The 57,237-nt window shown below is 58.1% G+C and carries 55 protein-coding genes and 7 tRNA genes (1 of these 62 cut by a window edge); 13 read left to right on the forward strand and 49 right to left on the reverse strand.

Annotated features, from left to right (window positions below):
• The 4 genes from KI787_13115 to KI787_13130 form a co-directional block, all read left to right on the forward strand.
• Positions 1-40: the 3' end of a MerR family transcriptional regulator gene (locus KI787_13115; protein MBV6630895.1), read on the forward strand. Its footprint begins 335 nt before the window's first position; 40 of the gene's 375 nt are visible here — the last part of the coding sequence; the start codon falls outside the window, past its left edge; the stop codon is at positions 38-40.
• 9 nt (positions 41-49) lie between these two features.
• A tRNA-Pro gene (locus tag KI787_13120) sits at positions 50-126 on the forward strand.
• A gap of 96 nt (positions 127-222) precedes the next feature.
• Positions 223-1,053 carry a ProQ/FinO family protein gene (locus tag KI787_13125; protein ID MBV6630896.1) on the forward strand — a complete coding sequence of 277 codons (831 nt, stop codon included), beginning with the start codon at positions 223-225 and terminating at the stop codon, positions 1,051-1,053.
• A gap of 96 nt (positions 1,054-1,149) precedes the next feature.
• The gene (locus KI787_13130; GenBank protein MBV6630897.1) at positions 1,150-1,938 is read left to right on the forward strand and encodes an enoyl-ACP reductase; all 789 of its coding nucleotides are present in this window, start codon (positions 1,150-1,152) and stop codon (positions 1,936-1,938) included.
• 410 nt (positions 1,939-2,348) lie between these two features.
• On the opposite strand, the gene KI787_13135 is transcribed toward KI787_13130, so the two are convergent.
• The 14 genes from KI787_13135 to KI787_13200 all read right to left on the reverse strand — a co-directional run bounded on the left by KI787_13135 (position 2,349) and on the right by KI787_13200 (position 14,404).
• A complete protein-coding gene (locus tag KI787_13135; protein ID MBV6630898.1) occupies positions 2,349-4,229 on the reverse strand; it encodes a SurA N-terminal domain-containing protein in 1,881 nt (626 codons plus the stop codon).
• Positions 4,230-4,317: 88 nt separating this feature from the next.
• Positions 4,318-4,394: transfer RNA gene (locus KI787_13140), tRNA-Asp, on the reverse strand.
• A 4-nt stretch (positions 4,395-4,398) separates the two neighbouring features.
• Positions 4,399-4,474: transfer RNA gene (locus tag KI787_13145), tRNA-Val, on the reverse strand.
• Between the two features lie 137 nt (positions 4,475-4,611).
• Positions 4,612-4,884, reverse strand: a complete 273-nt coding sequence (locus KI787_13150) for an HU family DNA-binding protein (GenBank protein MBV6630899.1) — start codon at positions 4,882-4,884, stop codon at positions 4,612-4,614.
• Positions 4,885-5,039: 155 nt separating this feature from the next.
• Positions 5,040-7,424: an endopeptidase La gene (gene lon, locus KI787_13155; protein MBV6630900.1), complete on the reverse strand. Its 2,385-nt coding sequence runs from the start codon at positions 7,422-7,424 to the stop codon at positions 5,040-5,042.
• Positions 7,425-7,544: 120 nt separating this feature from the next.
• On the reverse strand, positions 7,545-8,831 hold the full coding sequence (gene clpX, locus KI787_13160; protein MBV6630901.1) for an ATP-dependent Clp protease ATP-binding subunit ClpX: 1,287 nt from the start codon (positions 8,829-8,831) through the stop codon (positions 7,545-7,547).
• 114 nt (positions 8,832-8,945) lie between these two features.
• Positions 8,946-9,542: an ATP-dependent Clp endopeptidase proteolytic subunit ClpP gene (clpP, locus tag KI787_13165; protein ID MBV6630902.1), complete on the reverse strand. Its 597-nt coding sequence runs from the start codon at positions 9,540-9,542 to the stop codon at positions 8,946-8,948.
• A gap of 4 nt (positions 9,543-9,546) precedes the next feature.
• Positions 9,547-10,863, reverse strand: coding sequence for a trigger factor (gene tig / locus KI787_13170; protein ID MBV6630903.1), 1,317 nt, complete (start codon positions 10,861-10,863; stop codon positions 9,547-9,549).
• Positions 10,864-10,900: 37 nt separating this feature from the next.
• Positions 10,901-10,985, reverse strand: a tRNA-Leu gene (locus KI787_13175).
• Between the two features lie 12 nt (positions 10,986-10,997).
• Positions 10,998-11,072: transfer RNA gene (locus tag KI787_13180), tRNA-Lys, on the reverse strand.
• Between the two features lie 49 nt (positions 11,073-11,121).
• Positions 11,122-11,198: transfer RNA gene (locus KI787_13185), tRNA-His, on the reverse strand.
• Positions 11,199-11,380: 182 nt separating this feature from the next.
• Positions 11,381-11,908 carry a GNAT family N-acetyltransferase gene (locus KI787_13190; GenBank protein MBV6630904.1) on the reverse strand — a complete coding sequence of 176 codons (528 nt, stop codon included), beginning with the start codon at positions 11,906-11,908 and terminating at the stop codon, positions 11,381-11,383.
• A complete protein-coding gene (locus KI787_13195; protein ID MBV6630905.1) occupies positions 11,881-13,197 on the reverse strand; it encodes an N-succinylarginine dihydrolase in 1,317 nt (438 codons plus the stop codon). Before KI787_13195 ends, KI787_13190 begins: the two co-directional genes overlap by 28 nt.
• A 136-nt stretch (positions 13,198-13,333) precedes the next feature.
• A complete protein-coding gene (locus KI787_13200; GenBank protein MBV6630906.1) occupies positions 13,334-14,404 on the reverse strand; it encodes a strictosidine synthase family protein in 1,071 nt (356 codons plus the stop codon).
• Positions 14,405-14,911: 507 nt separating this feature from the next.
• Between KI787_13200 and KI787_13205 the strand changes: the two genes are divergently transcribed.
• A complete protein-coding gene (locus tag KI787_13205) occupies positions 14,912-17,464 on the forward strand; it encodes a response regulator (GenBank protein MBV6630907.1) in 2,553 nt (850 codons plus the stop codon).
• On the opposite strand, the gene KI787_13210 is transcribed toward KI787_13205, so the two are convergent.
• On the reverse strand, positions 17,449-18,249 hold the full coding sequence (locus KI787_13210; GenBank protein ID MBV6630908.1) for a pyridoxine 5'-phosphate synthase: 801 nt from the start codon (positions 18,247-18,249) through the stop codon (positions 17,449-17,451). The genes KI787_13205 and KI787_13210 overlap by 16 nt on opposite strands.
• A gap of 3 nt (positions 18,250-18,252) precedes the next feature.
• Here KI787_13210 and KI787_13215 point away from each other — a divergent pair, with 3 nt between their 5' ends.
• A complete protein-coding gene (locus KI787_13215; protein ID MBV6630909.1) occupies positions 18,253-19,191 on the forward strand; it encodes a DMT family transporter in 939 nt (312 codons plus the stop codon).
• Here KI787_13215 and recO read toward each other — a convergent pair.
• The 11 genes from recO to rpoE all read right to left on the reverse strand — a co-directional run bounded on the left by recO (position 19,138) and on the right by rpoE (position 27,762).
• Positions 19,138-19,881 (reverse strand): DNA repair protein RecO, encoded by a 744-nt coding sequence (gene recO, locus KI787_13220; protein ID MBV6630910.1) that lies wholly within the window; start codon positions 19,879-19,881, stop codon positions 19,138-19,140. The genes KI787_13215 and recO overlap by 54 nt on opposite strands.
• Positions 19,881-20,771: a GTPase Era gene (gene era, locus KI787_13225; protein ID MBV6630911.1), complete on the reverse strand. Its 891-nt coding sequence runs from the start codon at positions 20,769-20,771 to the stop codon at positions 19,881-19,883. Before era ends, recO begins: the two co-directional genes overlap by 1 nt.
• A complete protein-coding gene (gene rnc / locus KI787_13230; protein ID MBV6630912.1) occupies positions 20,768-21,442 on the reverse strand; it encodes a ribonuclease III in 675 nt (224 codons plus the stop codon). Before rnc ends, era begins: the two co-directional genes overlap by 4 nt.
• Positions 21,439-21,810 carry a DUF4845 domain-containing protein gene (locus KI787_13235; protein ID MBV6630913.1) on the reverse strand — a complete coding sequence of 124 codons (372 nt, stop codon included), beginning with the start codon at positions 21,808-21,810 and terminating at the stop codon, positions 21,439-21,441. The genes rnc and KI787_13235 overlap by 4 nt, the downstream gene beginning before the upstream one ends.
• Positions 21,811-21,874: 64 nt before the next feature.
• Positions 21,875-22,642, reverse strand: coding sequence for a signal peptidase I (lepB, locus tag KI787_13240; GenBank protein ID MBV6630914.1), 768 nt, complete (start codon positions 22,640-22,642; stop codon positions 21,875-21,877).
• A 37-nt stretch (positions 22,643-22,679) separates the two neighbouring features.
• Positions 22,680-24,470 carry a translation elongation factor 4 gene (lepA, locus tag KI787_13245; protein ID MBV6630915.1) on the reverse strand — a complete coding sequence of 597 codons (1,791 nt, stop codon included), beginning with the start codon at positions 24,468-24,470 and terminating at the stop codon, positions 22,680-22,682.
• Between the two features lie 274 nt (positions 24,471-24,744).
• Positions 24,745-24,993 carry a glutaredoxin family protein gene (locus KI787_13250; protein MBV6630916.1) on the reverse strand — a complete coding sequence of 83 codons (249 nt, stop codon included), beginning with the start codon at positions 24,991-24,993 and terminating at the stop codon, positions 24,745-24,747.
• A complete protein-coding gene (locus tag KI787_13255; protein MBV6630917.1) occupies positions 24,984-25,445 on the reverse strand; it encodes a SoxR reducing system RseC family protein in 462 nt (153 codons plus the stop codon). Before KI787_13255 ends, KI787_13250 begins: the two co-directional genes overlap by 10 nt.
• A complete protein-coding gene (locus KI787_13260) occupies positions 25,442-26,449 on the reverse strand; it encodes a MucB/RseB C-terminal domain-containing protein (protein MBV6630918.1) in 1,008 nt (335 codons plus the stop codon). The genes KI787_13255 and KI787_13260 overlap by 4 nt, the downstream gene beginning before the upstream one ends.
• Positions 26,450-26,495: 46 nt before the next feature.
• Positions 26,496-27,176, reverse strand: a complete 681-nt coding sequence (locus KI787_13265; protein ID MBV6630919.1) for a hypothetical protein — start codon at positions 27,174-27,176, stop codon at positions 26,496-26,498.
• Positions 27,177-27,186: 10 nt separating this feature from the next.
• Positions 27,187-27,762 carry an RNA polymerase sigma factor RpoE gene (gene rpoE, locus KI787_13270; GenBank protein ID MBV6630920.1) on the reverse strand — a complete coding sequence of 192 codons (576 nt, stop codon included), beginning with the start codon at positions 27,760-27,762 and terminating at the stop codon, positions 27,187-27,189.
• 130 nt (positions 27,763-27,892) lie between these two features.
• Between rpoE and nadB the strand changes: the two genes are divergently transcribed.
• Positions 27,893-29,470, forward strand: a complete 1,578-nt coding sequence (gene nadB, locus KI787_13275) for an L-aspartate oxidase (GenBank protein MBV6630921.1) — start codon at positions 27,893-27,895, stop codon at positions 29,468-29,470.
• A 209-nt stretch (positions 29,471-29,679) separates the two neighbouring features.
• Here the strand turns inward: nadB and KI787_13280 are convergent, their stop codons facing one another.
• The 6 genes from KI787_13280 to KI787_13305 are packed head-to-tail and all read right to left on the reverse strand — an operon-like array spanning position 29,680 to position 33,663.
• Positions 29,680-29,892, reverse strand: a complete 213-nt coding sequence (locus KI787_13280; protein ID MBV6630922.1) for a succinate dehydrogenase assembly factor 2 — start codon at positions 29,890-29,892, stop codon at positions 29,680-29,682.
• Between the two features lie 52 nt (positions 29,893-29,944).
• On the reverse strand, positions 29,945-30,736 hold the full coding sequence (locus KI787_13285; protein MBV6630923.1) for a succinate dehydrogenase iron-sulfur subunit: 792 nt from the start codon (positions 30,734-30,736) through the stop codon (positions 29,945-29,947).
• A gap of 43 nt (positions 30,737-30,779) precedes the next feature.
• A complete protein-coding gene (locus KI787_13290; GenBank protein ID MBV6630924.1) occupies positions 30,780-32,570 on the reverse strand; it encodes a succinate dehydrogenase flavoprotein subunit in 1,791 nt (596 codons plus the stop codon).
• A 30-nt stretch (positions 32,571-32,600) separates the two neighbouring features.
• On the reverse strand, positions 32,601-32,978 hold the full coding sequence (gene sdhD / locus KI787_13295; GenBank protein MBV6630925.1) for a succinate dehydrogenase, hydrophobic membrane anchor protein: 378 nt from the start codon (positions 32,976-32,978) through the stop codon (positions 32,601-32,603).
• A gap of 11 nt (positions 32,979-32,989) precedes the next feature.
• Positions 32,990-33,376 carry a succinate dehydrogenase, cytochrome b556 subunit gene (gene sdhC / locus KI787_13300; GenBank protein MBV6630926.1) on the reverse strand — a complete coding sequence of 129 codons (387 nt, stop codon included), beginning with the start codon at positions 33,374-33,376 and terminating at the stop codon, positions 32,990-32,992.
• 53 nt (positions 33,377-33,429) lie between these two features.
• Positions 33,430-33,663, reverse strand: coding sequence for a DUF1674 domain-containing protein (locus tag KI787_13305; protein ID MBV6630927.1), 234 nt, complete (start codon positions 33,661-33,663; stop codon positions 33,430-33,432).
• Positions 33,664-33,832: 169 nt separating this feature from the next.
• Here KI787_13305 and KI787_13310 point away from each other — a divergent pair, with 169 nt between their 5' ends.
• Positions 33,833-34,381 (forward strand): hypothetical protein, encoded by a 549-nt coding sequence (locus KI787_13310; GenBank protein MBV6630928.1) that lies wholly within the window; start codon positions 33,833-33,835, stop codon positions 34,379-34,381.
• Positions 34,382-34,451: 70 nt separating this feature from the next.
• Here KI787_13310 and lysS read toward each other — a convergent pair whose 3' ends face one another.
• Both lysS and prfB read right to left on the reverse strand, forming a co-directional pair.
• Entirely contained in the window at positions 34,452-35,939 is a 1,488-nt protein-coding gene (gene lysS, locus KI787_13315; protein MBV6630929.1) for a lysine--tRNA ligase, read from the reverse strand.
• Positions 35,939-37,034 (reverse strand): peptide chain release factor 2 gene (gene prfB, locus KI787_13320; protein ID MBV6630930.1). Its coding sequence is split into 2 segments (ribosomal slippage): positions 35,939-36,961 and positions 36,963-37,034, totalling 1,095 coding nucleotides; the frame shifts between segments, so codons are not numbered across the junction. The genes lysS and prfB overlap by 1 nt, the downstream gene beginning before the upstream one ends.
• Before the next feature lie 190 nt (positions 37,035-37,224).
• Here prfB and KI787_13325 point away from each other — a divergent pair.
• Both KI787_13325 and KI787_13330 read left to right on the forward strand, forming a co-directional pair.
• Entirely contained in the window at positions 37,225-38,577 is a 1,353-nt protein-coding gene (locus KI787_13325; GenBank protein MBV6630931.1) for an OmpA family protein, read from the forward strand.
• Positions 38,578-38,730: 153 nt separating this feature from the next.
• Complete coding sequence (locus KI787_13330; GenBank protein ID MBV6630932.1) at positions 38,731-39,819, forward strand: OmpA family protein; 1,089 nt, start codon at positions 38,731-38,733, stop codon at positions 39,817-39,819.
• A gap of 304 nt (positions 39,820-40,123) precedes the next feature.
• On the opposite strand, the gene KI787_13335 is transcribed toward KI787_13330, so the two are convergent.
• Both KI787_13335 and KI787_13340 read right to left on the reverse strand, forming a co-directional pair.
• Positions 40,124-41,143 carry a fructose-bisphosphate aldolase class I gene (locus tag KI787_13335; protein MBV6630933.1) on the reverse strand — a complete coding sequence of 340 codons (1,020 nt, stop codon included), beginning with the start codon at positions 41,141-41,143 and terminating at the stop codon, positions 40,124-40,126.
• Positions 41,144-41,229: 86 nt separating this feature from the next.
• Positions 41,230-41,319 (reverse strand) — tRNA-Ser (locus tag KI787_13340).
• 74 nt (positions 41,320-41,393) lie between these two features.
• Here KI787_13340 and pdxH point away from each other — a divergent pair.
• Positions 41,394-42,023 carry a pyridoxamine 5'-phosphate oxidase gene (gene pdxH / locus KI787_13345; protein MBV6630934.1) on the forward strand — a complete coding sequence of 210 codons (630 nt, stop codon included), beginning with the start codon at positions 41,394-41,396 and terminating at the stop codon, positions 42,021-42,023.
• 69 nt (positions 42,024-42,092) lie between these two features.
• Here pdxH and KI787_13350 read toward each other — a convergent pair whose 3' ends face one another.
• Complete coding sequence (locus KI787_13350; protein ID MBV6630935.1) at positions 42,093-42,584, reverse strand: dihydrofolate reductase; 492 nt, start codon at positions 42,582-42,584, stop codon at positions 42,093-42,095.
• A gap of 136 nt (positions 42,585-42,720) precedes the next feature.
• Between KI787_13350 and KI787_13355 the strand changes: the two genes are divergently transcribed.
• Positions 42,721-44,073: a deoxyribodipyrimidine photo-lyase gene (locus KI787_13355; GenBank protein MBV6630936.1), complete on the forward strand. Its 1,353-nt coding sequence runs from the start codon at positions 42,721-42,723 to the stop codon at positions 44,071-44,073.
• A gap of 63 nt (positions 44,074-44,136) precedes the next feature.
• Positions 44,137-45,804: a glutamine--tRNA ligase/YqeY domain fusion protein gene (locus KI787_13360; GenBank protein ID MBV6630937.1), complete on the forward strand. Its 1,668-nt coding sequence runs from the start codon at positions 44,137-44,139 to the stop codon at positions 45,802-45,804.
• A 64-nt stretch (positions 45,805-45,868) separates the two neighbouring features.
• Here the strand turns inward: KI787_13360 and KI787_13365 are convergent, their stop codons facing one another.
• The 12 genes from KI787_13365 to nadA all read right to left on the reverse strand — a co-directional run bounded on the left by KI787_13365 (position 45,869) and on the right by nadA (position 57,103).
• Positions 45,869-47,236, reverse strand: a complete 1,368-nt coding sequence (locus KI787_13365; GenBank protein MBV6630938.1) for an FAD-binding protein — start codon at positions 47,234-47,236, stop codon at positions 45,869-45,871.
• A gap of 321 nt (positions 47,237-47,557) precedes the next feature.
• Positions 47,558-48,943, reverse strand: a complete 1,386-nt coding sequence (gene cysS / locus KI787_13370) for a cysteine--tRNA ligase (GenBank protein MBV6630939.1) — start codon at positions 48,941-48,943, stop codon at positions 47,558-47,560.
• Positions 48,944-48,981: 38 nt separating this feature from the next.
• On the reverse strand, positions 48,982-49,476 hold the full coding sequence (locus KI787_13375; protein ID MBV6630940.1) for a phosphatidylglycerophosphatase A: 495 nt from the start codon (positions 49,474-49,476) through the stop codon (positions 48,982-48,984).
• Complete coding sequence (gene thiL, locus KI787_13380) at positions 49,473-50,402, reverse strand: thiamine-phosphate kinase (protein MBV6630941.1); 930 nt, start codon at positions 50,400-50,402, stop codon at positions 49,473-49,475. Before thiL ends, KI787_13375 begins: the two co-directional genes overlap by 4 nt.
• Positions 50,386-50,865: a transcription antitermination factor NusB gene (gene nusB, locus KI787_13385; GenBank protein ID MBV6630942.1), complete on the reverse strand. Its 480-nt coding sequence runs from the start codon at positions 50,863-50,865 to the stop codon at positions 50,386-50,388. Before nusB ends, thiL begins: the two co-directional genes overlap by 17 nt.
• Complete coding sequence (locus KI787_13390; GenBank protein MBV6630943.1) at positions 50,858-51,337, reverse strand: 6,7-dimethyl-8-ribityllumazine synthase; 480 nt, start codon at positions 51,335-51,337, stop codon at positions 50,858-50,860. The genes nusB and KI787_13390 overlap by 8 nt, the downstream gene beginning before the upstream one ends.
• A complete protein-coding gene (ribB, locus tag KI787_13395) occupies positions 51,324-52,472 on the reverse strand; it encodes a 3,4-dihydroxy-2-butanone-4-phosphate synthase (GenBank protein MBV6630944.1) in 1,149 nt (382 codons plus the stop codon). Before ribB ends, KI787_13390 begins: the two co-directional genes overlap by 14 nt.
• On the reverse strand, positions 52,469-53,074 hold the full coding sequence (locus tag KI787_13400; GenBank protein MBV6630945.1) for a riboflavin synthase: 606 nt from the start codon (positions 53,072-53,074) through the stop codon (positions 52,469-52,471). The genes ribB and KI787_13400 overlap by 4 nt, the downstream gene beginning before the upstream one ends.
• 13 nt (positions 53,075-53,087) lie before the next feature.
• The gene (gene ribD / locus KI787_13405) at positions 53,088-54,116 is read right to left on the reverse strand and encodes a bifunctional diaminohydroxyphosphoribosylaminopyrimidine deaminase/5-amino-6-(5-phosphoribosylamino)uracil reductase RibD (GenBank protein ID MBV6630946.1); all 1,029 of its coding nucleotides are present in this window, start codon (positions 54,114-54,116) and stop codon (positions 53,088-53,090) included.
• A 17-nt stretch (positions 54,117-54,133) separates the two neighbouring features.
• The gene (nrdR, locus tag KI787_13410) at positions 54,134-54,637 is read right to left on the reverse strand and encodes a transcriptional regulator NrdR (GenBank protein ID MBV6630947.1); all 504 of its coding nucleotides are present in this window, start codon (positions 54,635-54,637) and stop codon (positions 54,134-54,136) included.
• Positions 54,638-54,660: 23 nt separating this feature from the next.
• Entirely contained in the window at positions 54,661-55,926 is a 1,266-nt protein-coding gene (locus KI787_13415) for a serine hydroxymethyltransferase (GenBank protein MBV6630948.1), read from the reverse strand.
• Between the two features lie 70 nt (positions 55,927-55,996).
• Positions 55,997-57,103: a quinolinate synthase NadA gene (gene nadA, locus KI787_13420; GenBank protein MBV6630949.1), complete on the reverse strand. Its 1,107-nt coding sequence runs from the start codon at positions 57,101-57,103 to the stop codon at positions 55,997-55,999.
• Between the last annotated feature and the right edge of the window lie 134 nt (positions 57,104-57,237).

The raw sequence follows: 57,237 nt of genomic DNA on the forward strand, positions 1-57,237 counted from the left end.
CAAAGAAATCGAAGCAATCATTCAAGAAATCACGGTATAATTACCGGCTCGGGGTGTAGCGCAGCCTGGTAGCGCACCTGCATGGGGTGCAGGTGGTCGGAGGTTCAAATCCTCTCACCCCGACCAATTTTCCCCGGCGGTCCAGGCCAACCGCCCGGCTTTCGTCCCGCAATTTCCCAGTAGCCTGGCATTTCTTCAGGTTCTAACGCGACCCGCCAGTTCATGAACGACACAAGCCCTGCCGAAGCCGACGAAGGTCAAACCATCAGTCCTGAGGCCACTACCGATTCTGAGCGCAGCGCCTCTGAAGCGACGGGTGGTAAAGCTGCGCCAAAAAAGACCAAAACGCCGGCACAGCGTGCCGCAGCAGCACGTAAACGCGCTCGGCGTTTAGCCAAGCTCAAGCCACCCGCTGAGGTAGCAGAGTTTTTGTACAAAGCTTTTCCCAAAGCCTTCTTTGCCGAGTCGCGTGCGCGCCAACCGCTGACTGTAGGCATTCACCTCGCGGTGATTGAAGCCACCGAGGGCAAGCTGCATAAACTGGAAGTTCAGCGATTTCTGAACAATTACGCCCATTCGCTGGGCTATTTGCACGCGATTGCCGAACGTAAGCCGCGCCTAGACCTGAACGGCGAGCCCACAGAGGAAGAGATCACCGACCAAATGGTCGCTGATGCGCGCGCCGAGATTGATCAAATTCAAGAAAAGCGCGCTGCCCGTGGAGACAAAGTACAGCGTGGCCCGGCCAAACCAGGCGCAAAAGGCGGCAAGCCGCCACGCGGAGGCCGTAAGCCGCGTGCGCCGCAAATGGGCGTGAGCAAAGAGCGCGGGCGCCCGGTTGCCGGAAGCGCTGAGGAAATAAAGCAAGCGGCCATGCGCAACCAACGCCAGGCCAAAATTATTGAGAAAAAGCGTCGCGTGCGCAGCCCGGCAACACCGACCCTCATGGCGGCCAAACTCGCTGATGCTGGGCTTGGCTCGGGCAACACAGCCCCCCGAAAAAAGCTGCGTTTGGGTAAGAAGAGCGACGACAGCGACAATAGCGCTGACTGATCACCCTGCTCTGCTGCAGGCTTTGGTCTATGGCGCCAGCCTCCTAGTGCGCGTGGAGGTTACTATGGGCGCTGAATTCAGAACAAAGACACAGGCATGGGATTTCTTGCGGGAAAGCGCGCCCTCATCACTGGTATCGCCTCTGACCGGTCTATAGCGACTGGCATCGCCGAAGCAATGGCCAATCAGGGTGCCGAGCTAGCCTTCGCGTATCAGGGCCAGAAACTCCATAGTCGAGCCCTAGCCGTGGCCGAGCGCACCAACGGCGCTAACCGCCTGTTTGAATGCGATGTGAGTGAGGACACTTCCATCGAGAACCTTGCCAAGAGTCTGGCCCAGTGCTGGCCTGATGGCTTGGATATCGTGGTTCACTCCATTGGCTTTGCGCCGCGTGAGCAATTGGCCGGCAATTACCTGGACTCGGTGACGCGTGAGGGATTCCAGATCGCCCACGACATAAGTGCGTACAGCTTTGCCGCGCTGGCCAAGGCCCTCAGGGCGCAGTTGCGCGCGCAATCAGCGTTGCTCACCCTGACCTACCTTGGCGCTGAGCGCGCTATCCCACGCTATAACGTCATGGGTGTAGCCAAAGCAGCCTTGGAAGCCAATGTCCGTTATATGGCCGCCGATCTGGGGCCGCAAGGGGTACGGGTCAATGCCATCTCCGCTGGCCCCATCAAAACATTAGCAGCCGCTGGCATCAAAGGCTTCCGCAGCATGTTGAGCAGCGCCGAAGAAGCGAGCCCATTGGGCCGCAATGTGAGCATTGAAGAAGTCGGGAATGTCGCCGCGTTTTTATGCTCAGACCTCGCCTCGGGAATGACCGGAGATATCGTCTATGTCGACGCCGGATTCCACATTCAAGCGATGCAATCGCTGGAGTAAGTCGCTCGCTGGCCCGCGGCCTAATTCTTATTGCTCACAAGCTAGCACGCCGGCAGAGCCTCGAGGGCGTCCGCGAAGACAGTCAAGAACACGTAGCTTCAGCCGCCGCCCGAGGCTGTCAGCAGGCCAAGACGCTAAGCACTGAGCAAAGAGACCAGGCTGAGTAACACTGCCTACAGCGTCTGCAGACGCGCAGTGAGCTTGTCATCAGCACCGTGCGGAGCGCGCACCACAGGCGGAAAGCATCAATGCGGCATACCGTCCAATGCCGGTGCCTGCAGCCGGTCCCCCGGCCGTATTAGCATCCCCTCGTTCGTTCGCCAACCAAACCCAGGCTGGAAGGACCGGCTCTGCCCAGGCAGACCGCCCCCAGAGCCGGCGGCGACCTATGTCACCGCCTAGACCTGTCCTTAGTTGCCCTGACTATCCGTAGCCCGAGCCCGAACGATGTCTGCTTCGGCCCGCATATTTTGGATAACGAGCTGCATTTCCGTCGCTGCGCGGGAATTATTGAGCTGGCGCCGCAGTGCCTCTACCGTCGCTTCGTCAGCCTGGGCGATATCGGCGTCGCGAATATCTTGCACCTGGATCAAGGCCATATCCCGACCATTGGACAGCACGGAGGTTGTGGCCTGGTCTGCAGCATCGACCTCGAAAGCGGCACGCAGCATAGCGCGGTCTACACCGGGCTCGTCCCGCTGAACCGAGCGGGCATCCTGAATGGTCACACCATCGTGATTGGCAAGCTCACCCCAATTCGACGACTGCTCTTGTACGGATGCCAAGTCAGCATTCACGGCCTCCCGCAGCATTTCCCGCGCCGACTTGTCGCGCAGTTCCGCCGTGAGATCATCACGCACTTCTTCTAATCGCAGCGGACGCTCTTCCTCACGAGCGTTCAGACGTAAGGCAACGACGCGCTCTCCAACCTGTAACAAGCCGCTGTTATCACCATCCTCAAGCACAGCCGGGCTGAAGGCCGCCTCGACGATCGACGGATTACCGGTGATCCCCGCGCCACCTTGGCGGGTAAACCAAGCGCTGGTTTGCAGCTCCAAATTCAGGGCCTGTGCTGCAGGCTCCAAGGATGTGGGGTTCTCGAACACAAGTTGATCAAACTCATCTTGAAGGTCGAGTAAGGACTCACGGGCAGCCTGAGCCCGCAGCTGAGCCACGACTTCATCACGCACCTCCTCCAACGGAGCGACAACACCGCCGGATATGGACGTCACTTCAATAAGGTGCCATCCAAACTGAGTTTCCACGGGCGCACTGAGATCACCAAGGTTCTGGCTGAAAACCGCCTCTTCAAAAGGCGCGACCATCACGCCGCGTGAAACCACACCCAAATCACCGCCAGATGCGGCTGAACCGGGGTCTTGGCTGAACTCCGCTGCGAGCTGAGAAAACTCCTCGCCGGCCAGAATTTTCTGCCGTAGCTCATTCGCCTCCGCCTCAGAATCCACCAGAATGTGTCGTGCTTCACGAGTTTCTGGAGTGGCAAAGCGTTGGGAGTTATCCGCGTAGTACGCGGTGATCTGCGCATCAGAAACGCTGATATTCGCGGCGATCTCTGCGGGATCCAACACCAGATAATCGACACGGACCCGCTCAGGAGCCCGCAAATTGGACTGACGCTGTTCAAAAAGCTCTTGGACCTGCTCTTCTTCAACAGTCACTTTTTGAGCGTAGTGTTCCAAGGCATAGCGCCGCCAGCGAATTGTCCGCGTCTGTTCATTGAACGCGAACTCGGCAGCCAGTTCCTGTGGACTCACAAAGCTGCTGGCCCGCACCGCAGTTTCAAACTGGTTTGCCGATAAGTAATCCCGAACCTGCGCCTCATACAAGCTAGGGTTGCTCCCCTGGCGACTGAGTGCATCACGGTAAAGTTGCGGCGAGAAGGCGCCATCGGCATCCATAAATGCCTCCTGGGATGCCACAAATTCCGCGACCGCAGCATCGGAAATGCTGTGCCGAGTGGCGGATAGATACTGATCAATCAACTCTTGATTGATGAGCTCCTCCGTCACCGCCTGGCGAATTTGGTCCCGATTAATGAGATCCGGGCGGAAGTTGTCTCCGAGCATTTGGCGCAGTTGGTTGAAGCGCGCGTCGACACGGTTATCAATGGCGAAGCGGCTGATCTTTTCGCCATTGACTTTAACGGCGTAGTCCTGCCCCCCGCCGCTGCGAAATGCCTCCACGCCGAAGAAGGCGAAGGGCACCGAGATGATTCCGACGACGACCCAGGCCAAAGGGCCGGTCACTTTTTCACGAATTGACTGCAGCATGGATTACTTCATGTTGTTTGGAGCCTGTGCGCTGCAACAGCAACCTACAGACACGAAAAAGGCACCCGAAGGTGCCTTCTTCCAAAGATGGCGGAGCGGACGGGACTCGAACCCGCGACCCCCGGCGTGACAGGCCGGTATTCTAACCATCTGAACTACCGCTCCGCGGTGGTGGGTGCTGACGGGATCGAACCGCCGACATTCGCCTTGTAAGGGCGACGCTCTACCAGCTGAGCTAAGCACCCAAGCTCAGCCTAGGGAAGCTTTCGTTGCCGCCCTGGTGAAGACGACCATTCTAGACTACTTTGAAACCACCAACAAGTATTTTTAACAATTTATTTGCTGGTGAGTTGCCTAACGAAACGCCTCCCTGGCAAGCCCCTTAGTTTACTGCGTCTTTCAGCGCTTTGCCAGCTTTGAAAGCCGGCGTCTTGCCCGCAGCAATCTTGATGATTTCACCGGACTTGGGATTGCGGCCTTCACGGGCTGCACGTTCACGCACCATAAAGGTACCAAACCCAATCAGCGAAACCTTGTCGTCCTTAGCCAGAGCCTCGGAAATGCTATCGACGACCGCGTCAACGGCACGCGCAGCATCTGCTTTGCTCAGCCCGGCGCGCTCGGCGACATCTTCGATCAGTTCCGTCTTATTCATAAAAGTTGTATCCCCTCAAAGCGAGATGGTGTAGTTCTTCAATATCGTCAACGAATGGGGATCGGCCAAACTGTCCGATCGACCTCCCCTGCGTTACAGACTGCAACGACCCCCGTACTTTGCAGCAAATGTCGCCTGCGGTCCAGTCTTTTCCTTTAATGCGCGCGGGTTTCGGCCGGTTGTGCCTCCGCTCCACCATCCGTTGGTGGTGCCATAGGCTGCAATTCATCCGCCAAAGCCACTTTGAGCACATCTTCAATCCAACGCACTGGCTGGATACTGAGCTGGTCCTTGATGTTGTCAGGAATATCGCTGAGATCCTTTTCGTTCTCGATCGGGATGAGCACAGTCGTGATACCACCGCGGCTAGCCGCCAGAAGCTTCTCTTTGAGGCCACCGATGGGCAGCACCTCGCCACGCAAGGTGATTTCACCTGTCATGGCCACGTCCTTGCGAACCGGCACGCCCGTTAGTGCTGAGACCAGAGCCGTACACATAGCAATCCCGGCACTGGGACCATCTTTAGGAGTGGCCCCCTCGGGCACGTGCACGTGAATATCTGCTTTATCAAAGCGCTTCGGGTCGATGCCACAGTGCGCGGCTCGAGACCGCACCACCGTTGACGCCGCCTGAATTGACTCTTGCATCACGTCACCAAGACGGCCGGTGTAGGTCAGCTTGCCTTTACCATCGAGAACTGCCGCCTCGATTCGCAAAAGCTCACCGCCGACTTCCGTCCAGGCGAGTCCCGTGACCTGCCCTACCTTATCTTCTTCGTCCGCACGCCCGAAGCGGTACTGCGGAACGCCGAGCAGCTCTTCGACCATGGCAGCGTCCACCTTGATCGTTTTCAGTTCACTGGACTCCAGTATGGATTTCACCGCTTTGCGGCATACCTTGCTCAGCTGTCGCTCCAGATCACGAACACCAGCCTCCCGGGTGTAGCGACGAATAATCTCCAACAAGGCCTCATCCGACACATCCAGCTCAGACTTGCGTAGGCCATTGAACTCCATTTGCTTAGGCAACAAATAGCGCTTCGCGATGGCTGTCTTTTCGTCCTCGGTATAACCCGCCAAACGAATGACTTCCATCCTGTCTAACAGTGGCGCCGGAATGTTGAGCGTATTGGCCGTGGCAACGAACATGATGTCCGACAGGTCTAGGTCGACTTCTAGATAGTGGTCGTTGAAGGTGTGGTTTTGTTCCGGATCGAGCACTTCCAACATCGCAGAAGCCGGGTCACCCCGAAAGTCCGAAGCCATCTTGTCGATCTCGTCCAGCAAAAACAGCGGGTTCTTTACGCCGACCTTACTGAGGTTCTGGACGATCTTGCCGGGCAATGAACCAATATAAGTTCGTCGGTGACCGCGAATCTCCGCCTCATCCCGCACACCGCCCAGACTCATACGGGTGAATTTTCGGTTCAGCGAGTGCGCAATGGAGCGCCCCAAAGAGGTTTTGCCCACACCCGGTGGCCCTACCAGGCACAGGATAGGACCGCGCATCTTCTTCACCCGCTTTTGCACGGCCAAATACTCGATGATGCGCTCTTTCACCTTCTCCAAACCATAGTGGTCGGCGTCCAGACGAGCCTGGGCGATCTCCAAATCGATTTTGCTGCGGGTGCGTTTCTTCCAAGGCACCTGCAGCATCCAGTCCAGATAGTTGCGCACAACTGTGGCTTCGGCGGACATGGGCGCCATCATCCGCAGCTTATTGAGCTCGGTCGTTGCTTTGTCTTTGGCGGCCTTAGGCATCCCAGCAGATTCGATTTTTTGCGTGAGCTCGTCGAGCTCGTTCGAGCCCTCTTCGCTCTCACCCAGCTCTTTCTGGATGGCCTTCATCTGCTCATTCAGGTAGTACTCGCGTTGACTGCGCTCCATCTGCGACTTCACGCGGCCACGAATCCGCTTCTCCACCTGCATTACATCGATCTCGCCCTCAACCAAGCCCAGGACCAGCTCGCAGCGCGTGGCGACATCCAGGGTTTCCAACACCCGCTGGCGATCGTCCAGGCGCAAGTTCAAATGCGCCGCAACGGTATCTGCTAAGCGGCCCTGGTCATCAATACTGTTCAGCGAGGGCAAAAGCTCCGCCGGGACTTTGCTATTGAGTTTGGAATAGTTTTCAAACTGGGCCAGGAGCGTTCGCACAATGGCATCTAGCTCAGCCTCCCCATGCTTAACCTCTTCCTCGATGGGCGTGCAGCCTGCCCAGAGCATGTCGTCATCGACACTCCAGTCTTCGACCTCGGCACGCTCGCCCCCCTCAACAAGCACCTTCAGCGTGCCGTCGGGAAGCTTCAGCAGCTGCAAGATGTTCGCGAGGGTACCCACGGTGTAGAGATCATCGACACCCGGGTCGTCTACGTCGGCCGCTCGCTGCGCCACCAACAGGATCTTGCGATCGCTTTGCATGGCTTCGCGGAGGGCATTCACTGATTTCTCCCGGCCTACAAAAAGCGGCATCGCCATGTGTGGGAACACCACGACATCGCGTAAGGGGAGTACGGGAACCATTACTTCTTTGGAACTCATGGCGTTACCAGGCTAGAGGCCGGCCACGCCGACCCGCAAAATGAAGCCCCTTCAATCGGGGCAGCCTGGAGATAATCAACCCCCAGGCGCGCATAGCATTGGCGCCTGTTGCGCCATTCTTCAGCCCGCTTTCTTCGCCTCGACGGGCTTTTTGGACTCGGCTTGCCCGTACACGAGGTAGGGCTTGGACTGGCCAAGGACAACAGACTCGTCCACGACCACTTTCTCGACGTTCTCCAGGGAGGGGATGTCGTACATCACGTCAAGCAAAATACCTTCGAGGATCGTGCGCAGGCCACGCGCGCCGGTTTTGCGCTCCATCGCTTTGCGCGCCACCGCCTGGAGGGCCTCATCGCGAAACTCCAAGCTGCATTCTTCCATCTCGAAGAGCTTGCGGTACTGTTTGGTCAGCGCGTTCTTCGGCTCGGTCAAAATGTTGACCAAAGCTTCCTCATCCAGCTCATCTAAGGTGGCGACAACGGGCAGACGGCCGACGAATTCGGGAATGAGCCCAAAGCGGACCAAGTCATCAGGCTCAACACGAGCCAGCAGCTCACCAATTTTCTTGCCATCGTCGGGATTGGAGACCTCCGCCTGGAAGCCAATGCCACCCTTGCGCGAGCGTTGCGCAATGATGCGATCCAAACCGGCGAAGGCTCCGCCGCAGATGAATAGAATGCCACCCGTATCGACTTGCAAAAACTCCTGTTGGGGATGCTTACGCCCGCCCTGCGGAGGCACGGAAGCGGTCGTCCCCTCAACAAGCTTCAATAAGGCCTGCTGAACTCCCTCACCGGACACATCACGCGTGATGGAGGGGTTTTCACTCTTGCGCGAAATCTTGTCGATTTCGTCGATGTAGACGATGCCACGCTGCGCTTTGTCGACGTCGTAATCACATTTCTGCAGCAGCTTCTGGATGATGTTCTCGACATCTTCGCCCACGTAACCGGCTTCGGTGAGCGTGGTTGCGTCGGCAATGGCGAAGGGGACATCCAGAAGACGCGCCAGGGTTTCGGCGAGCAGCGTTTTGCCAGATCCAGTTGGACCGATCAGCAAGATATTGCTTTTGGCCAGTTCGACATCGGCGTTTTGTTCCGCCGCATTATTTTCCAGGCGCTTGTAGTGGTTATAAACCGCAACCGCCAGGGCTTTCTTCGCCGCCTCTTGGCCGATGACATACTCATCGAGAACCGCGCGGATCTCGCGGGGCTTTGGCAGGCCTGCTCGCTCCGGTCGACTTTGCAGCTCCTCGCGGATGATGTCGTTACACAGCTCCACGCACTCGTCGCAAATATACACCGAAGGCCCGGCAATCAGTTTCCGGACTTCGTGCTCACTTTTGCCACAAAAGGAACAGTAAAGAGTACGGCCTTGGCCGCCGCTGCCGCGCTTGTCTTCGCTCATTGATCGTCGGAGGACAGTAGGTCCTGATGTTATAGCACCAATCGTGACGACAGGGTTGTACCTGCGCCTAATGGGGGACGCTGGCAATATCTATGCCAGCGCCCCACAAGCGAATTACTCGGCAGCGCCTTCGCGCTCAGATACGACTTTGTCGATCAGGCCGTACTCGCTGGCCGCTTCAGCGCTCATGAAGAAGTCGCGCTCGGAGTCCTTGGCCACTTCGTCCACCGGCTTGCCGCTGTGGTGCGAGAGGATTTGGTTGAGACGCTCGCGCATGAAAAGAATCTCACGCGCATGAATCTCGATATCGCTTGCCTGCCCCTGAAAGCCGCCAAGGGGCTGGTGAATCATTACCCGCGCATGCGGTAAGGCGTAACGTTTGTTCGCCGCTCCTGCGGCAAGCAGCACGGCGCCCATACTGGCCGCCTGCCCAATGCACATGGTGCTCACATCCGGCTTGATGAATTGCATGGTGTCGTAGATCGACAGCCCAGACGTAATCACGCCACCCGGAGAGTTGATATACAGGTGAATGTCCTTATCGGGGTTATCCGACTCCAAGAACAACAACTGTGCGACGATCACATTGGCCATGTGGTCATCGATGGGCCCCACGCAAAACACCACACGTTCCTTGAGCAAACGGGAGTAAATATCGAAAACACGCTCGCCGCGTGCACTTTGCTCCAGAACGTAGGGGACGTAATTCATAGATTTATCCGCGAACCTTTTGTGTCAGTTCCTCGAAGCTTAACGAAACTTCGGTGGTCTTTGCTTTTTCCGCCAACATATCAACGATCTGGTCTTCGAGGACCACCGCCCGCAGGCCTTGCATGAACTGTTGGTTGCCGCGGTAGTAGCTGAGAGCCGCATCAGAATCTTCGTAGTCGCCTGCCATTTGCTGCAGGCGTTCTTCGACTTTGTCGTCACTTACGCTCAGCTTTTCTTGCTTGATAATTTCACTGAGCAGCAAACCCAGCGCTGCGCGCTGCTTCGCCTGGGGCTCCAGCGCGGCGTCAGGAATCATTTGCTCCAGCTGCTCTTCGCTCAGGCCACGCCCGGACATGTTCATGTTGCGCGCCGTTTCCTGGCGCAGGCGACCCGTTTCTTCCGTGACCAATGCACCTGGCACATCGATGGGGTTGGCTTTGAGTACGCCTTCCAGAATCTGCGACTTGCGCCATTGCGCCTGCAACTTATCCCGCTCTTGGGTGAGATTGTCACGGATGCGTGACTTGAGCTCATCCAAGCCTCCCTCCTCGACGCCCAAGCTCTTTACGAACTCCTCGTCCAGTTCAGGCTTTTCCGGCGACTCTACTTTCTTCAGGTTGACCGCAAAACTCGCCGCTTTGCCCTTGAGATCGTCGTTGTGGTAATCCGCGGGGAAGGTCACGGGCACATCGCGTTGCTCGCCAGCGCGCATACCCACAATGCCGTCTTCCAGCTCCTTGAGGAAACGGCCGGCTCCGAGCACGATGGTGGTGTCCTCACCAGCCCCACCCGCGAACTCCTCGCCATCGATGGTGCCTTTGAAGTCCAAAGTCACGCGATCGCCATCCTGTGCAGCTTCTGTCGACTCCGGCCAGGTCTGCCGCTGCTCCAGAAGCCCCTCGATGACACGATCTACATCCGCATCGCCAACCTCTACGGAAGCAGTTTCCAGCGCCAAGCCGTCCAGCCCGGTCAGCGTGATGTCCGGGAACACATCGAAAGTGGCTGTGTAAACGATTTCCTCACCCTCGAGGGAATCGAAGCTGATCTCGGGCTGGCCCGCAGGCTGCAAGTCGATTTGCTTAAGAGCTTCGGGGTACGTTTTTTGAAGCACTTGGCTCAGCGCGTCTTGACGCGCCTGACCGCCATACTGCTGCTCGACGATTCGCACTGGCACTTTGCCTTTGCGGAAGCCCTTCATGGAGACAGTTCGCGATAACTGGCGAACAGACTGCTGATAAGCCTGCTGAAAGTCATCCGAGGGAACGGCAACGCGCATCTTGCGCGACAGGCCTTCAAGAGCTTCTACGCTAACTTGCATATTTGATGTGCTGATTTGTGTGCTAATAAATACGGGCTGGTGCGAAAGGAGAGACTCGAACTCTCACGGGTTGCCCCACTGGAACCTAAATCCAGCGCGTCTACCAATTCCGCCACTTTCGCAATGCCGTAACCTGGTGGGCCAGCAGGGACTCGAACCCCGAACCAATTGATTAAGAGTCAACTGCTCTACCATTGAGCTACTGGCCCAAAAAAGCGTCGGCCTTCCAATGGCGGGAAGGCCGACGCTTGCTATTTGTGGGGTGGACGATGGGATTCGAACCCACGACCACCGGAATCACAATCCGGGACTCTAACCAACTGAGCTACGCCCACCACAATGTTCGTCACCTCAGCGACGAAGCCGGTAATGATAGCGTCGTTTTTGAATGTGGGCAAAGTCTTTTGTGATTTGCTCTCTCAGGCCGCAGCGCTGAGCGGCAAGCGACTTCCGTAAGAGTGAACAAACCTACCCCAGTAGGTTCATCCAACCTGCATCGTTTAGCGCAGTAGGCGGCTTAGCGCGTTTCGCTCTCAGTAGCCGGGCTCAACAGCATGTATTGGTGCAGGATGCCGTCTTCCAAGAATGCCTTGGCTGTTGGAACAAAACCCAAACGGGAGTAGAAGTCCAGCAGGCGCACCTGCGCCCCGATTTGCACGCTCACTGCGCCACAATGCGCGTAAAGCTGCTGCAGGGTGTAGTGCATCAGCGGTCGACCGAGTCCGCGGCCGCGCGCGCTTGGCGCAGTGACCACCCGGCCAATGGACGCCATACCTGGACTCCGGGCGGAGCTCGGCGCTGCCGCCTGTGATGGCTGCGAGTCGGGCCCAAAAAACCGCGCATAAGCCAGCAACTGCCCATCGTCAGCTGTCCCCAAAACATGCCACGCCTGGGCATCTTGCCCATCCGGGTCGGTAAAAGCACAGCGCTGCTCAGTGACGAAAACGCGCGCCCGTAGGGCCAACATTTCATACAGCTCTGCAGTGCTAAGCTCGGCAAAGGTCAGGCACCGCCAGTTCACGCAACTTGGGTCAATTCCGGCCACGCCATGATCTCCGCTAAGGCTTGATGCGCCGTTTCCAGTTCATCTGCAAATGTCACATCTAGCAGATCTCTAGGTTCGAGCCGGTCCCGATAATGGGCGCGCACCCAGCCCTCTAGGGCATCCAGCTGCTGTGGACTACATCGTGAGGGCTCACGCACGCTGAGCCAATCCGACTCTGCGAGGGGGACGCGGAGGCGCAAGCAGGCCGGCCCGCCACCATTGCGCATACTCTGCGATAGATCCAGCGTGCTCCATGCCTCTAATACGCCCTGCTCCACAAGACGGTTCAGCCATGCCATAACGCCTGGGTGCTCCTGAATATTAGCCGGCCCCAGCAGATGAATGCCGCCATCCGGCGTATCCAGCAGCTGGCTATTGAACACATAGCTGCGCACGGCGGCATCCAAGCCAAAGTCTTCAGCCGAGGCCCAGCACAACAGCAACTCTTCGGACTGCGCTCGCTGCAGCGCCAGCTGCAACTCAGAGCACACCCGTTCGGCGTCGGAAAATGCGCTGGCGTGGGCCAGTAATACACGGCGATGCCCAACGCAGATTACGTCATTGTGGAAAACCCCAGCATCGATGGCCTGCACGGACTGCTCGGCGAGCACCACATGCTCTGGCGTCAGAGTATGCCGACGTGCAATCGCCTGTGAGGCTGCCTGTGTTTGTCTGGCTCTGAATCTCTGCCCATGGGCCCCGTAGACGAAAAAATGCACTCCTGGACAATCCCAGCGCGAGCCAAGCCGAGTATGGTTGGCCGCCCCTTCGTCACCTAATTCCTGTACCGCCGGGAGCGGCTCATGGATAGTAAAGCGCTGCTTGTCCGCGAAGATGCCGCGAAGGTGGTGCGTGGTATGCCGCGCTTCGAGTGCGCGATGCGCCTGACTGACCAAGTTCGCCACCGATAGGTGGACGCGCCCATCTTCGGTATCGGCAGCGGGTGCAACAGTCGCAGCGTTTGCGGTCCACATGCTCGCAGCGGAATACGCGGCTTGGAGGAGCTGCGGAGCCTCCCGGCCAGCTTGCTGCAAAACCTGAGCGCGAGAACCACGAAAGCCCAGTGCGTGTAAGAAGCGCCAGTCCGGCCGTAATGGCGGGGGCAACCAGCCCTGCGCAAGTCCCATGTTCATCACGGTGCGCATCTTGGCCAAACCTTGGAGCGCCGCAGCTCGCGGATTGGCGAGCTGCCCGGCATTTTCAGCAGCAGCAAGGTTCCCTTGGGCTAAACCGCCGTAATGATGCGACGGCCCCACCAGCCCATCAAAATTGGCCTCAAACACTGTCATGCACTACCTATTTATCTGTCTTGTAAGGCCTGAGCACAGGCCCAATGAGAGGTTCTCCACACGTCGCGAGCATGGCCATAGCCCAGTGCTGGGCCAACGCCCGTACCGGCCTCGCCAAGACTGCGAAGGCTCTATCCTAATCTGCAGACAGCGCTTGCGACAGCGGAAAGCGCGCCAAACCCTCTGCGCTCAGTGAGCCAAACCATAGATGTCTCGGGCCTTCGACCACGCAGGTGATGGGAGCAAAAACACCTTGCCCTTGGCCTTGCAAAGAACCTTGGATACGGCCTTGCGCATCCAAGTGCAGCACATGGGCCACCGCTGGCGGATCCGGCTGCAGAAACCGTGGCAGGCGCCATATCACCCGGCGCCAAAATGGCCGCGGGAGCACCCAATCTAACATCGGGTTGCGCGGGGCATACAGGGCCAGCCAGTAGCCGCCATCGCTTGCGACCCGAATGTTGTCAGGGAAACCGGGCCAGTTACTGGCCCAAACCTCGTCTTGGCCTGCTTGGGGACCACGCAACCATAGTCGCCGAGTACGGTAGCGCGAGGTTTCATTAATCAACAAAAAATCTTCGCCAGGGCTTAAGGCTAATCCGTTGGCGAAATACAAACCATCGAGCACCACCCGGGACACACCATTTGCTGGGTCAAAAGCGACCACCCGCCCATTGGCTGCATGCTCGAAGAAGTCGGCACGCACATGATGGTGGTCAAAGCGAACCGAGGCATCACTCAAATAAATGGTGCCATTGTCAGCAATCACCAAATCGTCAGCGAACCCCAAAGGAACCCCTGCCACTTCACGGAGCTCTACCGTGAGTTCCCCGTCTGACCAGCGCAGTAAGCCACGCTCCGCGTCGGCAATCCAAAGTTGTTCCTGAGCGTCTAAGGCCAACCCCAAAGGCCGTCCGCCAGTGTTGCCCAACAACACATGAACATCCGTCGCAGGATCTAGCCGCACCAGATCACCATTGGCAAAGCCGGTATACACGCGCCCTTGAGCATCGAGTGCGACAGCTTCGCCGCCAAAGCCCTGCTCGCGCAGTACACGTTGCGCCCCTTCAAGATGGGTGTTTTGCGCCAGCACCCCGCTCCGCGCAGGCGGCTCCGGAGGCTGCCAGGCCTGCGGCTGGATCGGCACCGGCCAGAACAACAAATACCCCAACAAAATCAGCAGAAGACCCGTAATGATCAGGCGCATAGCCAACACTCTCCCCCAAAAAAAAGACCGCAGGTGAAGTACCTGCGGTCAATGCTAACCGAGTCTAGAGTGGCTGTTGGCCACGACAGGGGAGGACACTTGGGGATGGTCGACGTCGGTTAGCAGGAGGACTCTTTGCGAACGAGTTGAGCATAGGGTGCAACCTCTGCCGTCAAAAAAACGTCAATGCAGAGAATCAAATGACGAATGCACACAAGCGCCCTTTCAGCGGCCGAGCCAAGCAACCTTAAAATCCGCTCTTGGTCGGTCTTTCACCGCGCTTAACCGACCACTCTGCGCACTCTCAGGTCCTGTCTCAGATCCTCAGATCCGCCGCGCTCAACTCCTCTGAGCATATGCTGCTCCCAGGCCCACGCCTGCATGCGCAGCCTGGCTTTGGGGGAGCACGGCCTTTTTCTTAGGAATCTGTGGGCTGAGCTTGGCTCCAGACTTCTGCGATAAGGACACTACGCTAAGCTTGCGTATCCATAGATGGGGAGTGATGGCTTGATCCGAACGCTGCTCAGCGCCTGGACCGGATATCCGGGGCGCTGGTTGATTGGTTTTGCCTTATGTATTGGCCTTGTGATCGGCGGCTGGAACCTGCGCCAAAACTGGCTCGCGGAAGAGATGCAACTCCGCCTAGAGCTAGCAGCGCAAGCACAACTCGCCACCATGGATCCGGATACCATCAGCCCGGCTCGGCTCATCCAGCACCCGCGCGTCGCTCAGGCGCAAGTCGCCTATGCGGATGGCTCTTACTCACCTCGCGCGCGCAGTCCCGACTCCATCCCCTTTTGGCTTCCACGCCGAGCATGGTCCGTGGAACATCAGGGCACCATCGTGGAAATGGTCCTGATCCCGGTCATCACCAGCCAGGCTCCGGTGATGCTGCTCGGCGCCTTAATGCCTCCATTACTCGCAAGCCTCGCCTTTGCCTTGGTATTCGCCCCGCTACTGTCCCGTCCACTGCGGCGCCTGCAAAGCTGGGTCAGCAGTCTAGATCAAGGTCAACTGGGACAGTCTCCGCCCCACCTGCCCCAACCGCTGGCTGGCCTCGGCGCTCAGCTTCTGATTCTAGCTGAGCGGCTACGCCACACCCGCAGCGCCCTCCAAGAGCGCCAATCCTCCAGCGACCGCCAGTACCTAGCGGAGATACGTGAACTCAAAGCGGCGTTGGCTAAATACGAGCATGAAGATCAAGCCCAATCGGCACTCAGTGATGGCCGCGGCGATCTTCTACGCACGATGAGCCACGAGATGCGCACCCCATTAACCGCGATCATGGGCTACGCCGACCTCCTACAGCGCAACGATGCCAGCCCTGAAACCGGCGAATACGCCGGTGTGATCAGCCGCTCCGCGCGCAACTTGCTGGGAATGATCAACAATTTGTTGGACCTTGCGCGGATTGAGGCTGGCGCGCTTCAGCCTCAAATCACCCAGTTCGACATCACAGAAATCGTCGAAGATACCGTTGCCTTGCTAGCGCCTCTGGCCTTTGAGAAAAGGCTGGAGATCAATACCTTGATCTACCACGACGTTCCTGCACGGCTTCGTGGAGACCCGTTACGAATTGCCCAGGTACTCACCAACCTGCTGTCGAACGCGATCAAATACACCGAGCAAGGCGAAGTTATCGTGCGCCTGCTGCGGGAGAAGAAGGATGGTGATTCTCTGAATCTGCGCCTGGAGGTGGAGGATACCGGGCGTGGCCTAGACTCGGAGCAGCAGCAAAAGCTCTTTCAGGCCTGGCGCCGATTTGAAGTCGCTGGTAGTAGTGCCGGGGGCTCAGGTCTGGGTCTGGCCATTGTCCATCGGCTGCTGGATATGCTCGGTGGCTCTATTGAGGTCAACAGTCAGCCGGGATCCGGCTCCACCTTTATCGCTCACCTACCCGTCCAGCTGGACCGCAGCAGCCGCGCCAACCCTAGCTGGGATGGGCTGCGGGGACAGCGCATTTGGGTCAGCGATAATCACCCAAACTCGGTCAAATCACTGGCCCATTTGCTGACCTTTTGGGATGTGGACTTGCGAACGTGGACACACATGGCCGACTTGCACGATGCGCTGGCAGACCCCAACACCCAGTGTCCTGCAGAGCTACTGATTCTTGGCTTAGACACTCAGGCCAGCAATGCCACCATCGTCGGCCAAATTTTGGAATTACCGGCGCAGCAGCGCCCCCCGATCCTGGTGCTCACCCCCAGTATCGATGCCAGTGAACATGCACGCTGGCAGCGACGCGGCGCCGATGCCGTGCTGGCCAAGGGCGCACCTCGCGCCACACTCTATGACCAGTTAGTGGGCTTGGCGCAGGCACGCTCTGGAGCTGTACCCAAGCCTCTGGCTCATACGCAGGTGCTAGTGGCCGACAACAACCGCGCAGGCCTACGCATTCTCCAAACCCAACTTCATAAGCTGGGTGCCCAAGTCAGTTGCGTGGAAACTGGACATCAGGCCTTAGAAGTTTGGCAGGAGCTCAAACCCAGCTTGGTCTTGCTTGACTATCACATGCCGGAAATGAACGGTTTGGAATGCGCCAAAGCCCTGCGCGCCAGCAGCAACCATCCGGCCATGCTCATCGGGATGAGTGCTTGGCTGGACACCCGTGAAGAACAGGCTTGGAAGCAAGCGGGAATCGACGCCATCCTGCTCAAGCCTTTTGACATGGACCAGCTCCTTCGCGTCACGCGCCATAGCCGCCCGGCCAGCCAGCAGGCCTCCTCTACGCAGCAGCCCAGCAGCGTGCGCCAGCTACTGGATGACCCGGACATGGCCGATCTGCTGCGGGAGGAACTACCGCAGCAATGGCAGGCCTTGGACCAAGCATTCATTCGCGGCCAGCTGCGCGATGTACGCGATGCCGCTCACCAGCTCCATGGCACAGCGGCGTTTCTACATCTGCAACCCCTGCAGGGAGATTTGGCAGTGTTTGAACGCAGCCTTGCCGACAGTCGCAACTTGGACGACCGCCGGCTAGCCGAGATGATGTCGCGGGTACAGCTCAGCGTGCGTCAACTGTTAGATGAGCTTGGGGTGGCTCACAAGGCGGAGTAGCTTTGCGCACTGGCCGCGGGCTGAGCCGGCTCTCGGCCTTGCATCATGCGCGTGCTCACCAAAAGATTTTTCATGCGCGCCACGGCCGCCGCCATCCCAATCAAGACAGCATCGGCGACCAAGCTATGGCCGATGTTGAGCTCCTCAATTTCTGGAATATGCGCAATCGGCCCCGCGTTCTCCGCAGTAAGCCCATGACCGGCATGCACTTGCAGGCCACGCGCACTCGCCTCAGCGGCGAACTCGACAATCTGCTTAAACAAGGCCTCATGGCGCATGGGGTCCCGTTCCTCCACCCAGGTTCCTGTGTGGATTTCCACGGCCTGCGCACCCGTCGCCAAAATGGCTTCCAACTGCGCTAAATCTGGCTCAACAAACAAGGAAACGCGCGTCCCTACCTCACGCAAACGGCCTACGGCCTTGGTAATACGCTCGGCTCCGGCACGTACATCTAGGCCGCCTTCCGTGGTGAGCTCTTCCCGTTTTTCGGGAACCAAACATGCCGCCTGCGGGCGCCACTGGGTCGCCAGATCGATAATCTGAGCATCGGCAGCGCACTCCAGGTTCAAGGGCACACTTAAGGAGGCCATGAGATCACTCACATCCTGCTCTTGTATGTGCCGGCGATCCTCACGCAGGTGCACCGTGATACTGTCTGCGCCCGCCGCCTGGGCAATCAGTGCAGCCGTCAGCGGACTGGGATAAGCCGTGCCGCGCGCTTGGCGCAGTGTGGCGACATGATCAACGTTGACGCCAAGACGTAGAGGGCGAATAGATTCAGACATGCAGTGCAACGTCCTTATACGGTTGAAAAATGGGGGAATAAGGCCATGGGGCTAGGGGAATTTTACTCACTCGCGTGCGCGATCGCCTGGGCCCTAGCCATCATCGTGTTTCGTAAAGCTGGACAGGGCCTGTCACCCCAGCATCTGAACCTGCTCAAAAACACCGTGATGCTGGCCGCCCTGACTCCAACGATGTGGGCCTTCGGAAGCCCCTTTAGCTTGCCCCAATCTGCGCTCTGGGCCAGCCTCATTTCGGGATTTATTGGGATTGCCATTGGCGATGGCCTGTACCTGCGCGCCGTCCAAATGTTGGGCGCCAGCCGCGCAGGATTGGCTGGCATGCTCTACAGCCCTTGGGTGGTCATACTCTCAGGAATTTGGTTGGGTGAATCCTTGGCCCGTGGTCAATGGTTAGGCTTGGGCTTAGTTCTCGTGGGCTTGCTTGGCGTAGGCCTATTGCAGCGCAAGGCCGTCGGAACTGCGGAACATGGCAGCTTTTCCTGGAGTGGGATGGCCATCGCCGGGGCAGCCATGGCCCTCATGGCTGCTGGCGTCGTCATGGTGAAGCCGGCCTTAGAACAGCAGTCATTCCTCACCGTCGTTTGGTACCGAGCTATCGCGGGCACCCTACCCTTGCTGCTGTGGCTGGAGCGTCCGGGTGCAGCGCCGCAATTCAGACTCTGGTCTGCCCAGGCCTGGAGTGGGGTTAAGCACTGGGGACTCCTGCTGACCGGTTGTTTCCTAGGAACCTATGTGGCCATGTTGCTGTGGCTGGCAGGGTATCGCTATACCCAGGCCTCCGTGGCCGCCGTCCTCAATGAGTCGGCTGCGCTCTGGATCATGGTCTTTGCCTGGTGGTTCCTGGGAGACTCTTTGAGCCGCCGGCAGCTAGTTTGTGCCGGACTGATCGCCACCGGAGTAATGCTGGTGCTCTTCGCGTAGCCGGCGCGCAGCCAACCATTGCTCTCGACTGCGCAGCCGGCTCAAGTCGACGATGCTGCCCAGCTGCCCCTGCAAAGGTCGACGTAACTGCTGCGCCGCAGCCTCACTCAGCGCGCCCTGCCCCAGCGCCAGCCAGGTATCGCCGCTAAAGCCGCCCCGCGGATCTTGGTACAGGCCCTGTTCAGGCATGAGGCTGTAACACAGCTCGGGACGTACGGCATTTCCATCGCGGTCGATATTGAGCGAAAAGCCGTGCCCAAGAGCTTGCAGCAAACCAAACTCGAAGCTTCGCAGCGGAGCCGCCAGAGACTTGGGCTGGTCATGCAAGGAGGCTAAGGCAGCTGCATACAGATCGAATATTGCCGGCACGGCCTCACCCTCCGGCAATACTTGGAGCAAGACCTCAGCCAAATACTGAGCGGCAAAGTAAGCTTCACCGGCCAACATAGGCACCGGCGGTGGCAGAAGGTCTAGGCTGAGCAGACGTCCTAACTCCCGGCCGGGGCTCCAGTGCAATAAGGAGCGTTGACCGGGTAGTACCGCATGCTTGCGGCGCCCACCGCGCATGCCGCGCGCGACCACACTAATTCGGCCGTGCTCGCGGGTGAGAACGCGCAGCACAAAGCTGCTCTCCTTCCAGGCGAAACGTTGCAAGATATAGGCATGATCCTCATACGAGGTCGCCGTCATTAGTCGCTCGCGCCCAAGGTGCGAATCACCGCTTGGTCTTCGGCCCAACCTTCCCGCAACTTCAACCACAAATGCAGGCGCACGGGACGGTCCCAAAGCCGGCTTAAATCAGCCTCGGCCGCTTCCCGGACGCGGCGCAGCTGCTGCCCGCCGCGGCCCAGAATAATAGGCTTATGACTGGCGCGATCCATCCAGATGGTGGCATAGGCGATCAGCGTTGCCCCCTCTTCCTGGGTCTGATCGATGGTCACCGCTAGCCGATAAGGCAACTCCTGATGCAAGCCCAAGAACAGCTGCTCGCGGATTTTCTCAGCCATCAAAAATTCGCCGCGGTGGGGCGTGAGGGTATCAGCCGCATACAGCCAGCCCCCCTCCGGGGCGAGCTTGGTCAGCTCCTCACATAAGCGCGCAGCATCCGCCTCGCGGCGGGCGGACATGGGAAACAACAAGGCCGGATCGTAGTCCTTTTGCAGCGCCGCAAGCTCCGGAAACAAGCGAGTTTTGTCGCTGTGTTTGTCCACTTTGTTCAAGGCGATGGCCAAACATTTTGGCTGCCGGGCGACCAGGCGCTCAGCCACAGTCTGGTCAGCGCCAATGCGGCGCCCTGCCTCTAACACCCATAAAACGATGTCGACATCAGCCAGTGCGGCGACGGCATTACGGTCTAGTAAGCGATTAAGAGTCTGATTCTTTTCCGGAGCCTGACCTGGCGTATCCAAAAACACCAGTTGAGTATCGTCCTGAGTCCAAACACCAATGACTTGCTGGCGGGTGGTTTGCGCCTTGGGGGAAACCGCTGATAAACCCGCCCCCACACAGGCGTTTAGCAAAGTGGACTTGCCGACATTGGGCCGACCAACGATCGCGACTGTTGCACAGCGTTGGGTCATGCCTGACTCTCCTTGAGCTGAGCAAGAATTTTCTCTGCGGCCTTCTGCTCGGCGGCACGGCGACTCCGGGCCAAGGCTTGCTCCTGAATCACAGGCTGACCCGTTTGCAGCGCAACTTGCACACGCACGGTGTAGCTGCGCTTGTGCGCCGGGCCACTTTCATCAATGACGCTGTACTCCGGCCGCGCCAAACTGCGCGCCTGCAGCCATTCCTGTAAGCGGGTCTTGGCATCTTTGAGCGCGTCTGCACTAGGCAAGGTATCCCAGCGCGGCGCATAAAGGGTCGCCAGTGCCGTATGCACTGCCGCATTACCTCCATCTTCGTAAATGGCACCGATGACCGCTTCCAAAGCATCGGCCAGCATGGAGTGACGGCGCCAGCCAGCCGCTTTGAGTTCACCCGGCCCCATGCGCAAGTGCTCACCCAGACCCTGCTCCATCGCCAGCTCAGCCAAGGTTTCGGCACGGACTAAATGCGCTCGCCAGCGGGTGAGCTCCCCCTCGCTAGCCATAGGCTGACGCCGATAAAGCTCCTGCGCGATGAAAGCGCCCAGCAGCGCATCCCCCAGGAACTCCAAGCGCTCGTTGTGCGGTGATCCGGCACTGCGGTGAGTTAATGCCAGCTCCAACAGCTCAGGCTGCGCGAACTGATGCCCTAAACAATGGTTCAGGAGCCCTCTCCGAGATAGATATCGTTGGTAAAGCGAATGCTAAGAGACCAGTTTGCGAACAGCTCCGTTTGTGCGACATAGTCATAGCGCATCAAACGGCCCTCGTTACTCCGCACAAATTTGATGTCACTGACTTTGAGGGTGCGCACATCGTCCACATCCCAACGCCGCTGCAACATGCTACGCAATTGCCCGACCGATACATTCGCGCTGCGCGCTTCGGGGGTACTGGCAACACCCTTAATGGCGGATTGAACCTTAACCTCGTTGAGATAAATAGGCACCACCCTCAAGCCAACGAGCACGGCAGCGCCCAGCATGACAAGTGTAAATAGCTTGCTATACGCGCTACCTCGTTGCGAACGCATGTTTAGCATGCCCACGCTCCTTGCTTGGCAAAAGTCGCCAGATTAGCCCATGCGCGCCTAGCGGTCATGGCAGTGTGTTGCCAATGCGTGACCAGTCTGGACGACCTAACTGCGGGTTCCAGCTCATCCAAATGAAAAAGGCCCGACCAACCAAGCTGCGCTCAGGCACGAAGCCCCAACGGCGCGAGTCATCTGATCCGTCACGATTGTCGCCCATAACAAAGTAATGCCCTTCGGGAATAGTCACGCGGGTATCCTCCCCTGGGCGTGGACGCCCCACCAAAATATCGTGGACTCGGCCGGCCAGATTTTCCTCGCGGCGCTCGAATATCAAGTCACGACCCCGCATGCTGATGGGGTAAGCCCCTAGAGGCAGTTGCTCCATCTTCTGACCGTTGATGTACAGATGCTTATCCATATACACCAGCGTATCCCCCGGCATGCCCACGATACGCTTGATGAAATCCTTGCTAGGGTCTTCTGGAAACCGAAAAACCGCAATGTCTCCGCGCTCGGGGCTGCCAGTAGGCACTAAGGTGAAGTGCAGAGCCGGCATCTTCAGGCCATAGGCGAACTTATTGACCAAGATGAAGTCGCCGACTTCCAGCGTGGGCAACATAGACCCCGACGGAATCCGAAAAGGCTCCACCACGAAAGAACGCAGCAACAGTACGAACAGCAATACCGGGAAAAATGAACGGCTGGTTTCCACCCCCCAGGGCTGCGCCGCACCTGCCTCTCGCCGTGGCGCTAACCAGAAGCGCTCCAGCGCGACAACTGCGCCCGTTATTAAGGTGAGCAGCAGCAATGCTGCTGAGAAATCGAAATGAATATCCTGGGGCACCGGCAAGGTTCCTTTAGTTCAGGGGTCAGTCGCGGCGAAGGACTGCTAAAAATGCGTCCTGTGGAATTTCCACTTTGCCGAACTGCTTCATGCGCTTCTTGCCGGCCTTTTGCTTTTCGAGCAGTTTTCGTTTGCGGCTCACATCACCGCCATAACACTTGGCGGTGACATTTTTGCGCAATGCCTTGACGGTACTACGGGCAATAATGCGACCGCCAATCGCCGCCTGAATAGCGACATCAAACATTTGCCGAGGGATGATCTCTTTCAGATTTTCCACCAGATCACGGCCACGGCGCTCCGCGTTGGAGCGGTGCACGATGCTGGCGAGTGCATCCACCCGATCACCATTGATCATCACATCTAATTTGACCAAATCGGCTGCTTCAAAACGCAAAAAATCATATTCAAAGCTGGCATAGCCTCGACTCACAGACTTCAAACGGTCGAAGAAATCCATGACCACCTCGGCCATAGGCATTTCATACTCCATGGAGACTTGCTGACCATGGTAAGTCATCCGTTTTTGCACACCGCGCTTTTCGATGCAGAGCTGCATGACCGCACCCACATACTCCTCCGGCAAGAGCAGACGAGCCGAGATCAAAGGTTCGCGTAGCTCTTGGTAGCTACCCGCCTCTGGCAGTTCAGCTGGGTTTTCAATCTCCAGAATGTCGTCGTCGCGCATCACGGCGCGGTAGATCACCGTTGGCGCGGTGGAAATGAGATCCAGGTTGTACTCGCGCTCTAGGCGCTCCTGCACGATCTCCATGTGCAGCATGCCCAAGAACCCAATACGAAACCCAAAGCCCAGGGCGCCTGAGGTTTCTGGTTCAAATGCGAGTGCAGAGTCATTCAGGCTGAGCTTTTGCAGAGCTTCGCGGAAATCCTCGAAATCATCGGAGGAGATGGGGTACAGTCCGGCAAAAACACGTGGCTGTACCTTACGGAAGCCCGGCACACGACTCTCGCAACGACGATCTGCCAGGGTGAGGGTGTCCCCCACTGGCGCACCGTCAACGGTTTTGATGCCGGCCACCACAAAGCCAACCTCGCCGCACTCCAATGAGGGCGTAGACACGCTCTTGGGGCCAAAAAAGCCGACATCACCCACCTCATGGGTTTTGCCGGTACTCATCACCAGCATTTTGTCGCCTTTGGCCAGACGCCCATTGACGATCCGGACCAAAGACACCACGCCCAGGTAGTTATCGAACCAAGAGTCCATGATCAAGGCCTGTAAGGGGCCTTCTGGGTCGCCCTGCGGCGCAGGAATCGCCGCGACGATTTTTTCCAGCACCGCGTCCACGCCCAAGCCACTTTTCGCACTGCATTGCAGAGCATCCGTAGCTTCAATGCCAATCACATCCTCGATTTGCGCAGCCACCCTTGCAGGCTCAGCCGCGGGCAGATCGATTTTATTGAGCACTGGCAACACTTCCAGCCCTTGCTCAATAGCGGTGTAGCAGTTGGCAACACTTTGCGCCTCGACGCCCTGCGAGGCATCCACGACCAACAAGGCGCCTTCACATGCGGCCAAGGAGCGTGACACCTCGTAGGAAAAGTCGACGTGTCCAGGAGTATCAATTAAGTTGAGCTGCCACTCTTCTCCTTGAGGATCCACATACTTCAAGCGCACCGACTGCGCTTTGATCGTGATTCCTCGCTCACGCTCAATATCCATGGAATCCAGCACTTGCTGGGCCATTTCACGCTCGGACAAGCCTCCACAGACCTGAATGAATCGATCAGCCAGGGTGGATTTGCCGTGGTCAATGTGAGCGATGATGGAAAAATTCCGAATCCGGCTTTGCATAAAGGCCTATGGCTCGCAATAAGGGAGGGAGAATGCGCTGCAACAGCCCTGGGAGCGAGCTGCGCGAACGCGCGGTAGTTGGTATTCAAACGGCATCCCAACCCACAAGTATATCGTCTTCGGCAGTCCTCGCTGAGCACCAATCAGGCGCGCTGCATGCTCCGTATCCGCTGGCGACTCGGGTGCGCGTTGGTAAGAGCAGTTACGTCCGCGGGGCACATAAGGATGAATGAACGGGCCAAGCCGGTCGGCCGGCGCGGTCTAGCTTGTCTACCTATCCTGGCGCTCCCACGATTGACGCCAAAGCTAACTGAGCCGCACGACGCTGCTCAGGGTCGGCCAAACAAAATTCCTGGCCATCATTAAGCACTAGCACGGGCACCGACCATCCATAGCGTTGCTCCAAGGCCGGGTCGGCAGATATGTCTCGCCAATCAACCTTGGCCGTACAGCATTGTTGCAACCATTCCCAAGCGTCGTCGCACAAAGGGCAGTCCCAACGACTGTAAAAAACTATAGACACGCCGAAGCCTGCCCCGCGTCGGCGCTGAGCGTACTGGCCCGGCGCACCTTCAGCGGCACGGTGCTATTGCGCAGCCCGTAGCGATGCAGGGCTATGACGATTAGCCCTATACCAATACTTATCAGCGCTGCCGGCAGACCAGACAGAGAAGCCCAGGTGACGGCCACCAGCAGCATACCTAGTAGTGGCAGCCCCCAAACCCAAAGAGACAGATGACTGAGAGCAGTATCGTCGACTTCCAGCCAGACCAGCTCGCCGACCTGGAACTGTTCACCCACAACGGGGACCCGCAAGCGCCCACCGCCTCGCCGAACTAACTGATGGAATATGCCTCCGCCGCAGCCTTCGCCCCGCGCACAGCGCTCGCAGCCTGGAACTGGCGCCATATCCAGCCAAATCGACGTCGGCTCCTGCGCACAAACGCGGGCCGATGCCCGCACAGCCCGATTCATCGAGATGACTCAGCTGCCGGGCCCAGAGACTGAGTGAAGCGTCGCGCCGTTTGTAAGGGCACCTCGCCCATCGTTGTCACTGAAATATCCTGCATATATCGACGAACTGTACTGACCGCTCCATCTGCCATTTGCGACGGGGGTATAGGCACTTGTTGGTTTCGTGGACTGACGTATATCGATACGGTCGCGAGGCCGTCACTGTAGACCCAGTGCGCGACGGCCTGAGGCAGGCCCGGCAGGGTGGTCCAAGTCCGCGTGCTCAAACGAAAGCCGGGAGGGGGCTGGGCCACATCCCAGGACTGGAACGGAGCGGCTTGCTGCGGGTCTGGAGGTGCGATATCGGCCCGCACAACCTCTAGCTTTTGGTGGTCAATAGCCGATTCCAATTCCGCATCAGCGATCATGTCGAGCATGCTCAACTCGACGAACTGCACATGCTCCAGAGTCACACCTTGTGGCCCCAAAACCCTGAGCTCCAAGGGCATAGCCGTGTCGCGATCCAGTTCCAGCATGTAGCCCCAGCGCCAATTGTCTCGTGGCTCTATACGGAGTTGGCGCGTAGCCCTGGAGGCCACTCGGCCTGACTGTGCGAGGACAGTAACGGAGTAGTGCTGGTCCAAGTCCTGAACTGCCGCTTCTCCCAGAACCGGCAACAAACCCCGACCGGGATCCGTCTCGACAATCATCAAACCCTGGTCAGGCAGCAGCACACGAACTTCGCCATCGCGGCGCAGCACCTCCCTACGCTCCCCCGACAAGGAAACAATGCGCTCCTGCTCATCGCCCTGACGGTATCGATGCGCAATACGCAACGTTTCGACGCGATCACCGCTACGCATGAGCGCCGTGCCAGTGTAGGTCTGGGTCCGTACCGCATCATTCATTCGCGATAGCCATTCCCAGCCCACGCCTGCGGCATACGCGCCCATGCTCGGCGTCAATAGGGCAGCAAGAAGCGTGAGGCGCAGGAACAACAGAGTTTGGCAACGCAACCAGGCCACGGCGGAGTGCATTCCTTGGCTTACCGTTGTCTCAGGAAAAAGATGCTTAAGGATCGGCTTGTGTAGAAACCTGAGTGGCCATGCTGGGCTGCACACCGACTCGGGCGAAGGCCGCTGGCGTACTCAATAAATACCCTCCGCGAAAGCGGGCATGCTGTAAATACAGCTGCTCGATTTCCTTGGAGTTATCAGGTGCGGGAATAACAAGTTCTCGCGGGGATCCCGCACTCACGGTCATAGTTTGTGAGTTGGCCTGAGCGCTTACCAAGCTCACAGGCAACTCATTGGCAGTGGCCAGCGCCGCAACTGGAGCTGAGACGGCAGATGCTGTCTGGTTGCCTACAGCGGTGTTAGCAGGGGTTTGTAGCGGAGCATTCAATTGCCAAGCTACGACGCCGACCAGCGCCGAGGCCGCCAGACCACCCGCCGGAATCCACACGGCTGGTTGGAATAAAGCTGCAATGCGTGGCAGCCAGCGCTGAGGCTGTGACTTGGCAACTTCGGTTGGCGCCTGCAACTGCGGGCGTAAGCGCATACCGAGGTCATCTGCTGCGCTGCGGGGTAGCTGGGCACCTTGTGCAAGTTGTTCGCGAACGGAGAAACGCAACATTTGCTGCCGACAGGCTGGGTTCTCTAGGGCATCGAGCAGCGCATCAACGTCGGTAGATGCCAACTCATCATCCAAAAAAGCAGACAGTCGCTCGGCGTTCTCTAGGGATGCATTCATATTCGGCAGTTTAATCAAGGAGCGGAGCAATGTGGTCGTCGATGGCCGCGCGCGCGCGGAATATTCTTGAGCGCACTGTGCCAATAGGACAGTCCATGGCCTGAGCAATTTCCTCGTAACTCAAGCCATCGAGTTCGCGCAGCGTAATGGCGGTGCGCAAATCTTCGGGAAGATTCTTCAGCGAGTCCTGCACCTGCTGACGGATTTCATCACTCAAAGCAAGGTGCTCTGGTGTATCTCGTTCCTGCAGCTGCTCGCTCACGCCAAAGTCTTCGGCGTCTTGCACATCAAAATCCTGTGCTGCTGGCCGTCTAGAGCGACTCACAAGCCAATTTTTAGCGGTATTGATGGCGATACGATACAGCCAGGTGTAAAACGCGCTCTGGCCGCGAAATTTGTTAATCGCACGCCATGCTCGCAGAAAGGCCTCCTGGGCCACATCTGGCGCATCTGCTTCGTTCACAAAGCGCGTAACCAACTGCAGGATACGGTGTTGGTATTTGAGAATCAGGGCATCAAAAGCACGCGGATCGCCAGCCTGGGCCCGCTGGACCAAAGCCTGATCGATATCCGAGTCGGTCGTCATTGCTCGCCTAGGTGTCGCGTGCGTTGTGACCTCGCGCGCTGTGGCACGACCATTCTCCCTGTTATTGTTGCCAACTACTCCGGTTGTCTCAGTGTAGCAATCGGCCGGATTTCCAACCAGCACTGCAGTCATGCCTGATACCTCTGTTCCGGTCATTATTCTTGGCAGCGGCGCTGCCGGCTTAACGGCGGCCTTACATTTGGCCGAACTCGGCTTTGAGAGTGTCGTTATCGCCAAAGGTTCCCTTCAGCACGGAAGTACCTGGTACGCGCAAGGGGGCATTTCGGCGGTTCTCTCCGCCAAGGACTCCACCGAAGCCCATGTTCAAGACACATTGATCGCCGGAGGCGGCTTATGTAACGAGGACACCGTCCGCTTTGCCGTAGAAAGCGGCCCCAGCATGATTCGGTGGCTCGATGAACTTGGAGTTCCTTTTACGCGGGATGCCTCCACCAAGGATTTTCATCTCACGCGCGAAGGCGGACATAGCGCAAGGCGCGTGATTCACGCAGCAGATGCCACCGGGCAGGCTGTAGAAACGAGTTTGGTGGACGCTGCCAAAGCCGAGCCACGTATCCGACTGCAGCCGCAGCTCACGGCAGTCGATTTAATCTGCCAGAACGGCTTGGTTGAGGGCGTGTGGGTCTATGACCACGGCCAGCATAAAGTCCACACCCTCCCCGGCCGGGCCGTCGTATTAGCTACCGGCGGAGCGAATCTCGCGTATTTGTATTCCTCGAACCCTGCCGGATCGAGCGGGGACGGTATTGCCATGGCCTGGCGGGCCGGGTGTCGCGTGGCGAATATGGAATTTATGCAATTCCATCCCACCATCCTCTATCACCAAAATGCCCAGTCATTCCTCATCTCTGAAGCGGTCCGCGGAGAGGGAGGCATCTTGCGTTTACCCGATGGTGAACGCTTCATGCCGCGCTACGACGAGCGCGCCGAGCTCGCGCCGCGCGACGTTGTCGCCAGAGCCATCGACGCCGAAATGAAAAGGCTGGGGCTGGATCATGTGTATCTCGATGTCACCCACAAAGACCCCGAGTTTATCCGCACCCACTTCCCCACGATTCATGCGCGCTGCCTTGAGATTGGCTTAAACATGACACAGGAACCGCTTCCTGTCGTGCCGGCCGCCCATTACACCTGCGGGGGTATTCTGACCAACCTCGACGGGCAGACCGATATTCCTAACCTATACGCCATCGGCGAAACCGCCTGTACCGGACTGCATGGCGCTAACCGCATGGCAAGTAATTCACTGCTGGAATGCTTGGTGTTTGGTCGTGCTAGCGCTCAGCACATTGCCCGTCATTGGTCAGAGGGTCGCCGCGTCAATCGCCTACCGGACTGGGATGACTCGCAGGTCTCCGACTCCGATGAGGAGGTGGTTGTCAGCCATAACTGGCAGGAAATCCGCCGAACGATGTGGAATTACGTGGGCATCGTCCGCACTGATCGCCGGCTTGCGCGCGCCGCCCGGCGGGTTGACCTACTCCGCCAGGAGATTCAGGAGTATTACGGCAACTTTAAGCTCACGCCCGACCTCATTGAGCTGCGGAATTTGTCCCTGGTCGCCGAACTCATCATACGCTGCGCCCAGCAGCGTCATGAATCGCGCGGGCTGCATTTCAACCGCGATTATCCCAACACGCTTGAAGATGCTGAAAACACCATCCTTAGTCCCGGCACCCTCTCCTAGGAGGAGTGGCTAGCTCTAGCACAGCCATTGTCGATCGCTCAGGCTTCAACGCAACAACATCCTGCATCCAACGCAGGCTATGCGCGAACTTAGGCGCCGGGGCTTGGCTGAGATCGCTGCGCACATCGTCCGCGCCGCGAGGAAAATGCTGTCGCCGCGGGCATAAAAAACGCGGCCTCTAGGGCCGCGTTCTTAGCTTGGCTCCGAACTTAGTTGGAGCCCGGAAGCTTGGCTCCACATTGGCGCATCAAAGTGACCAGTTCGAGGTAAGCCTCGGGAACTTCTAAGCGGCCTGAGAGCATCGCGAGTATGTCTGGATCTTGCTCATCACAAAACGCCTCGAAGGTGCTCTGAAAGCCTTCTCCGCGATATGGATACTCTTCATCAAGAATGTAGTTGAAGGCGCGATCAAGCTCTCGCATCCCACGCCGACAACGCCAACGTAATTGGCCCACTGGCATCATGCCGACGCCCTCAGACCTGCCGCTCCAACATCATCTTCTTCGTCTCCGCAATCGCCTTACCCGGGTTCAAACCCTTAGGACAGGTATTCGCGCAGTTCATGATGGTGTGGCAGCGATAGAGTTTGAAGGGGTCTTCCAAGGCATCCAAGCGCTCACCAGTGGCTTCATCCCGTGAATCCGCCAACCAACGATAAGCCTGCAGCAAGATGGCTGGGCCGAGATAACGGTCGCCATTCCACCAGTAGCTGGGGCAGCTGGTCGAACAGCAGGCGCACAGGATGCACTCGTACAACCCGTCAAGCTTGGCTCGCTCTTCCTTAGATTGCAGCCGCTCCCTCGAGGGTGCAGCAGAATCCGTTTTGATCCAGGGCTCGATTGAGGCGTACTGAGCGTAAAAGTGAGTCAAGTCGGGAACCAGATCTTTCACCACCGGCATGTGCGGTAGTGGGTAAATCCGGATATCGCCATCGAAGTCCTCGATGGCTTTGGTGCAAGCCAGCGTATTCGTTCCGCCGCTGCGATCGCCAATATTCATGGCGCAGGACCCACAGATGCCTTCGCGGCAGGAGCGCCTGAAGGTCAGTGTTGGGTCGATCTCGTTCTTAATTTTGATCAGGGCATCGAGCACCATCGGCCCGCAGCTATCCAGATCAATGTCGTAGGTATCCGTCCGGGGGTTATCTCCGGAATCTGGGTCATAGCGGTAGATCTTGAAGGTCTTGATCCGCGTCGCCCCTTCGGGCGCCGGGAAATGTCGACCTGTTTTGATCTTGCTGTTTCCAGGAAGGGTAAATTTAGCCATGAACTATCCTCGAATGTGGTCGTGATTGATCGCCAGCAGCGCTTTAGTAAACGCGCTTCTTCGGCGGAATCACTTCCACATCGTTCGTTAGGGTTTCCATATGCACCGGCCGGTAATCGATCTTGACCTCTTTGGGTCCGGTCTGCCAGGCCAAGGTGTGCTTCATCCAGTTTTCGTCATCCCGATCCGGGAAATCTTCACGGGCTTGCGCACCGCGGCTTTCCTTACGGTTCTGGGCACTTTTGATGGTGACCAGCGCCTGACTTAGCAGGTTGTCCAGCTCCAAGGTTTCGATGAGATCGGTATTCCAGACCATAGAACGGTCCTGAATCCCAACATCCGCAAAGGAATCAATGACGTTGTTGAGCTTCTCAACACCCTCGTCGAGGGATTCACCCGTGCGGAACACCGCGCAATGGGCTTGCATCACTTTTTGCATGTCCAAACGCACGGCGGCCGTAGCATTGCTGCCCTTGGCATGACGGAAGCGATCCAGGCGAGCGAGCACCTTGTCGTCTGCTTCTTTGCTGGACTCCCGCACCGAGGCGCCGGGTTTGACGATTTCCGCACAATGTTTGGCCGCAGCGCGGCCGAACACCACCAAATCGAGCAAGCTGTTCGAGCCGAGGCGATTCGCGCCGTGCACGGAGACGCAGCCATTCTCCCCAATGGCCATCAGGCCTGGTACAACAGCATTGGGGTCGCCGTCGCGGAGCGTCACGACTTCGCCTTTGTAGTTGGCCGGCGTGCCACCCATGTTGTAGTGAACCGTCGGTATTACCGGAATAGGCTGTTTGGACACATCAACGCCGGCAAAGATTTTTGCGGTTTCCGCAATACCTGGCAGACGCTCTTCAATCACTTCTGGGCCCAAGTGTTCCAAGTGCAGGAAGATATGATCGCTTTCGGGACCAACACCCCGGCCTTCCCGTATCTCCATGGACATGGAGCGAGACACCACGTCTCGGGAAGCGAGGTCCTTGGCATTGGGTGCGTAGCGTTCCATGAAACGCTCGCCTTCAGAGTTGCGCAAAATGCCGCCTTCGCCACGCACACCTTCGGTGATCAGGCAGCCTGCACCGTAAATGCCCGTGGGGTGGAACTGAACGAATTCCATGTCCTGCATCGCCACGCCAGCTCGCATGGCCATGCCGTTACCATCGCCAGTACAAGTATGCGCGGAGGTGCAGCTGAAGAAGGCGCGCCCATAACCACCTGTGGCCAAGATGGTTTGTTGCCCGCGGAAGCGATGCAACTCACCTGTAGCCATATCCATGGCGATGACGCCAATGCATTCGCCGTCGTCGCTCATCAGCAAATCAATGGCGAAGTACTCTACGAAGAACTGCGCCTTGTATTTCAGAGCTTGCTGATAGAGCGCGTGGAGCATCGCGTGCCCCGTGCGGTCAGCCGCAGCGCAGGTGCGCTGGGCGGTCCCTTCACCGAAACGTGTGGTCATGCCGCCAAATGGGCGTTGGTAAATACGGCCGTCTTCCGTACGCGAGAACGGCACGCCATCATGCTCCAATTCAATGATGGAGGGGATGGCCTCACGACACATATACTCAATCGCGTCTTGGTCGCCTAACCAGTCAGACCCCTTGACGGTGTCATACATGTGCCAACGCCAATCGTCCTCACCCATATTCCCCAATGCGGCGGAAACACCACCTTGTGCCGCCACAGTGTGACTGCGCGTAGGGAACACTTTAGTGATGCAAGCTGTGGACAAGCCAGCCTGAGCCAAACCGCGGACAGCGCGCAGACCTGCGCCGCCAGCTCCTACGACGACAACGTCGTAGACATGATCAGTAATTTGGTAAGTCGAACTCATATTTGGTCGTCTTTCCTTAAAAAATGTGGGTTAGCGCAAGGCGATAAGCAAAACGCTGACAATGCTGGCCAGCGCAGCAGCAGCTGCAAGGAGTTTGATGCCCACTAACGCCGCCACTTTGCGGCCTTCGTGATGAACGTAGTCTTCGATGACAACTTGGGCGCCAAGCTGCGCGTGATAAAACATCGCCGCGATGAGCCCGATGAGCGTCGTAGCCACCAGCGGCTGCCCGACCCACGCCACCACCTCTGCGTGTGGAGCGCCTGCCATGCACAACAGCGACCAGACCATCCACAAAATAAGGGGCACCAAGGCCACGGCGGTTAGCCGCTGCATCATCCAATGTTCAGAGCCCGACTTAGCCGAGCCCAGGCCGCGTGCGCGACCGAGCGGAGAGCGATAACTCATAGAAATTCCCCTCAGGACAGAATGCCAATCCAGGTCAAGGCGGTCAGTACGGCCGCGCAAGCCAGCATGATTTTGCCGGTGCGGTTCACACTGTCGATGTCGAGTGCTCGGCCGGTATCCCAGACCAAATGCCGGACGCCGTTGCTCAGGTGATAAAACACCGAGAAGCTCCAGCCCATCAGCAGAAGCTGACCGAACCAGCTTGCGTAGAAGCCTTGCACGGCCGCGAAGGCTTCGGGGCCCTGAGCCGCAGCAATCAGCCAGCAAACCAAGCCGAAACTTCCCACCGCGTTTGCCACGCCGGTAGCGCGGTGAGAGATGGAGAGAACTGACGCAAGCTGCGGTTTATATACCTGGAGGTGCGGCGATAAAGGCCGCCCTTGGGTGTCAATAGCCATGTTGTCCTTTTCCGGAAGTTGTAATCAGGTCGGGCAGACCGACGCTGCCGCGACTAAAAATCGATGCAGCGACCTTTCCGTTCCCAGTCGCCATACCGGGTCGGTTCTGGTCCACGCGGCCCCCCAATCTCCCGAGAATTGACCCCTTGGGGAAGTCGCTCGCCTTGCGCCTCAGATTCGCCCGCATGTGGCGTATCATCAGCTGACGACTCAGCCTGCTTAGGATAGCCTTCCAGCGCTGATTTCGCCAGCTTTGCGACCTTCGATTGATTGTTATCTGATTGCATGCCAGACCTTCACCTTTGTGATATCAGCTCCTATTATCAGGCTTTTACGCTACACGGCGACGATGTAGATGCGTTTTTGCAGGCACAGCTGAGCCGTGACCTGACTAAGGCTGCGATAGGCCATGCCTATGACAGCGTTTGGTGCGATGCCAAGGGACGCGTCCGCTGCATGCTGATCATTTGGCAGGCACAAGCCCATGAGTGGCGTGCTCTGGTACCCAATGCGGCCGTAGTCGAGTGGCAGAAACTGCGGATGTATGTGCTGCGCTCCGCCGTGCACATCGACCAAGCCCCCTGCCCTTTGGGCCTACTTGACTACAGCGCTGGCAACGCGCGGCCAGAACTGCCGGGCATAGAACTCGACACACGCAGCCGCCTACTGGAAGCTCGTCACAAGGCCGAGCTCGATGCCGCGAACACAGTAGATGCTCAGGCTTGGCTGGCAATGCGAATGCTTAGCGGAGTCGCCCAATGGCCAGGCCTGAGCGCTGGCAGCGAGATTCCACAGAGCCTGGGACTTCGCACAGGCCAGGAGCTAGCGCTCCATAAAGGCTGCTACCCCGGCCAGGAAATCATCTCCAGAGTACATTACCGTGGCCGCGCACCTCGCCGGCTGGTCACAACCATTGGCCCGCAGCCGCCAGCAGATGCCTTTGCGCAGGCGCCTTTGCCCTTAAAACCAGGATGGACGGTGGCTCAGTCCTTACGCAGCACTTGAGCCTGAGCAAGCGCATCCACCAGAGCTCAGGATTTGAGCCCCGGTGGCAACCGAATTTCACAAGGTGAGGTTAACCTGCCGGCTGCTCTGGACGCAGCTGCGGGAACAACAACACATCACGAATGGATGGCGCATCGGTGAGCAACATCACCAGACGGTCGATACCGATGCCTTCTCCGGCCGTTGGGGGCATTCCGTACTCCAGAGCGCGAACATAATCGGCATCGAAGTACATCGCCTCATCATCCCCCGCGTCCTTGGCTTCAACTTGGGCCTGGAAGCGCGCTGCCTGATCTTCGGCATCGTTGAGCTCAGAGAACCCATTAGCGATTTCCCGCCCCGCAATGAAGAGTTCAAATCGATCCGTCAGTTCGCGGTTGGAATCGGACGAACGGGACAATGGAGAGACTTCAGCCGGGTAGCCATAAACAAAAGTCGGTTGCAACAAGCGATGCTCTACCGTCTCTTCAAACAGCTCTAGCTGAAGTTTGCCCACACCACCGGAGGGCACTTTCAGATTGCGCTCCTTCAATGCGGCCTCCAAGACCTCGCGGCTCTCTAAGTCGGCCTGCGCCAAGTCGGGATTAAATTCGCGAATGGCTTCACGTAAGTCCAGCCGCCGGAAGGTCGCGCCAAAGTCGATGGCCTCGCCCTGGTAATTCACCACCGTGGTGCCAAGCACATCACTACAGATGCGCCGTAATAAACCCTCTGTGAAAGTCATCAGGTCTTCGAAATCGGCCCAGGCGCAATAGAACTCCACCATGGTGAACTCGGGGTTGTGCCGCGTGGAGAGTCCTTCATTGCGAAAGTTGCGATTGATCTCAAATACCCGATCAAAGCCGCCAACGATTAATCGCTTCAAATACAGCTCTGGTGCAATACGCAGGTACATTTGCGTATCAAGCGCGTTGTAATGCGTGCTAAACGGCCGTGCCGCCGCGCCGCCAGGTAGCGGATGCAGCATCGGCGTTTCCACCTCTAGGTAGCCGGCCTCCTCAAAAATGCGGCGCATGCTGCCAATAACCCGGGAGCGCACCTTGAATTGATCCCGAACCTGGGGATTCATAATCAGGTCTACATAGCGCTGCCGGTAGCGCGTTTCGGTATCCGTGAGTCCCGCCCATTTTTCGGGCAGCGGACGCAAGGACTTCGTCGCGAGCTCCCAGCTCTCGACGCGGAGCGTGAGCTCGCCAAGCTTGGTGCGGTAAAGACTACCGCGCACCCCGATGATGTCACCGATGTCCAGGGCCTTGAAGGCTTTATAGTTATCGACGCCGAGCTGGTCCCGCTCAAAACTGATCTGCAAGCGTCCGGCGCTATCTTGTAGCTGGCAGAAACTGAGCCGCCCCATGACGCGTTTAAGCATCAGGCGCCCGGCGAGTGCGAATGTCCCCGCAGCCTCTAGCGCCTCGGCGTCCGCCTCAGAAAACCGTTCACTGAGCTCCAGCGTGGTTGCATCGGGCCGCCAGCCATTGGGAAACAAAAAACCTTGCTCACGCAACTGGGACAGCTTCTCCCGACGCGCTGCAATGAGTTTATTGTCCTGTTCGGCCATTACAGGCCCTCCTTTAAACTGGCTTCGAGAAACATATTGAGATCGCCGTCCAACACGGCTTGGGTATTCCCCACTTCTACACCTGTGCGCAGGTCTTTGATGCGGGACTGGTCCAACACGTACGAGCGAATCTGACTGCCCCAACCAATATCCGACTTACTATCTTCGAGCTCCTGAGCAGCCGAGTTGCGTTTTTGCATCTCCAGCTCATAGAGCTTGGCCTGCAACTGCTTCATGGCCGAGGCCTTGTTTTTGTGTTGGGAACGGTCGTTCTGGCACTGCACCACGATGCCAGACGGCATATGAGTGATCCGCACGGCAGACTCGGTGCGGTTCACGTGCTGACCACCGGCGCCAGACGCCCGATACACATCGATGCGCAGGTCTGAAGGATCAATGTCGACTTCAAAACTGTCATCGATCTCCGGCGCAACGAATACCGCGGCAAAGGAGGTATGCCGACGAGCGCCGGAATCAAAGGGGGATTTACGAACCAAGCGGTGAACGCCTGTTTCCGTACGGAGCCAGCCATAAGCGTAATCCCCGCGCATATGAATGGTGGCGCTTTTGATCCCAGCAACCTCACCGGCGCTGACCTCAATGAGCTCGACGTCTAAACCTTGGCGCTCGCCCCAGCGCAAGTACATGCGCAGTAGCATCTCCGCCCAATCCTGGGCTTCGGTACCACCACTACCCGCCTGAATGTCCACATAGGCACTGGCAATATCCTGCTCGCCGGAGAACATCCGGCGGAACTCTAACTGCGCGACCAAGTTCTCGACCGTATCCAGCTCAGCGATAACGTCCTCTATGACAGAAGCATCATCGTCCGCCATAGCCATATCGAATAGCTCACTCGCATCGCTCAGGCGCTGAGTGGACTCGCGCAGGGGCTTGACCTGCGCTTCAACGCGCGCCAGCTGCCGGCCCACCTCTTGGGCTTTGTCGGGATCATTCCAAAGCTCCGGATCACCCTGCTCCGCCTGCAACTCTTCCAGCTGTTCGACGAGTTGAGGGTAGTCAAAGGTAGCCCCGCAAGGCGTCTATGCGTCCTTGCAGGGCTGTCATTCTCTCTTTTATCTGGCCGGTTTCCATGGTCTTCTCAGCTGGAGTCTGGGGTGTGCTGCTGCACCGCCGGCGCATCAACACTGCTCACTGACACCCGCAATATCTGTCAGGCCGCGTATAGTAGGGGAGTGGGCGCCGTTTCGCTGACAATCAGCGGACACTTGGGGGCGCAACGGTCGAAGAATTCGGTGACATTTTGGGGAGCACGACAACAATCATGCGGCGATTGATTACCCTGATGGGCCTGTGGGCAACAGTGATGAGCGTGCCGCTGTGGGCCCAGGACGAGCAACGTGACCAGCGTTTCTACATCGGTGCACAGGCACAATATTGGATTGTTGACGAGGATCGGCGCCTTGACGACGCTACAGGGTACTCCCTGAGCCTAGGCAAGATACTCGGACGAGGCAGTAATCTCGAGTTCAGCGCCGACTTCGTCCGTACATCTCCTGATGCCGACGCTGAGTCCGACACCCTCCTGCAGTCTCTGGGCCTAGGCTTGGTCATGTTTCCTAGCCGCGACACTCTTCCCTGGTACGTACTAGCGCGCTATGCCCGCGGCAACACACGCGTCAACGAAGACTCTGCCAATGAAGAGGAATTTGAGTCCGACCAGTTCGACCTGGGTTTAGGCTATCTGCTGGGCCTGGGCAATTGGCCAGTTTTCGGCAACGGCCCTGCCCTCCGTTTTGAAGCACGCTACCGCTTCGACAAATATCGTGAGAGCGAGGCCCGCGGTTACTCTGCCGCAATCGGAATCGACGAGCAGCGCAGCTTCCACGATTATCTTATTGGTGTCGGCATCCAGGTGCCCATCGGCCCGGACCCAAATGCGCGCAAGCCATTGGAAGAGCGCGAAGCCAGTGAGGTTGTTGTTGTTCCGGTCAGCGATAGCGATGGTGATCAGATACCCGACAACCAAGATCAATGCCCAAACTCCCCGGCTGGTAGCCGGGTTGACGTCAACGGCTGCGAGCGTGACGATGACAACGACGGCGTAGCGAACTCGGCGGACTCTTGCCCCAATACCCGTGAAGGCGCGCCGGTAGATGGCCGAGGCTGCGCGCCAGACGCTGACCAAGATGGCATCTTGAACACTCAAGACGCCTGCCCCGACACACCACGTGGCGCTCCGGTTCTGGCCGATGGCTGCGCGATTGCCGGTGATTGCCGCACCCCGCAGCCCGGTCAAGCCATTGATGGACGCGGCTGCGCTGCGCAAGATGGTCTGATACTCAAGGGAGTGAACTTTGTGGTCAATTCCAGTGACCTCACCGCTGCCGCGCAACGTCAACTAGACCGTGTAGCCGGCGCTCTCGCTGGCAGTCGGGGCCTGAGTTTCGAGGTCGCTGGCCACACGGACAACAGTGGCGATGCTCAAGACAACCTCAAACTATCAGAAGCCAGAGCCATCGCAGTGAAGAACTACCTCGTTGATCAGGGTGTAAGCGCGTCCATGCTCCGGGCACGTGGCTATGGCGAACAACAACCGATTGCCAGCAACCAAACGGCCCGAGGCCGTGAGATCAATCGACGAGTGGAATTAAGAACACAACCCGTCAAAAGGTAGGCTTCGATTGGCGAACCATCCACAAAAATGAGTAATGAAATTGGTAAGCGTGAAAAACAAACGTATACTCTCCGGCATAGGTCAAAACACACTTGGGAGTTCGAAACCATGATGACGATGCGTGCAGTCCTGCCGTTGGCTGGAGCGCTGCTAATGACGAGTTTGCCTTCAATGGCGTCGGCTGCGGATGGCGGATGGAGCCTACTGGGCTTTGGACAGTTCACCAATGCAGACGATAGAGGCCCGTCTACCGACGAGGGTATTGGCTTCCGAATTGGACTGGAAAAAGAAATCTCTTCCTGGTTGGCCTTACAGGGATACATGGGCTACCAGGAATTTGAGGCTGATTCTGCCGGAGGACTCTCTCAGGATGAGTATGCTGCGGGTCTGGACTACAAGTTCAACGTCATCCCAAAGCTAGGCAAACTTGAGCCTTTCCTCATCGCAGGCATCGGGGTTGCAAGAACTGCTGACGTCACAGCGCCGAATTCCGTGTCGAACGATTTATTTTGGCAGGCCGGTGCTGGTGCGAGCTACCGAATCAGTGACTCCCGGTTCAAGCTCACAGGCGACATCAAACACCGTGCCTTGTACTTTGACGAGAATAGAGGCCAACAAGACCCTCATGAAGAAATTCTGAGCCTTGGTGTTTCTTACGATCTCGGCGCTCCACCTAAGGTCATCGTGGTTGGCGCTAAAAGCGCAGATGGTGACGCTGACTCGGATGGAGTTCCTGACAGCTTAGATCGCTGCCCAGGAACAGCTCCAGGGACAGCCGTTGATGCCTATGGCTGCGCCGTTAGCAGTGTCGGTGACTCAGACGGCGACGGCATTCCGGATAACATGGACCGCTGCCCGAACACTCCTGCTGGAACTCCAGTCGATGGCGAGGGTTGCCCGGCGCCTGAAACCGTAGTCATTTACTTCGCCTTCGATTCTGCCGAACTCAATGGCGCCGCCCGCAAGGCGCTGGACGTAGTCGCAAGCAACCTCGCCCAACGGAGTTACGTTGTGGCTATTGCAAACGGGCACGCGGACCGTACTGGTACTGAGGCGTACAACCAAGACCTATCGCAGCGGCGGGCCAAAGCTGTCGCTTCTTACCTCAGTGCTCAAGGCGTTGCAGATAATCAACTCCGTACCCGTGCCTTCGGTGAAACCCGCCCTGTGAACGCTGGAGAAACGCCAGAACAACGCGCACGCAACCGTCGGGTAGAAATCAACCTGGTTGAAGAGCGCTAGTAAACGCTCAGCGCTAATCAGCGCTCAGATTAGAAGCCGCCCCTCGGGGCGGCTTTTTTGTGCGTATCGTTATATAGCTGGCAACTCGGCCCCGCGAAGCTGGCCGCTTACGCAAAACCATCCTCCGCGGCATGAGAATGGCCTTCCCTGCTTGAGAGGCAATACGGCGGTGGGCATAGGCGTTTCGCGCAGGGCCACGCGCATGGTCTTAGGCGTCCTTTGATGCCTGAGCCTGAGTCGTGCTCACAAAAAAGGGGGCCGAAGCCCCCTTTTGAGTGTTACTGTAAGATGACAGCAGGCATCCCTACTGAGCAGCCTCCATATCGGCGGAGTATTCGCCGCGAACCGCTGCAGAGTTGCATCTGGCGCGATGCGCAAAGGCCGTTTGTGCTGCCTGCACATTCTCCGATTGACCGCACCAAGCCTTGAGGGCACTGGCCTGCAGGGCACGGCCATAAGAGAAGGACAGTACCCAGGGGTGATCCCCAAGCTTGTTCATGGCATCCAAGTGCGCCGTCGCTAGCTCATCGGACTGTCCACCTGAAAGGAATACGATGCCAGGCACAGCGGCGGGCACATAACGCTTCAAGGTACGTACGGTAGCGGCAGCGACAGCCTCTACGTCCGCCTGTTCAGGGCAATCACTGCCGCTGATGACCATGTTGGGCTTAAGCAACATGCCTTCTAAAGCAACGCCCTGAGCATCCAACTGCGCAAAAACCGCGCCAAGCGTTGCACTGGTGACGTCTTCGCACACATCAATGCTGTGGTCACCATCCATGAGCACTTCAGGCTCCACGATGGGGACAATGCCCTGTTCTTGGCAAAGGGCGGCATACCGCGCAAGAGCGTGAGCATTGGCCTCAATACAGGCTCCAGTGGGAAGCTCGTCACTAATGCGAATCACCGCACGCCACTTAGCAAACCTAGCGCCGGCCTCCCTGTAGGCCTGCAAACGCTCGCGCAAACCATCCAAACCCTCTGTGATGGTCTCGCCCGGGCATAGCGCCATGGGCTTAGCGCCCTTGTCGACCTTAATGCCCGGGATCACGTCACGGCTGGCCAACAGCTTTGGAAAAGGCGTGCCGTCGGAGCTCGCTTGATAAAGAGTTTCTTCGAACAAGATGACACCGCTGATGGTTGATTCCAAATCGGGAGCGGTGAACAACATATCCCGGTAAGCCCGGCGATTTTCTTCCGTAGACTCAAGGTCAATACTCGCGAAACGCTTGGTGATGGTGCCGGTGCTTTCATCGGCAGCCAAAATACCGCGCGAAGCATTCACCAAAGCGCGAGCAGTGCTGTTCAGCTCCTCGAGGTTCATCAGGGCTCTCTCCTAAAAATCGTAGTTGTCGGGCGTGATTCAAAATCGCCAGGCGGTCGCGTTTCACCAGTGGCGCTAAGCCAAACTGGCGGAGAGGGTGGGATTCGAACCCACGAAGGGCGTAAACCCTTGGCGGTTTTCAAGACCGCTGCATTCAACCGCTCTGCCACCTCTCCGACCTGGACCGTAACGGCGCGGTCGCCGTCAGGCGGCATAGAATACCTCTATCGCTCGTAAATTTCGAAGTCTTATGTCCAGAACGATCAACCGCCTGAATGAAGAACGCTTTGAAAACCCGCCAGAACAGCCGTTTTCATGGGTTCAGGACTGGTTAGAGCAAGCGAAAACCGCAGACCTACTCGAGCCCACTGCGATGAATTTAGCCACCTTGGATGCGCAAGGGCGGCCGGCGAACCGGGTAGTGCTGTGCAAAGGCTTTGCCGACAACGAAGTGCACTTCTACACCAATTACAGTGGCCGCAAGGGTCAGGAGCTGCTCAAAACGCCCACAGCAGCCTTGTGTTTTTGGTGGGATCAATTAGATCGGCAAATTCGACTGCAGGGTCGGGTACGACAACTTCCAGCGGCCGAGAGCGACGCCTACTTTGCCTCCAGACCCCGTGGCTCTCAGCTGGGGGCATGGGCATCGGATCAAAGCCGGCCCATCGCATCGCGGCGCGCCATGGAAGAGCGCTACGCGCAGATCGAAGAACGCTTCACTGGGGTGGACTCCATCCCCCGCCCTCCGCATTGGGGCGGTTTTGCGCTGAGCGCAGACTGGGTAGAGCTTTGGCAAGGCCAGGCCAACCGCTTTCACGACCGCGTAACCTACACACGGCAAAGCGATGCCAGCTGGAGCATAGAACGCCTGCAGCCCTAATCACGATCTAAGCCGCGGCAAAGGCTCGTACACGGGCGAACTGCAATGTCTGGCACGTCACTGGCTGCATCAGCCCCGGCGCAGCCAGGTTTCAAAGTCCATCGCGTGGGCGTTATTGGCATCGGCCGGATAGTGCTCGCAGCTTAGCCTCTGAAATTCATCCATATTGGGGCGGAACCACGTATCGCCTTCGGGGTTAGCGTGGATTCGCGTCCACTCCAAGCGCTGCACCCATGGCCAGAGCTCGCTATAGATTTGGCCACCACCAATGAGAAAAGCGGAATCACCCAGAAGCTCTCCAAGACCTTGAATGTCACGCACCACATCAACCCCGTCTGCGGACCAGTTCTGTTGACGGGTGAGCACGATGTTGCGCCTGTTCGGCAGGGGCTTACCCAGGCTGTCGAATGTGTTTCTACCCATCACGACCGTGCCGCCTTGGGTCAAGGCTTTGAAATGCTGAAGGTCGGCCGGTTGGCGCCAAGGCATCTGTCCATTGAAACCAATCACATCGTTTTGGGCGCTCGCGACCACAGCGGTCAATGGGGGCAGCTCTATCATGAGTTTGCTCGGTGTAGGAATAAGAACCCATCCGGGGTGCTCAGGGTCGCAAGCTTAGACGAGAAGCTCGACAGGGGTCGGGATTTGGTCATCACTATGGGCGTGGACCATCACAATGAACAACGGAGGATCGAGCATGACTGAAGAGGTAGTGTTGTGGTGGGTTCGGCGCGACATGCGCCTTGACGACAACCCGGCACTGACTTGGGCGGCGCAGCAAGGCTATTGCGTGCAGCCGATCTTTATTCATGCACCGCAGGAAGAAGGCGCCGCAGCAGCTGGCGCTGCAGCGCGTTGGTGGCAACATCAGGCACTCCATAGCCTGCAAGCTCAACTTGCGCAGGAAGATGGGCAGCTTGCCGTGTACTCGGGCGACTCACAATCCTGCTTGCAGCAAGCCATTCGCGACACGGGCGCTGTGGGAGTCATCTGGAATCGGCTCTACGAACCCGCCATCGTGGAGCGCGATGCCAAAGTGAAGAGCATGCTCAAAGATGCGGATTTGCTGGCGCGCTCCCATGCGGCCGCATTGCTCTACGAGCCCTGGACCATACAAACCAAAACAGGAGATCCCTACAAGGTCTTCACCCCATTTTGGAAAGCTTGCATGCGCCTCACAGCGCCCCGCGAGCCCCAGCCCAAAGCCGCGAACCTTGCCTGGGCCAAGCACCAAGGTGCCTGCACCATCGATGACCTGGGCTTAGACCCACAGCATTCTTGGACCAATAGCCTAGCGGCCCATTGGGATGTCTCCGAGGCCGCTGCGCAGCAACGCCTGGAGACATTCCTCAATGGCGCTTTGGACGACTACGCCGAAGATCGCAACAGACCGGACCTGGACGGAAGCTCCGCGCTATCGCCCTATCTCCATCATGGCCAAATTAGCCCCCACCGTGTTTGGGCGCGTGCCCACTCGGCAGACCGCGATGCCGAGAGCACGCGCCGCTTTGTTGCTGAGCTAGGCTGGCGCGAATTCGCACATCACCTACTGTGGCATTTCCCCGACACCCCCCGCACTAACTTCAACAGTCGATTCAATGCCTTCCCCTGGCGCGCCGGCGCTGCTTGTGGCGATGACCTCGAAGCTTGGCAAAGAGGGCAAACGGGCATCGATATCGTGGACGCAGGTATGCGCCAACTGTGGAGCACTGGGTGGATGCATAACCGGGTGCGCATGCTGGTCGGCAGTTTGCTGACCAAGAACTTGGGTATCCACTGGCATGCAGGCGCTGACTGGTTTTGGGACACCTTGGTCGATGCCGACTTGGCGAGCAATACCCTGGGTTGGCAATGGGTCGCTGGCTGTGGCGCGGATGCTGCGCCCTACTTTCGCATCTTCAACCCCGATACTCAGGCTGAAAAGTTCGATCCCGATGGCCGCTACCGTAAACGCTGGCTCAGCCAGCAGCGCCGACCCGACAAACCCATCGTCGATCCTAAGGCCTCGCGGGCGGGCGCCCTCGAAGCCTATGCCCAGGTAAAGGGCTGAAACAGCGCTGGCAGCGATAAATAGTAAAATGCGCGGCTTGCTTCCCACATAGTGCTAGCCAGCATGTCCGTACTGCCCGAACCTCGCCATTTCGTGGAATCCAAAGTTGTTCAGGATATTCAGTCCGGGCAGCTTCCCGAGGGGCCGGTCACGCGCTTTCCACCGGAGCCGAATGGTTTCTTGCATATTGGCCACGCCAAGTCCATCTGCCTGAACTTTGGCTTGGCCCAGCGCTACGGCGGCCGCTGTCATCTGCGTTTTGACGATACCAACCCGGAAAAAGAAGAACAGCAGTACTTAGACGCGATTCAAGAAGACATTCGCTGGCTGGGCTTTGCTTGGGACGGCCCGGTGCGCTACGCCTCTAGCTACTTCGAGCAGCTGTACGCGTGGGCGGAGTACCTCGTCGAACAAGGTTTGGCCTATGTGTGCGACCTGAGTCCGGAGCAGGCACGAGACTATCGCGGCACGCTCACCGAGCCCGGGCGCAATAGCCCCTACCGAGAACGTTCCACAGCCGATAACCTCGACTTATTGCGGCGGATGCGCGCTGGTGAGTTCGAAGATGGGGCGCGTGTGCTGCGAGCCAAGATCGACATGGCGAGCCCGAATATGAACATGCGCGACCCTATTCTGTATCGGATTCGGCATGCTGCACATCACCAAACCGGAAATGCTTGGAGCATTTATCCCACCTACGACTTCGCGCATGGGCAATCGGATGCCATTGAGGGCATCACCCATTCTTTGTGCTCCCTGGAGTTCGAGGATCATCGCCCTCTGTACGACTGGTTGATCGCCCATCTACCGGTACCGGCAACTCCGCGACAAACCGAATTTGCGCGCTTGCAGTTGAACTACACCATCACCAGTAAACGCAAGCTCAAGGCGCTGGTTGATGGCGGTCACGTAAGCGGCTGGGACGACCCCCGTATGCCCACTCTTGCGGGCATGCGCCGGCGTGGATTCCCGGCTGCCGGCATTCGCGCGTTTTGCGAATCAGCAGGTGTAGCACGCGCCAACAGCCTTACAGATATCGGCATGCTGGAAGCGGCTATTCGCGATGAGCTCAACCGCAATGCTCCTCGCGCCATGGCCGTTCTAGATCCCTTAGAGCTCATTATTGAAGACATGGATGCCGAGGCCTGCGAAACCCTGCACGCCGCCCATCACCCAGAGCGCGAAGACCTAGGGTCCAGAGATATTCCTTTTGCGCGCCGGTTATTCATCGAGCGCGAAGACTTTCGCCCTGAGGCGAATAAGAAGTACAAACGTCTGGTACTCGGCAAACGCGTGCGCTTACGTCATGCCTATGTGATTGAAGCCACTGCTATGGACACCGATGATGCCGGCCAGCCCCTGCGGGTTTATGCTCGCCGCATCCCGAACACATTGGGCTGTGACCCGGAGGATGGCGTCAAACCCAAAGGCGTTATCCATTGGGTTGCCGCCGATTACGCGGTGTCAGCACAGGTCCGGATTGTCGATAGGCTGTTCAATGTCGAAAGACCGGATGCCACTGAGGGTGATTTCTTAGAGGCGCTCAACCCCGACTCTTTAGAGGTGAATACGCACTGCATGGTGGAGCCGGCTATCGCCGGTTGTGGCGCGGAGCAGTCCTACCAGTTCGAGCGCTTAGGCTACTTTGTCGCCGACCGCTATGACCATCAGCCGGGGCAGCCGGTCTTTAATCGCAGCATTGCTCTGCGCGACACCTGGAGCCAAAAATAAGCGCGGGGCGAACCACATCTCCCTATCCTTGAGCAGGTATAGGCTGAGTACAGCAGCAGCTTTGCTAAGCCAGAACTAGCATCTCTTTGAGCGGCGCTGTCAGTAGCTTAGCCCCTGGGTCGAGTTCGGCGCGTAAACGTGCGAAATCCTCAAAACGCGGGTAGCGCTCGGCGAAATCTCGGGCCTTTAGGGTGTGCATCTTGCCCCAGTGTGGACGTCCCAAATGCTGTTGTAGCAAAGGCTCTACAGCTTGGAATAAGGGCTTGTGGTCAGCTTGAGCCCACTGGTGTACGGAAATCGCTAATGCGGTGCGCCGATAAAACGGGCTGATCCAACCGGCGTCCGCCGCCACGCTACGCACCTCCAAGGGAAACATGACGTTGATATCCCGTCGCCGGATGGCATCGATGACCTGTGCCAAGACCTCTGCCCCCTGCTCTAGAGGCAGCTCATATTCCATCTCGTTGAAACGTGTACTGCGGGCGCTCGGGAAAATTTCATAGGAGGGGCCCACCCTTCTGCTGTCTGGCAGCACGGCCGTGAGAAGCTGTTGCAGGGGGCCATCCAGGGGACTCACATCGTGGCCCAGCTCTGTCAGCAAAGAGAAAATCTGGTCCTCGGGTATTTCGATACGAGGCTTCGGGGTCACCGCTGCAGTTGTTTCATTCAGCCGCTTCACCAACACCCGGTCACTGTAGGGAAATACGAAGAACTCAAAATGACGGTTATCCCGCAACAGGCTTGATAAATCAGCCAGAACATCTTTGAGGGGGAGGACCTCAATAACCTCCTCCAGCCTGTAGCTAGGGCGGAGCTGTAGCTCTAGCTCGGTCACAATGCCTAATACGCCCAAATGGCAGCTCACAGCCGGCAACCAGTCTGGGTGATCGTTGGCGTTGATCTCAATGAGCTCGCCCTGGGCCGTCAGCAACTGCGCCGCCGTCACCATGGACGAAAAGGAGCCCAAGCTGAGTCCGGTCCCGTGGGTGCTGGTGCCAGTAGCACCGGCCAGCGTCTGCGGATCCACATCGCCCTGGTTACTCAGGGCTAACCCTTGCTCGGCCAACAAAGGGCCTAATTCACGCACGGTTGTTCCCGCACGCAACCGTGCGCGCTGGCGCTGTGGGTTGACGGCGACCAAACCGCGCATATTGTCCAAGTGCACCTGACATCCTGAGGTCGGACACAGAGGCGCAAAAGAGTGACTGGCCCCGACCGGACGAATCGGCCCCGGAGCATTGCGCATCACGGTGCGCAGCTCGGTGAGCGTTTGGGGGTAGACCTGCCAAGCCGGGTTTGCCTGTAAGTGCCCCGACCAGTTCTGCCAGCGCGGCGCGGACATGGCGCTCCAGCCAGGTTGCCAGGATATGGCGGCTGCCATACTTCCCAAGCCGCCCTGCAAGAGCTGACGGCGGTCGATTCCCTTAGGCATGCTGCATCCTCGGCTAAAAAAGACGGGGCGCTAGGCGCCCCGCAACCTCGCAGTTGGTTGGATCAATAGCGGAGGGCAATCATTGCCGGCGCGGTGCGCCAGCAACCCAACTGCGGTCCCTGCATCACAGCAGTTGCGCTAATGGTAACGGAATCTGTTCTGTGCATGCGCGGGCGAGCCGCCGCACGGAGCGCTCGCCGAAACTATCATCGGGCCCTTAAGACCACGGAACGCGAGCCAGGCCTTCGCCACGCGCACGAGCAGTGACATACAGCGGCCTATGGAAGCTCTAGGTCGCCCGAGGGCGCCGCCTGGGAGCGTTTAGCTCTTGCTCCAGCTCGTGCCGTCTGGTCCATCTTTGAGAGTAATACCGGCTTGGCTCAGCTTGTCCCGAATCGCGTCTGCCTGCGCAAAATCACGGGCGGCCCGCGCATCCTGGCGCGCTTGTATCTGCGCCTCCACCCAAGCCACATCCACCGCCGCCGTGTCGCCCTGCAAAACATCTTGTGCCGAGCGCTGAAGCAGGCCTAGTCGTTGCCCAAGCGTTTTGAGCGTATGTGCATAGCTGGCAGCCTTGTCAGTGTCGCCCGCATCCACCGCCGTATTGAGCTGACGTCCTAACCCATGCAGTACTGCTAAGGCATCGGCGGTGTTGAAGTCATCCGCCATCGCCTTATCAAAGCGAGCAACTGCGTTTTCGTCCACGGCGGCCTGCTCCTGGTCACTAGCCCGGTCTAAGGCTGCATAAAGGCGGCGCAGCGAGGTCTGCGCAGCATCCATAGCATCTATTGTGTAAATCAGCGGGCTACGGTAATGGGTGGACAAAATAAAGCTACGAATGGTCTCTCCGTCGTAATGCTCCAAGATGTCGCGAATGGTGCGGAAGTTGCCCAAAGACTTGGACATTTTTTCCTGACCAACCTGGACGAAGCCATTGTGCATCCAGATTTGCGCAAAGCCCTCGCCATGGGCTCCTTCACTTTGCGCAATTTCATTTTCATGGTGCGGGAACTTGAGATCCATACCGCCGCCATGAATATCGAACTGATGGCCCAAGCAGTGGGTGGACATCGCACTGCATTCAATATGCCAGCCAGGCCGCCCTGCACCCCACGGTGAGTCCCAGGCAGGCTCATCCGGCTTGGAGGCCTTCCACAACACGAAATCTAAGGCATCTCGCTTGGCCTCATCGGTTGCGATCCTAGCCCCCACGCGTAGCTCATCCAAGCGCTTGTGGGAAAGCTTGCCGTAGCCAGCAAAGGTATCGACGGCGTAATACACATCGCCATTGTCCGCAGCATAAGCATGGCCACGCTCAATGAGCGTTTGAATCATAGAAATGATCTGCGCCATATGCTCGGTGGCGCGCGGTTCGGCTGAGGCTGGAAGCAACCCCAAGGCCGCGCAGTCCTCATGAAAGCGCGCAATATAGCGCTCGGTCAGTGCTTCGATGCTCTCGCCGTTTTCAGCTGCGCGGCGAATAATCTTATCGTCAATATCTGTCAGGTTGCGGACGTAGCGCACCTTGAAACCCTGTGCTTCTAGCTGCCGAACCACAGCGTCAAAAACCAGCAAAAATCGGGCATGCCCCAGGTGGCAATCGTCATACACGGTTACCCCACACACATACAGCCCCACTTCACCGGGACGGATTGGCTGCAAGGCCATTTTCTGGCCACTGAGGCTATCGTGAATTACTTGCTGCATGAAAACTGCTAATGGTGTGGTTGGCAAAGCGCGTCAGTCTACCCAATCCACTGAAAACACAGCAGGCTGACAGCTGCCGCCATCGCTGCGGCCAACCAGTCATCCAACATAATGCCTAGCCCGCCATGAACTTTACGGTCTACCGCACCTATGGGCCAGGGCTTGGCGATATCAAACACCCTGAAGGCCACGCAGCATAGACCTAAGCCTGCGGCAAGGGTGACCCCCTGCGGCAGCCAATACAGCGCTGCGCAGGTGATTAATTGTCCGGAAATTTCATCCCAGACTATTCCCCCATGATCGTGCACGCCCAGTCGTTTGGCCGCCTGTCCGCAGATGGGAATGCCGACAACAGCAATAACTACACAAGCTAAGGCGTAGAGCCAAGGGTCAAACTGGAGTAACCACGCAGCCAGTGGCAAAGCAACGAAGCTCCCCCAGGTCCCAGGCCCATTTGGCATCAACCCCGCACCACCACCGAAGGCGAGCAACAGTATGGGGTCACGAAAAACTTGCGATGGACGAGGAGTCATGAGAAATGGTTCCAGCCAAGTGGAGAAAGGGAGTCGGTGCGTCCATCAGGCCAGCGCAGATGAACGCCAGGCTGCGCATGCATGTCGCCAATCCGGGTCCAACCAGCAAAGCTGCAATCCCTGGGCGCTGTGGCCACCAATACATAATCATCACCGCCGTGGAGACGGCAATGCCAACGTCGTTGCGGGCTAAGCTGTGGATGCTCCAGAGGCTCCATCGTTTCTAGAACCCGCGCATCCAGGCGCGCTCCGAGGCCACTGGCGGTACAAATATGGCCTAGATCCGCGCTCAACCCATCCGACACATCAATCATGGCGTGGGCCGTGTCGCGCATAGCAGCAACCGCATCCAGGTCTGGCTGCGGTCGATGCAGCGCCTGCTGCCATCCAAGCGGAGCGCGATCACCGAGTTCCAGAGCAGCGGCGGCACGTCCCAACGCTCCGCTAATCCAAATGGCATCGCCGGCACGCGCTTGGGAGCGGCATGGGGGATGTCGATTCGCAGCAGCCCAGCCCAGTGCGGTGATGCTAATCGTCAAGGGGCCACGTGTTGTGTCCCCACCCACCAATGTCATTCCGTAGTGATCCGCGCATGCCTGCAGCCCTGTACTGAAGCCGTGCAGCCAATCGTGATCAAGCTCGGGCAGGGACAAGGCCAGCGTAAAGCCCATAGGTTGGGCCGCCATGGCGAGCAGGTCCGAGACATTGACCGCTAGGCTTTTCCACCCCACGTCTGCAGGCGCCGCCGTTCCATCAAAATGGCGACCGCTGACGAGCATATCGCTGCAGATCACCAAGTGATGACCTGCGGGCGGGGCCACCAGCGCCGCGTCATCGCCATTGCCTACAACAACCTCAGACGACGCTGCCCAAGACTGTTGAAAGTAGCGCCGGATTATTGCGAATTCATCATCCGTTGTACTCATCGGCCCGCACCCGCCGTGCCCAGCGGTCCAAGACACCGTTCACGTACTTGTGCCCATCAGTAGCTCCGAAGATCTTCGCGAGTTCCACAGCCTCATTAATGATGACGCGGGCCGGCAAGGTCCGCTCGTGCTGCAACTCATATCCACCCACCAGCAAAATCGCGCGCTCCATACTGTCCAATTGCACCAGCGGACGGTCCAACTGAGCGTCTAGATCCACTTCTAGCGGCTGTTGTTGCTCCAAGGCACCATGAATCAGCGTTTGCAGATAGGAGCGGTCGGCGTGCCGGAGATGATCATCTGCCAAGGCTGCCAAGACCAGCTCCTGAGCCTGCACGGAATTCATCAGCGCGGAGTAAAGATATTGCACGGCGCCATAGCGCGCGCCGCGGCGCCCACGGGTCGGTCCATTTGGGCGCGCAGGGTCTAAGCCCGGCTCGGAGTTTGTTGTGTTCTCAGTCATCCTGCAGGCTGGCAATAAGTTCAATCATATCGAGCACCGCATTCGCAGCTTCGACACCCTTGTTTTCCGCATTCGGACCAGCTCTCTCTAGGGCTTGCTCCAGGTCGTAGGTAGCCAATACCCCAAAGCCCACGGGGATACCTGACTGTCGACTTAGCTCTGCCACGCCGCGAGCACATTCTCCAGCCACATATTCAAAATGAGCGGTATCGCCCTTGATGACGGCACCCAAAGTGATAACGCCGTCGTAATCTTCATCTTCATCCACGAGGTGGCCGAGCAGTGTGGGAATCTCAAAAGCACCGGGCACGACGAAGTGATCAATGCCCTCTTCACTGACGCCGCGCTCAGTACATGTTGCCATGGCGGCCTCTACCAAGGAGTCAACGACGGTGGGGTTCCACTGCGTGCTGATGATGGCGATACGCGTATCGGCGTGGAAGCTATTCGACACAGGGCTAGTGCTCGTCATTGGGATTCTCCGGGGCGTGTTGGACATATTCGGTGACCTCAAGGCCAAAGCCAGAGACCGCATGCATACGTTTAGGGGCGGATAGAACCCGCATTTTGCGCACACCAATATCGGCCAGTATTTGTGCGCCTATGCCGTAAGTGCGCAGGTCCTGTTCTGGCTCGTCATTGGGCGATTCATCCGCATCCATGGTGGTGCGACCGCCACTGCGTTGCAGGTTGGAAACCGTCTGCACTAAAGCGTGAGGAGTTTCCCACTTGCGCAACACCACCAAGACCCCGCGCCCAGCTTCCGCAATGGTATGCAGCGCGTCACGCACCGGCCAGCCAAACTCTGAGTGGGACACACCCACCACATCGGCCAGTGTGTTGCGCAAGTGCACGCGCACGAGTGTGGGTTCTTCCGGCGAAATTGGCCCTCGCACCAGGGCCATATGGACCGTCTTGTCGACCCGGTCTTCGTACATCATGAGTTCAAAGGGGCCAAACTCGGTTTCTACTTTGGACTGCACCACACGCTCAACGGTGTGCTCATTCGCTAAACGGTAGCGAATCAGGTCGGCGATGGTGCCCAGTTTGATATCGTGCTCGCGCGCGAAGACTTCCAAGTCCGGCCGCCGCGCCATGGTGCCATCTTCGTTGAGGATCTCGACGATCACTGCGGCTGACTCTTTCGCCCCTGCCAACCTCGCGAGGTCGCAGCCAGCTTCCGTATGCCCCGCCCGGTTCAATACACCGCCAGGTTCTGCCATTAAGGGAAAGATATGTCCGGGCTGCACCACATCCTCTGGACGCGCTTCAGGTGCGACGGCTGCCTGGATGGTGCGCGCACGGTCATGGGCCGAAATTCCTGTAGTGACACCCTCAGCCGCTTCAATTGAGACTGTAAATTTGGTGGCATGCGCCGCGCCGTTGTCGTTGACCATCAATGGCAGTCGCAGTTGCCGGCAGCGTTCGCGGGTCAGCGTGAGGCAAATCAGACCGCGACCATAGCGGGCCATGAAGTTCACATCTTCCGGACGCACCTTTTCGGCCAACATGACCAAGTCGCCTTCATTCTCACGGTCTTCATCATCCATGATGATGACCATCTTCCCGGCTTTGAGATCGGCAATAATTTCTTCGGTGCTATTCATACCCGCGTCGCCTCCATCAAGCGCTCCAAATAACGCGCTATTTGATCCACTTCCACATTAATTTGGGTGCCCACTTCCCAGCTGCCAATGGTAGTGACCTGCGCGGTGTGCGGGATGATGTTGACGGTAAACCGCGCACCCTCCACTTGGTTCACGGTGAGGCTCACACCGTCCAAACACACCGAGCCTTTAGCAGCGATGTAACGCGCGAGTTCCGTTGGCACCTCAATTCCCAGCACCCAGCTACGCGCCTCAATCTCGCGCTGTACGACGGTTCCAAGGCCATCAACATGACCGCTGACCAGGTGACCACCGAGTCGGTCATCCGCGCGCAAGGCACGCTCCAAATTCACCGCGGAGCCCGTCTCCACGGCACCCAGCGAGGTACAGCGCAAGGTTTCGCTAGACACATCAGCCACGAAACTGCTGGCGGTCCAATCGCGCGCGGTCAAGCACACCCCATTGACGGCAATACTTTCACCCTCCTCGCCTGGCTCGCCCTGGGCCAGTAGCTGCGTGGCGTCCAAACGCAAGCTGAGGTCATCGCCGTGTGGCTGGACATCGAGTAACTGGCCTTGGGCAGCAACAATTCCGGTAAACATATGTTGTGGTAGTTCAGCTAGCAGGAGCGATGGGGTTGGCCATGATACGGCAGTCATCCCCCAAGCGACGGATGTCAGTGATTTGTAGTTGCAGCCGCTCTTGTAGGTCGCCTAAGGCGGGCAGTTCCACCAAAGGCCGACCTTCACCAATCAGGCTGGGATTGGTATAGATCACCAGTTCGTCTACATAACCACCCCGCAGCCAAGCTGCGGCCATCGTCGGTCCACATTCCAGCAAGACCTCATTCGCCGGCAACTCAGACAAAAACTGAACCACAGTAGCCACATCCCACTGCGCGCCTTGCAGGTGGTGCGTAGGAGCCTGCGCATCGAACACTTTTTGACTGCCATCCAAAATCGCCCGTCTATCAACCACGACGCGTTGGGGTTGTTCATCAACGGCGACAGCGCGCACCGTTAATTGCGCACCATCCGCCAGCACAGTTTGGGCGGAGCTAACGATGGCGCACGCCCGCGCCCTCCAGCGGTGACCGTCACGTCGAGCCGCAGGGCCGGTAATCCATTGACTGCGGCCGTCCGGTAGGGCACTTCGACCATCCATGCTGCCGGCCATCTTCAGCCGAATCCAAGGACGGCCCCGGCGCATGCGCGACAAAAAGCCAACCATCTGAGCCTCGGCGCTCGCCGCCAGCAGCCCGGACTCCGCGCTGAGGCCTGCGGCGCGCAGCGTCGCCAAACCACCACCGGCCTGAGGGCTGGGGTCACGCGCCGCGCAGACCACCCGCGACACACCGGCCTCAATCAGTGCCTGCGCGCAGGGCCCGGTACGACCAGTGTGATTACACGGCTCCAGCGTCACATAGGCGGTGGAGCCCTGCGCCTGCTTCCCCGCTATACGCAAGGCCATGACCTCGGCATGAGGGCCACCCAGGGCTTGGGTTTGTCCCTCACCAACCAAGCGGCCATCAGCAGACACCAAAACGCAGCCCACCCGCGGGTTTGGCCGCGCAGCCCAGGTCGCAGACTCGGCCAAACGCAGAGCCTGCGCCATCCAGCGCGCATCGGTCGCCGAAAAGGCCATAGTGCCCTTGGTACGGACTACTGATCGGCCACCGGCAGCTTCAGCTGCCGGCGAGCCAACTCAGGCGATGGAAAGTTATCGAGTTGGTCGAGCTCGCGGCGGAAGGCATCGACATCTTCGAAGTTTTTATATACCGCCGCAAAGCGCACATACGCAATGTGATCCAGGGCTTGCAACTCGTCCATCACCCAGGTGCCGACCTGCCCCGACGCGATTTCACGCTCACCCGTTGTCCGCAGCTTATGCATCACATGGTTGATGGCAATTTCTACGTCTTCCGGGCTGACCGTAGTCTTGTAGGTGGCATGCTCAATACCACGGCGGAGCTTTTTCTCGTCAAAAGGCTCTGTTTCACCGCCCCGTTTGCGGACCTGAGGCATCACAAGCTCAGCACCCTCGAAGGTCGTGAACCGCTCTGCGCACTCCGGGCATTCCCGACGGCGCCTAACCTGGTAGCCCTCAGCTGCCAACCGGGAGTCCACCACGCGGGTGTCGGGGGCATTACAAAAAGGGCATTTCATCGGGGCGAGGCTCTAGGTCCGGCCTAGCGATAAACCGGGAACTGCCCGCATAGCGCATTCATACGAGCACGAACATCGGTGATCACCGCATCAGCGTCGCCCTTTTGCAAAGCGTCCAACACATCACAAATGGCTTCGGCCACTTGGACCATTTCCTGCGTGCCGAAGCCGCGCGTAGTGGCAGCCGGGGTGCCAATGCGCAAGCCCGAAGTCACAAAGGGGGAGCGATCATCGTTAGGAACAGAGTTTTTATTCAGGGTGATATGCGCCGCGCCCAGGGCCTCTTCGGCGTCTTTGCCAGTGACTTCTAAGCCCAACAAGCTGAGCAGGAACAGGTGATTGTCCGTGCCGCCAGACACCACCTGATAACCGCGTGCAATTACGACTTCAGCCATGGCGCGCGCGTTTTCGACAACGGCCTGTTGGTACGCCTTAAACTCTGGCGCCAAAGCCTCGGCGAAGGCCACGGCCTTAGCGGCAATGACGTGCATGAGTGGCCCGCCCTGCTGACCAGGGAACACCGCGCTATTGAGCTTTTTGTAAAGCTTTTCATCGCCGCAAGCCGACAGAATCAAGCCGCCGCGAGGGCCGCGTAATGTTTTATGCGTCGTGGTGGTGACCACGTGCGCATGCGGCACAGGACTGGGATAAACGCCACCGGCCACCAGACCAGCGATATGCGCCATATCCACCATGAAATAGGCCCCAATTTCATCGGCGATAGCGCGCATTTTGGCCCAATCGACCACGCGGGAATACGCGGAAAAACCGCCAATGAGCATTTTGGGCTTGTGCTCCAGCGCCGCTTCGCGAATGCTGTCGTAATTCAACTCACCCGTAGCCGGGTCCAGCTCGTAGGGAACTGGGTGGTACATGCGCCCCGAAAAGTTCACCGGCGAGCCGTGCGTCAAATGCCCGCCATGTGGAAGTGACAACCCCATGAAGGTATCGCCTGGGGCCAGCAGGGCCATAAATACAGCCGCATTGGCCTGCGCACCGGAGTGGGGTTGGACATTGGCGAAGTCGCAGTCAAACAACTGCTTCACCCGTTCCCGCGCCAAGTCTTCGGCTTCATCCACGAACTCACAACCGCCGTAGTATCGGCGCCCTGGTAAGCCCTCGGCATATTTATTGGTCAGTACTGACCCCTGGGTCTCCATCACCGCGCGGCTGGCATAGTTTTCCGAGGCGATCAGTTCGACATGATCTTCCTGACGCTGCGCTTCGCGCTCAATAATGGCGGCGATATCGGGGTCGGCCTGGCTCAAGCTTTGCTGAAATCTGCTCATGGGGTCCTGCGATCAAATGCAATAGGGTCTGCCCTTTTACGAAAGGGCAAAGGGAAAAGATGCGAATGGCTCAGGCCGAAACCTCGAGCATAAGGTCCAAGGCGGCCTTGGCCTGGGCAGCCATTTGGGGCTCCACCGATATTTGGTTCACGGTCTGGCCTTGCACCAGGTTTTCTAAGGTCCAGGCCAAGTGTTGTGGGTCGGTGCGGAACATGGTGGAACACATGCAGATGACCGGACTCATGAATTGCACCTGCACGCCCTTAGGCGCCATTTCATGGTGGAGGCGATTCACCAAATTCAGTTCCGTGCCCACCAACCAATGCGTGCCAGGCTCCGCGGCCCGTACTGTTTTCAAGATACTTTCAGTGGAGCCCACATAGTCGGACTGCTGACAAACCTCAAAACTATTCTCTGGGTGGGAAATCACCAGACCATCGGGAACTCGCTCGCGGAACTTCTGGATGTGCTCCGGTTTGAACATCTGGTGTACCGAGCAAAAACCTTTCCAGAGAATGAGCTTGGCCTTCTTGACGGCCTCCGGGGTCAAGCCTCCATAGGGTTTGTCAAAGTCCCATACCACCATGTCTTCAAGCGGCATGCCCTGGCGGTAGGCCGTATTTCGACCCAGATGCTGGTCTGGGAAGAACAACACCTTGGGGCGCTGCGCGTATGACCAGTTCAGCACCGCTTCAGAATTGGATGAGGTGCAGACAATTCCGCCATGACGCCCACAAAAGGCTTTTAAATCGGCCGCTGAGTTGATGTATGTGACCGGAGTGACCTGTGCACTGGCGTCCTCTCCCAGCATCTCGGAGAGCTCCGTCCAGCAGCGCTCCACGTTCACCAAATTGGCCATATCGGCCATGGAGCAACCTGCAGCCAGGTCCGGCAGGATGACGGTTTGCTCGGGTCGCGAAAGAATATCTGCAACCTCGGCCATAAAGTGAACGCCGCAGAACACAATGTAATCAGCGTCACTTTGCGCTGCTAGGCGCGACAGCTTCAGCGAATCGCCAGAGATATCTGCATGGGCGAAAACCTCATCACGTTGGTAATGATGGCCCAATATTGTCAGTCGTTCACCCAATGCCGCCTTGGCAGCCACGATGCGCTGCTCGCATGACTCATCGGACAGCGCGTCAAAATCAGTAATGGACAGGGCTTGTGCGCTCATGTCGTGATTGCCTTTTTAAGGGCACCGCAAATGTTCGTATATTGTCGGCGATTCCCGGCCTCGCTGCCATAGCGACGCCTTATGGTGCTCCGGCATCGCTAGGGCATTCTCTATGCTGAGGCCATCAGTTCACG

It is taken from the genome of Oceanococcus sp. HetDA_MAG_MS8 (assembly GCA_019192445.1).
GTDB lineage: Bacteria > Pseudomonadota > Gammaproteobacteria > Nevskiales > Oceanococcaceae > MS8.

Bases quoted from the DNA above. Each gene is read 5' to 3' on its own strand.
- KI787_13350 (MBV6630935.1), bottom strand. From the start codon at position 42,584: ATGATAGAGCTGCCCCCATTGACCGCTGTGGTCGCGAGCGCCCAAAAC.
- KI787_13335 (MBV6630933.1), bottom strand. From the start codon at position 41,143: ATGAACCTCGAGGAGCTGAACAGCACTGCTCGCGCTTTGGTGAATGCT.
- KI787_13365 (MBV6630938.1), bottom strand. From the start codon at position 47,236: ATGCCTAAGGGAATCGACCGCCGTCAGCTCTTGCAGGGCGGCTTGGGA.
- era (MBV6630911.1), bottom strand. From the start codon at position 20,771: ATGACCCAACGCTGTGCAACAGTCGCGATCGTTGGTCGGCCCAATGTC.
- nadA (MBV6630949.1), bottom strand. From the start codon at position 57,103: ATGAGCGCACAAGCCCTGTCCATTACTGATTTTGACGCGCTGTCCGAT.
- KI787_13210 (MBV6630908.1), bottom strand. From the start codon at position 18,249: ATGTCTGAATCTATTCGCCCTCTACGTCTTGGCGTCAACGTTGATCAT.
- KI787_13375 (MBV6630940.1), bottom strand. From the start codon at position 49,476: ATGACTCCTCGTCCATCGCAAGTTTTTCGTGACCCCATACTGTTGCTC.
- ribD (MBV6630946.1), bottom strand. From the start codon at position 54,116: ATGGCCTTTTCGGCGACCGATGCGCGCTGGATGGCGCAGGCTCTGCGT.
- nrdR (MBV6630947.1), bottom strand. From the start codon at position 54,637: ATGAAATGCCCTTTTTGTAATGCCCCCGACACCCGCGTGGTGGACTCC.
- lepA (MBV6630915.1), bottom strand. From the start codon at position 24,470: ATGCAAAGCCGGATTCGGAATTTTTCCATCATCGCTCACATTGACCAC.
- KI787_13285 (MBV6630923.1), bottom strand. From the start codon at position 30,736: ATGGCTAAATTTACCCTTCCTGGAAACAGCAAGATCAAAACAGGTCGA.
- rpoE (MBV6630920.1), bottom strand. From the start codon at position 27,762: ATGACGACCGACTCGGATATCGATCAGGCTTTGGTCCAGCGGGCCCAG.
- clpX (MBV6630901.1), bottom strand. From the start codon at position 8,831: ATGAGCGAAGACAAGCGCGGCAGCGGCGGCCAAGGCCGTACTCTTTAC.
- lon (MBV6630900.1), bottom strand. From the start codon at position 7,424: ATGAGTTCCAAAGAAGTAATGGTTCCCGTACTCCCCTTACGCGATGTC.
- tig (MBV6630903.1), bottom strand. From the start codon at position 10,863: ATGCAAGTTAGCGTAGAAGCTCTTGAAGGCCTGTCGCGCAAGATGCGC.
- KI787_13200 (MBV6630906.1), bottom strand. From the start codon at position 14,404: ATGCGCCTGATCATTACGGGTCTTCTGCTGATTTTGTTGGGGTATTTG.
- KI787_13130 (MBV6630897.1), top strand. From the start codon at position 1,150: ATGGGATTTCTTGCGGGAAAGCGCGCCCTCATCACTGGTATCGCCTCT.
- thiL (MBV6630941.1), bottom strand. From the start codon at position 50,402: ATGAGTACAACGGATGATGAATTCGCAATAATCCGGCGCTACTTTCAA.
- pdxH (MBV6630934.1), top strand. From the start codon at position 41,394: ATGTCCAGAACGATCAACCGCCTGAATGAAGAACGCTTTGAAAACCCG.
- cysS (MBV6630939.1), bottom strand. From the start codon at position 48,943: ATGCAGCAAGTAATTCACGATAGCCTCAGTGGCCAGAAAATGGCCTTG.
- KI787_13360 (MBV6630937.1), top strand. From the start codon at position 44,137: ATGTCCGTACTGCCCGAACCTCGCCATTTCGTGGAATCCAAAGTTGTT.
- KI787_13195 (MBV6630905.1), bottom strand. From the start codon at position 13,197: ATGACAGTGTTTGAGGCCAATTTTGATGGGCTGGTGGGGCCGTCGCAT.
- recO (MBV6630910.1), bottom strand. From the start codon at position 19,881: ATGACGGCGACCTCGTATGAGGATCATGCCTATATCTTGCAACGTTTC.
- KI787_13330 (MBV6630932.1), top strand. From the start codon at position 38,731: ATGACGAGTTTGCCTTCAATGGCGTCGGCTGCGGATGGCGGATGGAGC.
- KI787_13135 (MBV6630898.1), bottom strand. From the start codon at position 4,229: ATGCTGCAGTCAATTCGTGAAAAAGTGACCGGCCCTTTGGCCTGGGTC.
- KI787_13150 (MBV6630899.1), bottom strand. From the start codon at position 4,884: ATGAATAAGACGGAACTGATCGAAGATGTCGCCGAGCGCGCCGGGCTG.
- sdhD (MBV6630925.1), bottom strand. From the start codon at position 32,978: ATGAGTTATCGCTCTCCGCTCGGTCGCGCACGCGGCCTGGGCTCGGCT.
- sdhC (MBV6630926.1), bottom strand. From the start codon at position 33,376: ATGGCTATTGACACCCAAGGGCGGCCTTTATCGCCGCACCTCCAGGTA.
- KI787_13325 (MBV6630931.1), top strand. From the start codon at position 37,225: ATGCGGCGATTGATTACCCTGATGGGCCTGTGGGCAACAGTGATGAGC.
- KI787_13290 (MBV6630924.1), bottom strand. From the start codon at position 32,570: ATGAGTTCGACTTACCAAATTACTGATCATGTCTACGACGTTGTCGTC.
- nadB (MBV6630921.1), top strand. From the start codon at position 27,893: ATGCCTGATACCTCTGTTCCGGTCATTATTCTTGGCAGCGGCGCTGCC.
- KI787_13280 (MBV6630922.1), bottom strand. From the start codon at position 29,892: ATGCGAGAGCTTGATCGCGCCTTCAACTACATTCTTGATGAAGAGTAT.
- KI787_13305 (MBV6630927.1), bottom strand. From the start codon at position 33,663: ATGCAATCAGATAACAATCAATCGAAGGTCGCAAAGCTGGCGAAATCA.
- KI787_13255 (MBV6630917.1), bottom strand. From the start codon at position 25,445: ATGAATCGGGCTGTGCGGGCATCGGCCCGCGTTTGTGCGCAGGAGCCG.
- lysS (MBV6630929.1), bottom strand. From the start codon at position 35,939: ATGGCCGAACAGGACAATAAACTCATTGCAGCGCGTCGGGAGAAGCTG.
- KI787_13390 (MBV6630943.1), bottom strand. From the start codon at position 51,337: ATGACGAGCACTAGCCCTGTGTCGAATAGCTTCCACGCCGATACGCGT.
- clpP (MBV6630902.1), bottom strand. From the start codon at position 9,542: ATGAATTACGTCCCCTACGTTCTGGAGCAAAGTGCACGCGGCGAGCGT.
- KI787_13415 (MBV6630948.1), bottom strand. From the start codon at position 55,926: ATGAGCAGATTTCAGCAAAGCTTGAGCCAGGCCGACCCCGATATCGCC.
- ribB (MBV6630944.1), bottom strand. From the start codon at position 52,472: ATGAATAGCACCGAAGAAATTATTGCCGATCTCAAAGCCGGGAAGATG.
- KI787_13235 (MBV6630913.1), bottom strand. From the start codon at position 21,810: ATGCGTTCGCAACGAGGTAGCGCGTATAGCAAGCTATTTACACTTGTC.
- KI787_13355 (MBV6630936.1), top strand. From the start codon at position 42,721: ATGACTGAAGAGGTAGTGTTGTGGTGGGTTCGGCGCGACATGCGCCTT.
- nusB (MBV6630942.1), bottom strand. From the start codon at position 50,865: ATGACTGAGAACACAACAAACTCCGAGCCGGGCTTAGACCCTGCGCGC.
- KI787_13265 (MBV6630919.1), bottom strand. From the start codon at position 27,176: ATGAATGCATCCCTAGAGAACGCCGAGCGACTGTCTGCTTTTTTGGAT.
- KI787_13400 (MBV6630945.1), bottom strand. From the start codon at position 53,074: ATGTTTACCGGAATTGTTGCTGCCCAAGGCCAGTTACTCGATGTCCAG.
- KI787_13125 (MBV6630896.1), top strand. From the start codon at position 223: ATGAACGACACAAGCCCTGCCGAAGCCGACGAAGGTCAAACCATCAGT.
- KI787_13310 (MBV6630928.1), top strand. From the start codon at position 33,833: ATGCTGATCATTTGGCAGGCACAAGCCCATGAGTGGCGTGCTCTGGTA.